This is a genomic window from Paenibacillus sp. NRS-1760 (genome assembly GCF_050467785.1).
Classification (GTDB): Bacteria; Bacillota; Bacilli; order Paenibacillales; family Paenibacillaceae; genus Pristimantibacillus.
In genome coordinates this window covers 865,073-922,743 of sequence record NZ_JBITPK010000021.1, presented here as the reverse complement: position 1 = coordinate 922,743, position 57,671 = coordinate 865,073, and the positions used below count along the sequence as shown (strand labels likewise).

Below are 57,671 nucleotides of genomic sequence, written 5' to 3'. Positions count from 1 at the left end.
CTATCATTCACAAGCAGCTTAATAGGGAAGTTCGGTCAAAATCCGACGCGGTCCCGCCACTGTATCGCGGAGCAGATGATCATGTTGTCCACTGTCATATCATGACGGGAAGGAGATCGTCTATGCAATGAAGCGAAGCCAGGAGACCTGCCATAGGAGCGCTCTATATTTCTCACGAGGATGGGAGGGAGATGTTTATTCGTGCTTTTGCAATAGGTGGATTCCTATGCTTCCATGCGCACGTGTTTATCCAAACATCTTTCCACAAACGGAAAGATGTTTTTTTGTTGCCAAAAATGATTAAAGGGAGAGAAAACATTGCTTAATTTAAAAAGATTTATGAAAAAGAGTTTGCCTGCAATTTTAAGTTTTGTATTGGTGTTTACTTTATTTGCACCACAAGTAGGTAAAGCAGCAGATCATTCTGCGAATGCTTCATTGAATGAGATGATTGATAAGACGGTTGAGTATTATAAAAATAGAAATACAACATTGAATTCTTGGTGGGAAATTGTTGCCCTTTGGGGTGCTGGAGAAAACCTGCAGGATGGCAGTTGGAAGCTGCCTAGTTGGAAGACCGTGGATCCGGGGTTGAAGCCTAATGATAGTGATACAACTCATATCCGCTATATTTATTCATTACTCGCGATGGGTGAAGATCCTGCGCATGCGTGGGAAACGGATCGAAATCTGTATGCGGAGTTAGCTGCACAATTAAATAAGGATACAGGGTCATTCGCCGGTTCAACAAACAGGCATATGTGGGCGATGCATGCACTTGACACGGGTGTAAAGCTTGGGAGTGACGTTGGTAGCTGGGATGATACCTCAAAGAATAAGGCATTAAAATATCTATTAAGTAAACAGTTGAATGACGGTGGATTTGCATTTTTTGGAAAAGATTCTGATCCTGATATGACTGGTATGGGGCTGCTTGCACTCGGCAATTATCAGAATGATAGTGCTGTTCAAGCTGCGATTGTAAGAGTGAAAAATTATTTGCAAACTATAAAGTTAAACCAAGAAAATGTCATGTATGGAAAAAACTCGAGCAGCACTTCTGCCGTAGTAAGCGGATTAACAGCCGTTGGCGAGGATATGTTGTCTGATGTCTGGATGGCTAATGACAAATCAGTACTTGATACTTATTCATTGTTCCAGCTCCAGAATGGAGCATTTAAGAACGATTTAGATAAAGGTTCTAATTCAATCGCTACAGAGCAAGCACTTGTTGCTCTTGCTGATATTAAAAATCAGAAAACGGTATGGCAACGTTTAGGTGAAATAAAACTTCCTGTCTTTGTTAACACAAAGGTTAAAGTTGATGGTATTTCTCAAAGTATTTATGATCAGAAAACGGTTAGTTTAAAACAGAATGAAAAGCCAGTTACAGCACTCGATGCTCTAAAAAAGGCACTTAATACAGCAAATCCACCTATCACTTTCAATATTGTAAATAGTAGTATTGGTTCATATGTTCAAGGAATTGCTGGACAAGAAGCTGGTTCATTTGGCGGCTGGGATGGCTGGATGTACGAGGTCAATGGCATTGCGCCAGATGTAGGTGCAAATGCATACCAGCTTAAAGAAAATGATGAGGTACGATTCTATTACAGTCGTTACCCAGCGCTCTCTACAACAACAAAGCTGTACACCGGCTCAGTTGATCCTACTGTGGATGTTAAGCTTGTGGGTGATCATTTCAGCAGCGAAGCGACTATTGCAAGCAACTGGGCTATTGATTCGGATGCGTCAGGACTGACGATTAAATCAATTGAGAAGACGAACGATCAGCACATTAAGATTAGTCTTTTGGGCAAAGCAAAAGACAAGCCATTTACACTACAAGCATTAGCAGCAGTATCAGAGAGTAAGAAGGAGAGCGAACCGTTTACGGTTTCAATTTCTGATTCTGTGACTGTAGATTTTCAGGTTGATGGCATTTCATCACCAATTTTGACGAAGCAATCGGTGACGTTTAAGAATACGGAAAAACAAGTTACGGTTTTAGATGTATTTAAAAAATCACTTGATCAAGCAACTCCAAAGATAAGTTATAAAATTACGGAGAGCAGTTACGGACCTTATGTATCGGAAATAGCTGGAGAAGCAGCAGGCAGCCTTGGTGGCTGGGATGGTTGGATGTATGAAGTAAATGGTATTGTTCCAGAAGTTGGTGTAGACGCCTATGAGCTTAAGGATAAAGATGTTGTTCGCTTCTATTACAGCAGATATGCAGCTCTTTCTACGCAATCCACAATTACGAGTGGTGCTGTTAATCCGACGATTGACGTAAAGCTTTCTGGCGATGATTTCACTAGCGTTGCGGCCAATATCGATAATTGGTCAATTAATACCGGAAATACAGAGCTGAAGGTAAAATCACTTGTTCAAGATGAAAAGAACATAAACATTTCTTTCGAAGGTACAGCAAAAGGCGGAACAATTACTGTTCAAGCATTAGGTGCCGCTTTAGTTGGTAAAAAAGAAACGGAGCCAATTGCGGTTGCAGTACCTCGTGAAGTAAGTAATACCACAGATCAAAATATTGCAATTCATGAGAACGAGAAGGATGTTACTCTTGGTGCAGAAAGCAATGCACCTGTAACCAACAATATCATTCTTTCCTTTGCATCGGCTGCATTGCCAAAGGTAACAGCTATTCGTGGTACGACTACGTTGGAGATTCCAGCTAATACGACGGTTACATCAACATGGGATCAAAAGCTGCAGCTTCCCAAATACTTAAGCACAGACGAAAGCGGGCTAACAGCTAAGCTGAATACTGCACTGTCTGTTAATAATAAAAAAGTTGATGCAATCGCTGTTCGCATACAAGCGGGCGGAAATGAAAAAATACAATTTAATCAACATGTTACCCTTACCATTAAAGGTCAAGGCGATAAAGAAGCTGGATTTGTAGATCAAGCAGGTGTGTTCACGCAAATCAAGAAATATGCTGATTCATCAGCACGTACGGATGAGGTTTATGCTTATAATCAAAACGGCGATCTTATTATTAAAACAAAGCATTTCACAGAGTTTTTAGCTTATACAACAACAACAGCTTCGACTGGTGGAGATGGTGGTACCCTTCCGGTAGCGGAGACCATTACTCTATCAGTTGAAAAGCGTACTGTCAGCACGGGTGATTTGGTTGCTCCATACACTGTAACTCTTAAACAAGGTGATACTGCCTTTACTGCACTTAAACGTGTGCTTGAAGAGAAGGGTGTTTCTTTCAAATATATAGGTTCGGATTCAAGTATTTACGTACAAGCAATTGGTGGTCTTGCTGAATTTGATCATGGTGAGAAAAGCGGTTGGATGTACTCTGTTAATGGAACCTTCCCGCAAATAAGTGCAGGTTCATATGTGCTTAAAAAAGGAGATAATGTTCGCTGGCAATATACGAAGGATCTAGGTGCGGATATTGGAGCAACGGTTCCAGGGGATACTGGTGGACAGGTTCCTGGAAAAGACCCAGAAGTAAAGCCAAATCCATCTGCAACAAAATACTCAGATGAATCAAAAATTGCAAGCTGGGCTTTGGAAGCAGTAAACAAAGCAACGGCACTAGGCTTCATGCAAGGCACAAGCACGAGCAATGCAACATTCGAGCCTAAACGTAATTTGACGCGTGCTGAATTTGCAGCGCTAATGGTTAAGTATTCCGGAGCAGACCCTATTATGGAGGATTCCGGCTTTAAGGATGTTAACAGTGGGGCATGGTATTATGGTTATGTTAAAGCTGCCAAAGAAAAAGGATTGATGTCAGGTGTAACTGAAACTTCTTTTGCACCGAACCAACCGATTACAAGACAAGAAATGGCTGCCGTTTTAGTTAGACTTAAAGGTCTAGCTGATGAGAATGCACCACAAGCAGCAATTAAGGACCGTGACGCTGTTGCAGCGTGGGCTGTTCCTTATGTAAATGTAGCTTACCAAAAAGGTCTTATGACAGGAGATAACGGCAAGTTTAATCCACAAGCTCTTGTTACACGTGAGATGGCAGCTGTTACGATCATCCGACTTCATGAATTGAAATCATAATTTACTAAGCTGTCTCGTAGGCTATTGCAATAGCTGCGGGACAGCTATTTTCTTGAAAGGAGAGTGTAGATTCGGGATGAACAAAAAATCCGTATCACTTAAATCGTTATTATTGTTGGTTATATACGCATTAATGCTTTCTTGCGTCAGTACGGCTCTGTTGCCTATGCAGCGCGCGGCAGCGGCAGAAACGATGGCGGTAGAGAATGAAATGACATCAGCTGCGAAACAAATCTTAAGCAGCGGCACCATTAGCGATTGGGAAGCGATTGCCTTATATCGTTCTAGTCATGCGGTGCCAGCGAGTTACTTGAGCGGGCTGGCTTCTTATTTAAAAGAGAACAAAGGTGAATTCCGCAAAGTAACCGACCTTGAACGAATGGCTATTGCGATTAGAGCGGCAGGTGAAGATGCAGCCTCCTTCGCTGGCTACAATCTCATTCAAAGCATCTACAATCATTCGAGAATGACCAATCAAGGCACAAATGGCGTGATTTTTGCATTGATTGCTTTGGATAGCGGCAATTATGAGGTGCCAGCAAGTGCCTTATGGACACGTACGAAGTTAATAGATTGGCTGCTCAGCCAGCAAAATACGAGTGGAGCATTCCCGCTGTCGGAAAAATCTGAGGATAATTTAGATATAACCGCCATGGCGATTAGCGCACTCGCTCCTTACCAAGAGCAAGCAAAAGTGAAAAGTGCAATCGATAAAGCTGTAAATTGGCTGTCTTCTGAGCAGCAAGTAAATGGCGGCTTTAACGCGTTTGGTGATGACAACAGTGAGAGCGTAGCTCAAGCTATTATTGCTTTGTCAGCTGTGGGAGTTAGTCCGATGGAATCCAGCTTTATGAAAAAGAACGGGAATCTCCTAACGAGCTTATTAAGATTCCAGCTTGCGGATGGTAGTTTTGCACATGCACTTGGTCAGCCATCAAATGAGATGGCAACGGAGCAAGCGTTGATGGCGTTAGCCGCGTACGACCGCTATAGCAAGCAAAAGCCTGCGCTGTTCAACATTTCGGCTGATACAGAATTGACGGGTAGCAAGCCACAATTTGTAGACAATAACCTCATTTCCGTATGGGCCTATGATGCCGTTTATAGCGTGTTCGAAGCCAAAGTTATGGTAGGGGTAAGCGGTTCGGAGCTTCGCTTTGATCCGAAGAATCAGATGACAAGAGCTGAATTTGCAACCTTGCTCATCAATCTATTGGAGGAAGCCCCTGCTAATGAAGCAGCAAAAGTGTTCAAAGATGTTCAGCCTGGCGCATGGTATTACGGAGCCATTATGCGTGCCAAGGAACTCGGCATCATTCAAGGGATTACAATAGATTCGTTCAAACCGAACCAAGCGGTAACAAGACAAGAAATGGCGATCATGATTGCCAAGGCTTTCAAGCTTAAGGGCAGCACAGATTCGCTTCCTTTTAAAGACGAGAGCAGCATTCATGAAAGTGCAAAAGCATACGTCAATGCCGTATATGTAAACGGCTTGATGCAGGGCTCGAACGGAAGCTTTAATCCGAAAGCGGTCGTTACGAGAGAAATGGCAGCTGTGGTAGCCGATAAACTGCTGGAATTGCCGGCAGCCTAAAATCAGAAGAAGCGAAATGAAAGAGCAAGCTGCTCTTTCATTTCGCTTCTTTTTTTGCATCTTAATACATAGGAAGGAAGCCCCTTTTTTCACTAAACGAACCAAATTCAGGATTTTGTTCTTTATAAAGAATATTGGTAGTGGTATATTTAAGAGGTTGAAAGGAGGAGCACTTATTTCTTGCAATCAGATGATTTGAACCGCAAATAGGAGGCTTAAAGTGAATATATTAAAGCTAGTCATGTCACTAATGCTCGGATTACAGCTATTGCTAATACCTAATCAGGCTTCGGCAGAGGCGCCGGATTCCAAAGACTATTATCTAATTGAACTATCTAAGTTTGGCATTTATAACGATGGTACACGTCCTATTGAGACAACAAAGGGCATTAACAATGCACTGCAATGGGCGGTTAAAAATGGGAAAACGACGACGTCACTGCCGCCGGGTACCTATTTAATCGATAAAGCTAACCGGATTAATATGGTCAGCAATATGGTGTTTGATCTCCCGATGGATGCGGTGCTCCAGAAGGAAACAAATGATAAAGAGTCGTATCAACTCATGTATTTGGGTTATGGCGTTCATAACGTCACGCTGAGAGGCGGGACCTATGCAGGTGACCGGGAAACACATAACTATTCTAAAAAAGACAATAAGCACAGCTCAGGCACACATGAAGCTGGTTATGGCATTTTTACGCAAGGAGCTTATGATATTACCATTGACGGTGTGAAATCGATTAATTTTACAGGCGATGGTCTCATATTGGGCGGTTACGGCACGATGGCAAAGGATTTGTATGAAGATCATTTTGTATTAGGCGCATTCGATGATAAAGGAAAAAATGTCGCGAATGCCAAAAAGCTTCGAACGAAGCAGCCGCTTAATTTTACGAACACGATTTTTAAAACGGAAAAACAATTTGAACTGTCGAATGCGATTAAGCTGCCATATAAATTTGATATCTTCTTCTATAAAGCGAACGGAGCTTTTATTAAGAAGCTGGCAAATGTGAAGGTGCGCGAGCTCATCGACATACCGGAAGGAGCGACGCAGTTCCATCTTGTATTCGAGCAAGCGACCAAAAAAGGCGCCTATGTGGAATTTTGGAACAAAAGTGTAACGAAAAACGTGGTTGTGAAAAATTCTGAATTTGCTTATAACCGTAGGCAAGGGATTACGGTCGGCGGTGCTGACCAAGTACTTATTGAGAACAACGTTCTTCATCATATCAAAGGGACGATGCCGCAGTCGGGAATAGATGTGGAGGGCGGTTTTGGCGAGAACGGACACCGCAACAGCAATATTACGATTAAAAGCAATAAATTTCACGATAATGCTTCGTACGATGTCATTCTTTATGATGGAAAAGACGCAATCGTAGAAGATAATCATTTGGCATCAAAAGGTGCGATTGGGCTAGCCATCTCCGATCCATTTAAAGGGGCCATGATCAAAGGCAATCACTTTGACGGCTCGCGCATTGCAGCGGCTCACGATGCTACATTTATCGATAACAAGATGAATGATTCCTATACGTCGTTTACGGGTCCTAATATCAAAATAGACGGCATGACCTTTACGGACTCTATGTTTTTAATTAGTGCGAAGGATGCTTTTGGAGTGAGTGCATCGAACATCGTTATGAATAACAACAAAAAGAGTGATTCTGGTCTATCGCTTTGGGGAAAACCGATTCGTTTGAAAAACATAACGATTAACGGCGAAGGCAAGCTTAGAGTCGTAACGGGCGGTATAACCGAGGGCTCGATCATCGATAACTTAAAGGTAACCGGCTTTAATACCGATTCTGGGTTAACGCTGCCTCCTGCCACATACAACAACTGCGAATTTATCGGAGCCGCGGGAACGGGGAAATTTGGATCGATTGCGGTTGCACAAGCCGGCAAATATGTGTTCGATGGCTGTTCCTTTCAATCACCGCCAGCGCTTAGCACATTAATGATCGCTGAACATCCGAAGCTTGATTTGACGATCAAAAATTCGACATTTGAGCTATTAGGCAACTCCCAAGCCATTAGTGTACAATCGGCGAAAAACCTGCTGCTGGAGAATAATACGATTACAGCGGAAAAGCTGACCTCCGATAAGACGGAGATTGTGCGTATTAACGATTATTGGAAACGAAATGATCCGCATGATGTTCTTAAAGCAGTGATTAGAGGAAATACGATTAAAACCAATTTGGCGGCAATCGGCATCACTACTTTGTACGCGGGAACAGGAGCGCCTGCCTACATTATTGAAAACAATACCTTATACACAGCTAAGCTGGTTCAAAAGAAAAATGATATTTTGAAAAATAATTCGATTAAGAAACAATAGGCTGGCAGACGTTAGCTTTTATAAAAATGAGCATCCGTTTTCTTCATTTGAAGAGAACGGATTTTTTATTGTATTTTTCCGATTCGACGCGGGGGTAGGTAAATAGCTATAATAAGGAAATGAAGTTGCTTAGCAATTCCATTTCTTGCTTTATTGATTACCATACAATGAATAGGATGAATGTTCATGCTCAAGCGGCTTGGTAGAAGTATCCGTGACTTTCGTGAAACGTATAAGCAACATTTGTTGTTTGAATATTTATTTATGCTCCTAACAAGCTTTGTCATCATTCCGATTATTTCTTTTATTTTTAACCGTATGCTTCGTGTACTTGGATCGGGCTCTGTATTGAATGGCGATGTTTACAAAATTGGTCTGAGCTACACGGGCGTTGCTGGATTAATCGCGATCTGTTTAGTAGCTGTACTTGTGCTTTTTATCGAGTTTGGCGTAGTTATTACGATTTCTCAGCAGCATTATTTTGGCAAACAGGTATTGATCTCAGATGCCGTGCTGACGACGCTGAGACAGACGCCTAAACTATTGGGATTTGGCTTGATTCAGCTGTTGTTTTTCTTATTGTTTCTCGTGCCATTTATTGAATCGCCGCTGTCAACTTCCCTTTTTGCACAATTTAACGTCCCGATATTTTTTAACAGCCGCGTCTTGAGCTCGTCTATGATGATGCTTTCTTTATACGGCTTATTGCTTTTGGCGGGCGTGTACACCATCTTGAGATGGATTTTTGTTTTGCATTTCATTATGATCGAAGACAAATCCATTCGAGTAGCAATCAGAAGCAGTCTCTTATTGACGAAGGGAAAGCGGTTAACGATCTTTGTTAATCTGTTTTTGCTAAATGTGTTCGTTTTCGCGCTTGGTTTTGTCGTCATCTCGTCTGTTGCTTATTTGCCAGCGTGGCTGGATATCAATGTGCTTAAAGTGGTGTCCAATCATTATTCATTAACGCTAACAACGGTACTAACCTATATGTTCACTTTGCTGCTCGTGCCGATTAATATCATCTTTTTGACAAGGCTCTTCTATCACTTTAAACGTACACGGGGCGTGATGCCCCGAGATCAGCTCCGTTTATTCAGAAATAGCTGGGTTGGCCCGCTTGAGCAGCGTCTTATGACTTTTCTAAAAGGCAGAACGAGGAAACGAGTGCTCTACAGCTCTATATTGGCTGCTTATTTAGCGCTTGCGCTGTTTGTCAGCTATGCTGCTAATGATCAATTGGTTTATGTAAAATGGAGCGTGCTCTTGTCTGCTCATCGCGGCGATACGCTCGTAGCGCCGGAAAACTCGCTGGAAGCGATTCGCAGCTCAGTGGCGCAAAGCATTGATGCCGTTGAAATTGATGTACAGATGACAAAGGATGGCGTAGTTGTACTGAACCATGACTATAATTTACAGCGTATGGCGGGTGTGCCGAAGCGGGTGAGCGAGCTGGATTATGAGGAAATTGCGAGGCTGAACATTGCCAAAGCTGGCGGTGAACCCGATGAGATTGTGCGAATTCCTATGTTATCCGAGGTGCTTGGAGAAGTGCTGGGGAAGTCGAAGCTGATCATTGATCTTAAGCCATACGGTTCAGGCGAACAATTGGCTGAGCATGTTGTTGCATTAATTGAACAATTCGATATGGTGCAGGACTGTTATATTCAATCATTCGATCGGTCTACGCTTCAGCATATTCGGTCACTGAACCCTGAAATTAAAATTGGCCAAATTTTATATTTTGCACTCGGTGATCTTTCGCTCCTTGATGTTGATTTCTATACCATTGAACAGATTATGCTGACTGAGCAGCTCGTGGAGCGTGCGCATAAAAAAGGCCGTGAAGTATGGGTGTGGACAGTTAACAGCGAGCGAAATTTAAAAGAGGTGCTTAAATTCGAAATCGACGGCATTATTACCGACTATCCTGCACGCGCGCATAATATGGTTGAGCTGAAGTAAGAACAAACAAATTGAGCGGAGGGGCGGTTAACGGTGACACAAATTGAAAAATATAAACCTTTTATTGAGTCGCTCCCGCCCGGCAGCTTGTCCAAGGAGCAGCTGTTCGTGAAACAATTGCTTCTTCACGAAGAGCAGGACATGTCGATTTATTACGTGCCTTACGAATATGTGAATACCTCTGCTAAAGTGATGATTATCGGCATTACGCCAGGCTTTACCCAAATGGAGGTAGCCATACGCAGCGCGCGGGAGGATCTTGTAAACGGGGTGTCTTATGACCTCATTGATCAACGCGCGAAGAAGCTTGCCAGTTTTGCAGGCTCTATGAGAAAAAATTTGATCGACATGCTCGATCAAATTGGATTGCCTGCAGCGCTTGGCATAAAGAGCAGCGAGCTATTATTTTATGAGCTTAGAGATTTACTGCATACAACTTCAGCAATAAGGTATCCCGTGTTCATAAAGGGTAAAAATTACACCGGGCACAGCCCTGTTATTTTGAAATCAAAGACGCTATATCACTATGCTGAGAGTATCTTTCTTCCAGAATTGCTGGCGGTAAAAGATGCGCTTGTCATCCCGCTTGGCAAGTCGGTATCCGATGTAGTCAAGCATTTTGCTGACAAGGGATGGATAGATAAAGAAAGATGCTTGTTCGAAATGCCGCATCCCTCAGGAGCAAATGGTCACAGAAAAAGCCAGTTTGAGCAGAACAAAGCACAGATGCAGCAGCAAGTGATTACATGGTTCAGCTAATCATATAACAGCTACAGAAATAGAAAGGCGTGACGGGGATGCATAGTAAAAAAGTTCGTATGATTACCTCTTTTGCGTTTCTAGCCAGTCTCTTATGGATATTTGCTTTAGGCTGGTCGATAAAGGATTATTTATTCGGAACAGCGAGCCAATCATCTGTATCGCAAGATACGGAACAACCAGCAGAATCATCAAGCGGATTAAAGATTATTGCATTAGGGGATTCGTTAACGAGAGGAACAGGCGATATCGAAGGAAAAGGGTATGTGGGTTATGTCAGCGATCAACTGAAGCAGTCCGGTACAGATGTTTCCTTAATTAACTTAGGCATAAAGGGACTTACCTCTTCAGAGCTAGTGGAGCAGATGAAACAAAAGGAAATCGAGCGGCAAATTGGACAAGCAGACATTATTCTGATGACCATTGGCGGCAACGACTTATTTCTCGGTGGTCAATCGCTTACGGATCTGTCTGAGGCAAGCATTTCAGGATTAGAGGAAGCGTACTTGAATCATCTAAAAACGATTTTGACGAGCATTCGTGCCGTTAATACAGAAGCGACCGTTTATTTGCTCGGACTGTATAATCCGTTCAGCGAGTTCCAAAATGGTGAGTTGATGTCGACCGTGGTTAGGAACTGGAATAGTAAAACTACGGAGACTCTGGCGCAGCATTCGAAAGCCGTTCTGGTTCCGACCTATGATTTGTTTCAGCTGAATGCAGAGAAACTGTTATTTACGGATCATTTCCACCCGAATGAGATAGGGTATCGCTTAATGGCTGAGCGGGTAGCCGCGTTAATTGCTGATGCAGGAGGACAATCATGAGCGACATTACATTAGCAGTTCAGGGTTTACGAAAGGTGATAGGCAAGCGGACGATCATCAAGGATTTAAGCTTTGAGCTGAAGCGCGGCGAAGTATTTGGTTTTCTAGGCCCTAACGGAGCAGGAAAAACGACGACGATTCGCATGCTGGTCGGCTTAATTAAGCCAACCTCCGGCACCATCCATATATGCGGCTTGGATATTGCGAAACATTTTACAAAAGCGATGCGGCATTTAGGATGTATTGTAGAAAACCCAGAGCTGTATCCGTTTCTCAGCGGAATGGACAATCTTCGCCACTTTGCCGTTATGATTAATGGAATTACGCAGGAGCGGATCAATGAGGTTGTTGCGCTTGTTGGCATGCAGGATCGAGTGAATGATAAGGTAAGCACCTATTCACTTGGGATGAGGCAGCGGCTTGGGATCGCTCAAGCACTGCTTGGCAAGCCTGATGTCCTCATATTGGACGAGCCAACGAATGGGCTTGATCCATCGGGCATTAGAGAAATGCGTGCTTTTATAAGGTTTCTAGCCGAGGAAGAAGGATTGACCGTGCTCGTATCGAGCCATTTGCTGCATGAAATTCAATTGATGTGTGACCGGGTTGCGATTATTTCCAAAGGCGAGATCATTCGAGTAGATTCGGTTAAGCAGCTGCTGTCCAGCGAAGAACGTCTAGTATGGCGGCTGCAGCCGCAAGCACTGGGACGATCGATACTTGGCGATGTTACGGCTGTCCTTGGTGAGACGACGGATACGGTTACGACAGCTTACGTTGAACATGCTGTTGGCGAGTGGAATCGCAAGCTTGTTGAGGCTGGGGTAAGTGTGCTGGAGATGAATCGGAAGCTTCCCGCGCTTGAAGATCTATTTCTTGAGCTGACAGGAGGCGAGTCGATTGATTAATCTCGTTCAAAATGAAATGACGAAGCTGGTCGGCAAACGACGTTTTATCGTCATTTCGATCATTATTATCGTTCTTCTCTCGATGTTTACTTATGCGCAGGCGAAACAGGCAGAATCCATAAAGGAGCGGCTGGGTGACGTGGATTGGCGCACCGAATTGCAGCAGCAAATTGTGGATATGCAAAATCGGTTGAGCAGTGCAGGACAGTGGCGAGAGCAAATTCAAATTCAAATCAAACAATCCGAATATTATTTGAACAATAATGTGAATCCCTCCGAGCCGGGAGCGCCAACCTTCATTAGAGGTTTTGTTCAAAACTCTGCGGAGCTGTTTCTCCCGTTGCTCATCATGATTATTGCGGTAGATATCGTCTCCTCAGAGCGGAGCATGGGAACGATTAAGCTGCTGCTCACCCGCCCGGTGAGCAGGTTTAAAATATTGCTCAGCAAATATATCGCGCTGATATTGTCCGTTTCCTTAGTTATTTTCATATTTGGTTTGTTGTCTTACCTGATCTCAGCCGTTATGTTCGGTAATCAAGGGTGGTCGGCTCCCGTATTAACCGGCTTCTCCACACAAGGCGGCGAGCTTGACATATCAGGCGTACGCCTAGTGTCACAATGGCAGTTTATTATTCAGCAGTTTGGACTTGCATGGTTTATCTCGCTTGTAGTGGGAACGTTATCGTTCATGCTGTCTATTCTGATGAGAAGCAGCGCAGCCGGGATGGGAACGATGCTCGCATGCTTGATTGCAGGCGCTATTCTTAGCAACATGGTATCCTCATGGGATTCGGCCAAATATTTGTTCATGGTCAATCTTGGTTTGATGGACTATGTCAGTGGATCTGCTCCTCCAATCGAGGGCATGACACTTGGCTTCTCGCTTGCCGTGCTGGCCGCTTGGATGGTCGGTTCGCTGCTCGTTTCATTTACAGTGTTTATGAGAAAAGACATTTATTGATCGTGCTGCAGGTTGTTTAACTCATCCTAAAATGCTTCTTCTATGCATAAGCATGTAATAGAGAGGAGCGTGATAAGGTTGGACAAAACGGTACGCAGATATTACCAGCAAAAACAAAAGCAAAAAGAAATAGAGCAGGAGCTGACAGAACTCAGGCAGACCATTATGAGCTACTTGGCTGAGCAGGAAGCAAATGAGCTGGAGATTGGGAGCCATAAAGTAAAAGTGGTTGTGCAGGAGCGTAAGGAATACGACGACAACAAGCTTTATGAGGCGCTGCCAGATCCGGAGCTATGGCGAATGTTATCGAAGCCGGATGGCTCAAAAATTGCAAGCCTGGTCAAGCTGAACGTCATTAATGAGGAAAAGCTGAAGGACACTTTTTCTACAAAGACGGTTAAGCTGCTTCAGGTGGATAAGAAGTGAATTTATGAAAGGACGATTCGATCAAACGAATCGTTCTTTTTTTGTGCGCGGCATTTGAAGCTCGCTTGGGGAAACAGTTTGTTAGCATTGACGAGGGTCATTCCGCCAAAGCAGCTTTGCGGCGCGAGTTATACGGAAATAGATCTAGAAACTAGCTCTATTTCACTCAAACTGACCAAAAACGCTCAAATAGATCTAGAAACTAGTCTTATTACTGCGTGCATCCCGCCGAATGGCCTCTAAAGCGCGAACTACACCGAAATAGATCTAGAAACTAGCGCTATTTCGCTCAATTTCACCAATACTGCACAAATAGAACTAAAAACTAGTCTTATTACTGCGTGCATCCTGCCGAATCGCCTATAAATCGCGAATTTTGAAGAAATAGAACTAGAAATTAGCTCTATTTCTCACAAAATGACCAAAACTGGACAAATAGGTCTAGAAACTAGTCTTATTACTGCGCATGCTCAGCCGAAATGCCTCTAAAGCGCGAAACTTACAGAAATAGAACTAGAAATTAGCTCTATTTCTCACAAACTGACCAAAACTGGACAAATAGGTCTAGAAACTAGTCTTATTACTGCGTACCTCCCGCCGAATGGCCTTTGAAGCGCGAAACTTACAGAAATAGAACTAGAAATTAGCTCTATTTCGCTTAAACTGACCAAAATCGGATAAATAGAACTAAAAACTATACTTATTACTGCGCATCCTCAGCCGAATTGCCTCTAAAAGCACGAACTACACAGAAATAGAACTAGAAATTAGCTCTATTTCGCTCAAACTGACCAAAACCGCACAAATAGAACTAAAAACTAGTCTTATTAATGCGTGCATAAGGTACTTCAATCGCCATCCAGCTAAGTTAAAAAGGAGGTAATGCAACAACAGGCTTCTTAGATTGTTACTAGCGACGTTTCTCAGTGAATCAGAGAGCTGATACTTCAAATAGACTCTCAAAAAAGTCGTACCGATTCTTAAATGGTCTGAACTCTCTGAAGCAACTTACAGACAACATGTAACTGTCATCCTAAACGCAACTTTTTCATCACTCTAATCGTCATACTTACCAAATAAAGCCAAACTACGGGCGCATTAGATTTTAGTGTGCAATGGAGGCCTTGTATTTATGACTATCAAAAAATATCAAACAACAGCAATCGTTGTGCTGCTCGCCTTGCTCGTTGGATGTGAGGGCAATGCCATTAACGACATGCCATCAAATCAAATATCCGCTAGGGAAACACCCGCGAATACTTTGAAGCTCGTCCAAAAAGAAGAAGCCGCAACTCCTATACCAATTACGATCGATATGATTAAGAGTGAAATAAAAGATGATTTGACCCAAGATCAGGTTCATACGCTTTTTGGAATACCAGCATCATCTGGAGAGAATTACATCATGATGAACGGTAAAATGAGTGTCATTGATCAATACATATATGAAGAGGGCCAATCAAAACTCGTCATTCAATGGTCCAAGGAAGGGCAGCTGCTATACGCTGTGTTCTACGATACGGATGCTTCAGGGAAACGCAGGAGCTTCCTGCCTGCTATTAAGGGGCTGTCGTCATCCTCATCAGAAAATAATCTTGTAGCTAGAGAGCATGCGATTGAGCTGGATAAGCCAGTTACATTATATATGAACACGAATGCCTATGAGTGGTGGGGAGGAACACGAGCTGTTAAGTCCATCTCTGTAGATGCCCTGACAAAATATAAAGTCGTTACATTGTCGGATGATTTTGCCGAAATTCAGGATGAATCGGGATACGGTGGGTTTGTACCCGTGTGGTATTTAACGAAAGAAGCCGCTCAAGTGAAGGATATAGCACCTCTATCGTTAAAAGCAAAAGAAAGTGCTAAAGCGAAGTGGTATCCGAATTCACAAGGTGATGCCACAACTATGAAAGAGGGAGATACCCTTTATGCTTACAAGCAATATGGGGATTGGTATGGAGCTGCCGTACCGGATAGTGCCGAAGGTGATAAATCCTATGGCCTTCTATGGATTCGTAAGGATCAAGTAACGTCAGCTGGTGCTGCTGCGCCTTTGTTTGAGATTGAATATAGCAAACAAGCGGTAGCTGCAGCTGTGCGGAGTGTACTTGTACCTGGTCTTGAGAAAGCTCGCGTAAAGGCGATCTTCGGAGAACCTTCGTTCGAAGAATCATCGGAAAATGTAGCATCATTAGAAGCAAAAGCTCGCACCCTTCCATTATGGCGTTATGAGGGTGAGCAAAATGAGCTTATCGTTGCTTGGTCAGAAGCGGGGACACTTCGGTATTCGATATACCGAGACTCCCCCGAACTAATTGCGCCACAATATGGTGTTAGTGCTCAGGGCCCTCTTGCACCTTCGCTGCATATGCAGTGGGATTGGCGCTTCAAGTCCGATCTCGGATTCAATTTTCTACTTGAGAAGGTTGGTAATGTTCTGCTCATCGCAGGCGAGGATGGCGGTTTCAGCGGTATGCACAATAATTCGAATATATATGCGCTTGACTCTGCTACGGGTCGCAAGAAATGGCAGTTTGATTTTGGCTTTGGAAGACATGATTACGGTTTATCGCAGGATAAAGAACGAATAGCGTTTCTTAAAAGCTCTATGCAAGAAGACCGTCCAGTTCATACGCTTCAGACATTAAAGACAGCTACCGGACAAAAAATGTGGCAAAAGAAGCTGGACAATGGTAAGGATGTAACCTCATTTGCTGTATCCAAAAACGTGATCTCAGCCGTACAATCAAAGCGAATCAGCACAACAGAAGAAAAGTTTACTTATGATCTCATCGGGTTGAGCATGGGAACAGGCAAGCAGCTTTGGAATATTGAGCTAGCTCAAGAATCAGAATTGGTTCGTGATGTCGGCAATCAAGACGTATTGCTTATGCAAGCAGGTCCGGACATTAATCCTGTGATATTGAATGAGCTGCAAGCATACGACCCGTTGACTGGAAAGGTGCTCTGGAAGAAGCCGGAGCGTAAAGCGGCCTCAGATCAAGAAGTGACGGATAGTGTTCGTTATGCGGAGCGTTCGAAAGCTTTTTGGACGAGGACGGTGGATGAATTAGTGTTAGTAGATGCTAAGACAGGCAAGGATGGGCTTCGCCTGCCTCTTGTCGGTTATAGCCGTTACGACATTATTGATGAAAATTATGTGTTTCTACAACAGTCATCTGATAACAACTTATATAGTGAAAACGTGAAAAGCTCTTTAATCGAAGTTAAGTCAGGCAGGCTGTTATTTACACTAGAAGGAAGAGCTGAATTCGGGAAAGTAGAAGGAAGCTTGCTATATTATCGCCTGAATGGTAAAGCGATGTCTTTTGATTTGAAAAAGGAAGAGCAGCGCTGGACATCTTCCAGTGTTCCTGGCAAGCAAACGGATGGCGCTTCAGTTGTACAGTATGGCGGCAAGCTAATTGGCGTTTTTCCGGGTCTCGGTAATATGTATGTGTTAGACGAATCGACTGGAGAAGCAGTGAATAGACTCTCAGACGTTCGAGTTGGGTATTACGATTTTACGCCAAATCAACTGCTGAGTGGTTATTTATCGGTTATTGATGGGCAGCTTTATGTAGGCTCCTCGAATGGGTATTTTAGTAAGATAAAATAGAAGGAAGTGTGTTATGCCAATTGATGCCGTATTATTTGATTTTGATGGAACTTTAGCAGATACTTTGCCATTATCGTTTAAAGCTTTTAACACCGTGTTCAAAACATATGACAATCGAGAGGTTACGAATGAAGAGCTCATAGCGATGTTTGGTCCAACAGAAGAGGAGATCATTGCAAATCATTTCAGGAATGAAGAATTTATTTTACAAGCGATTATGGACTATTATGCGATTTACAAGCAGGGGCATTTTGATACCATCGAAAAGGATCAGGCTATTATTGATTTGCTAGAACATTTGAAGGGAAAGGGGATCAAAATCGGAGTCATCACAGGAAAAAGCAGGCGAGCGTTCCAGATTTCATCTGAAGCGCTGAATTTAATAAGTTACTTTGATGTGGTGATTACTGGTGATGATGTCGTGAAGCCCAAACCTGACCCCGAAGGCATATATAAAGCGTTAGAAATCCTTGGCGTTAATAAATCCAAAACCGTATTTATTGGCGACAGTAATGCAGATATTGTGGCAGGTAAATCTGCTGGCTTACGGACCTATGGCGTGCAATGGCTGTCAACGTTCCAAAGCAGCGTGTTTGATATACCGCCTGATGCTATTTTCAGAAGCGTAGCTGAATTTCTTGACATCATGAAAGAAGAGGGATAAATCGATGGAATTGAAGTGGTTGGAGTGGGCGAAACAGATGCAGGCGATTGCTCAAACGGGACTTACATACACGAAGGATGTTTATGATATAGAACGTTATGAACAGCTGCGGCAGATGAGTATAGAAATTATGATGAACTATACATTGGTCAGCCAGGAGAAAATTGCTCTAACTTTCGCAAGTGATTCTGGTTATGCGACGCCAAAGGTCGATATTCGTGGTGTGATTTTTAAGGAAAATAAAATACTGCTTGTTCGCGAGAAGCTGGATGGCGCATGGGCATTGCCGGGAGGCTGGGCGGATATCGGTTATTCGCCTTCGGAGATTGCAGTGAAAGAGGTCAAAGAAGAATCAGGGTTTGATGTTGTGCCCGTTCGTTTACTCGCTGTATTGGATAAAAAATTCCATGATCATCCGCCTGAGCCTTACCATGTATATAAGTTTTTTATACTTTGTAAAATCGTTGGTGGAGAGGCCGCTGGCGGAGTAGAAACAAGTGCGGTTGATTTTTTTGAGATGGATCAATTGCCAGAGCTGTCTGCGGAGAGAAACACCAAAAAACAGATTCAAACGTTGTTTGAGTTTCTGAAAAATCCAAATAAAGAGATTATTCTTGATTGACCTGTTGCAATAATCGGGATCGTAATATTTTATATACCTTGAGATGATGCGGGTTTATTTTCAATTGTCGAAATACCGTACATGCACTTCTAGGCGGCTACCCACATATAATGGAGAACAGACTTCAGTGTTCATCTGTAATACATCGTGGGGGTGACTGAGCATGCCAGGATTGTTTTCGGCAATAGCACTATTTATTAAACAGCTTTCGCTACTTGTCTCTTATGTCAAAAATAATGCTTTTCCCCAGCCTCTTCAAGAGGAGGAGGAAACTAAACATCTGCAACTGATGGCGGAAGGTAATCAACGTTCACGAAATCTTTTGATCGAACATAACCTTCGACTTGTCGCTCACATAGTGAAGAGGTTATGAACAAAGTCCGATGTCAAATGTATGTTGTGAAAACGGAAGCAGTTATCATAAGGAAGCATCGCGGAGAGAAATGGCTTGAGTCTGTTAAGTCATAATAGTTTAACGGCGTGCATCAAGTTCTGATGCACGCTTCTGCATGTTGTATTACTTCTCAATCGAAATATTCAATTTAAGCTCGGCTAGTCTGTTTGTCACTTCCTCAACATCAACAATAATGGGCACAACACCCTCCCGTTCTTTGTCTAATGAATGGTCAATTATATGAATCGGCACATTGATCCTGGTCTTGAGTAACCCATAAAAGCTTTGATCGATTAAAGCGATAACGTACTTGCAATCATTTTCAATCGCATAATTAAGAAAAAAATTTACCATCTCCTTCACATAACCTCTTAATCTGTATTCCAACCGTATTGCAACTTTATCGATCTCTATCACTTTGTTGTCCAGCAATTCCTTTCGACTTGAAAAACGGTAAATCGTGTCCAAGGGGCAACCTTTGAAGAATGGGAAGATTTCGAAAGTTCCAATATAACTTCCATCAACAATCTTTACTAAATACTTTTGCCCGTCATCAGGAAATTCATCGTTAACCCCCTTTTCTTCCCAAGCAGATTGCCAAATGGAATCAAATATCTCTTTTTTATCTGTGCATTCTACAAGTTCAATCATTTTTTCTCCAATCGAATTAATAATTTTATTCATCTAAACGGAAACCACTTGCGAAGGCAAGTGGTTTCCGTTTAGATGTGCTGCAAACCTACAGCCGCTGCATCGACATTTTCGCCAGCCGATGGAACATTTTATTTAGTCGTAAATGCATTTTTAACAATTTCCTGCTGACGCTCAATTTCTTGTTTTTGTGCTTTCGTCATCACAACTTCTCCTGTCGCGGAGTAGCGAAAGCTTGCGTTTGCAACGATGCCTGGATAACAAATAAAGGCTACAACTAACGTAATGAAAATCGTGGAGTTGATAATCGTTGAATTGGAGTAGCTGAACCCTTCATCATTCATCGTGACATAAACAAGAAATGGTGTCGCTAAAGTAGAGACGATGCAAAGAACACGCGTAAAGTAAAAATCGGCTTTAATAAACGTGCGTCTAGCATAAATGGCTGCTACCAAGATGATAAGACCACCCCAAAAGATAGGTACGCCATGGGGACTTGTGTAACTGAAGTAAAACCAAAGCAACAAATAAAATAAACAAGTGATGCTTGGAAAAAATCTCAACAGAAATGCGGCTCTTGTCATTGTGAGATCCACTTCTTTCTTCATGAAATATGTTATGACGCAGATCACTCTATTTCTAGCTAATCAATTTAGGGTCTAAAAACGCTGTGTACTGTCCTGACATTTCGATACGCAGCACTAAAGCCCCGGTGATGTCCGCTTCAACTTTGATCGAATCTAAAAGTGTGGAGCTTATCGCCCCGCTGTCGTAAACGATAACGTCGTCAGCGTATATTTTGAGGCTTCCGATATTATCCTGTGGCGCATTCCCTTTCCATATTTCATGTGGGGCTAGAAGCCCCGAAAGCGTCTTATAATTGCCGTCTAAGATGTATTGATAGGAGTACGAACCCAATTCCGCGCGTCCAGCACCGTTAATTCTTCCAGCTACCCAGAATTGTTCAAAAACCTCGTCACGATTCGTTTTGTAGGTGTCTCGATCAGCTCGACTGTTATTGTCTACAGCTGATAATAACGGTGCGTCCTTTAAGTACGTAACCGTTCCTTCTTTCTGCTTCCCAACGTAGATACTTGTCGTTTTTCCGTCATATCCTACTTTCTTTCCGAGCGATTCGGATACGAAACGAATCGGTACGTATGTAGTCCCTTTATAGATAAAGCCTTGTTGATCAGTTGGAGCTTTCTTTTCAACTCCGTCAAAATAATATTTGAGTGGTAGAAAATTGACTGTGATGTTCATTGAATTTGCTGCATAGGATACGCCCGAAAATAACACTCCTCCAAGAATTGCCCCTACTGTCATGTGCCGTAACATTTTTGATTTTGACACTGTTTTCCCCTCCGACTTTGGAATGTAAAAATTTGAGCAACTCCAACATTTGTCATGACCCTACTTTATATAATTCAACAGGCGATGACCGGTCGATTTGCCAATGCATATGTAAATTATAATAGTTACTGGGTTACGCTATGGTTACACAAAAAACCGACTCTGTAAGGGAGTCGGTTTCCATGACATTATATGCGGTGTAACATTTTCGCTTTCATTTTCTCAGATAAGCGGTTGGACTGATCACAGAGCCATTCATCTTCCGGATGATAAATAAGAGCTTTATATAAAAAATATCTACTTTCTTGTAGCTTGTTATTCTGTTCCTCGATTACCGCCGCATCCTTTGCAAGTAATACGATTTGTTCCTCCATTGCGCTTCGATAGGTTATGAACCAATCGTCATAAATGCCAGGCATAAGCTGCTCAGGCAGATCAAATAAGAGTTCTTTGCACATTTTCAATTTGGATTGAGGGTCATTTTCCAAATGTGCTTTATGTAAGAGGTCTTTTAATGTAAGAACATCTGATTTTACACTGCCTCGCAAGGTAATGTGGTTTTTATCAGACATTAAAATAGACCCACTTTGGAAATTCGTCTCTGTTATTTTGCGCAAATGATTAAGATACACCTTCAGGTTTTTCAACGCCTTTGGTAAAGGGACTTCTGGAAACAATGCATCACATAGTTGTTCACGAGTTGTAGTGCGATTGAAAAGAAGAAAAACCAGCAGACTCTTCGCGTAGCGTTGATTCCAACCGTATCGTTTTTCTTCACCGTTAATGATAACTTGAAATGAAGATAGTAAGTCGACTTGGATCGTTTCGGTAGGCTCTAATTTCTTCATGCCTTCCTCAAACACTTCTTGAAAATAACTAATAACATGCTGAGAGGATTCGATTTCGAAGGCTTTATTTGCATTCGGGGCATTGACGATAAAGTCGTGAATCCAAATTCCCGTTAGTTGCGCTTGATCAATGAAAACCGCATTTGACGAATTGGGCACGATCAATAGTCGTGTTTTAATAAAGAGCCTTGCAGATAACGTATAGGAGGTCAAATAAAGTGGGTCAAGTTCTCCAATCAATGCCAGGGTCGGATGAACGAGTGACTCAAAGTCTAATGCTGGAGTCGAATCTTTATATAGGTAAAGGATATCAAAGTATGTTTCGGGAGTGACACAATTATAGGCGGCTACGATTTTTTGGAAAACATCACTTTCCACAGGCGATTTTGTAATCCCTGTCGCCATCCTTTGAGCAAGTGGCAGCATAGAGGTGGCTGCCACTAACTGTTTGCGACTTTCAAAGAGTGCATTGTATGATTTTTGTGGATAGATTGCTGGCACGGCAATTAGAATTAAAGTGCTAACAAGCTTTTGGTGAATGTGACTGAACTTCATTGCAAGTGTTGCCCCGAAGCCGTGACCGACCATATCAAATGATGTAATACCCAATGTATTAACGAGTTCATAGATGTCGTCAATAAACAGATCCCAGCATAACTTCGCATCTCCACGATCTGAATTTCCATGCCCTCTCAAATTAAAGGAAACCACTTTATAGTCCTTTTCTATGTAATTAATGAGTGGGTTCCATAAATCCATATCGAGACCAAGTCCATGCACTAGTACAATTGTCCTTGAAGCTTTATTAGTATTGTAAATACGATAACCCATATTAATGCCGTTTGCTGTAATGAATCGCATGTATCAAATCTCCTAGATATGCTTGTGAGATGGATTATAGCCAACTGTAGGTCTTCTGTTACTTTAGTCCCGAAGTGGTATAATAAACAGAATATTTGAGATATCAAATCATGTCAAACCAACATTATCCATTTAAAGAATTAGGATCTCATTTAGAGCTAATTCGTTACAATGTGAAAACTACCGAACGATTCAAAAGTGTGTGACAGATAACGGCACACGTATATAGAGCTTCAATTTTCGGATAACAGGCTGTTAGACTGCGAAATGATGTGTAATCAATGTTTTATCTTCGCTCTATGATGTTTTTTCGGCATAGGCGACCAGTTGACGATTATTAAAGTCGTCCTCTATGATGAAGCCAGCCCGGGTGAGTATTCAGATGAAGGTGACTATATGACAGACTGCATAACCATTCCAAAAGATACTTTCGAACGTGTCCTAAGATCTATCGAACATTACTGTTCGAACAGTTGTCCGATGTTTATGAACGCCTGCTTACACTTCGAGTGCCCATTGTTCGCCATTGAACATGTTCTCACGTTGGAGCATGAGTACGACAGCAGAGAAGAGCCTCTTTGCTGGTATGTAATTAATTTCAACACATGTAATGATATAGCTATTGTGTATACGAATAATGAAAACGCCGAGAAGATGGCTGAAGGCTCAGGTAACCCCTACGATCTTCATGTATTCGGCACGCTTGAAGCTGCATATGAAGAAATGAATAATCTCATGGATAAAAAAATTAAAAAGATTGAATAGCAGATCTAAAAAATGGGAACGCTGATAGCGATTTGCGTTCCCATTTTCAGCGTATTCGGAGGAAAATGCTTGAAGCCTAAAACAAAAGAACAAGCATCAACTACCCTAATAAAGCTTTTAAAGCGACGTTTCAACGGCGGAGAATCGTTAGACGAGCTCTTGCCAGTGTTCCTCGATAATTTGATGGCTTTCAAGTCAAAGAAGAAATCGCGCGTTTTGCTTGATAGCGAACTACTGCTTTTCGAAAAGTGGATTCTTTCAATAGGCGGAAACTATGAGCGAATCCACCGCTTCCATGTCCGTATTGTTGTTCAGCAGAAGACAATGGATATCAAGATTAATTTGTTTGAAGAAGAGTATTTTGTTCTTGTCGATAATATTGCAGAAAAGGCATTTAAGCGATTATCAGCAATCCAGACATGGCTTGAAAGTAAGTTTAGCCTTGAGGAAAGGAGCAATAATTGTTGAGTATTACTTACCCTTTCAAACCTAAGTCTAATAGTTCGTTGTTTGCCGGACAATTTTGGGCAATCCCATTAAGTAATGGTCAATTCGCTTGTGGTAGAGTGATACAAGTTACAAAATCATATACAGTGAGCCCCACGAGGACCTTTCTTGCCGGTCTTTTAGATTGGCTTGGTGAAACGCCTCCATCATCAGAATTAATAGCTGGAAGAAAAACCATAGCCCAAGGAGTAGCGCATGTGCTGGCGATTCATGAAACAGGACTTGGCGAAATGATTACTGGTTTTCGACCATTAGATTTAGATGAAGTAGAAGCGGACTACTTTCGTTCTCAATGCGGGTATCAGCCTGGTCATTGCAAATTGATGAAGGGTTAATCGAATTAAGACCTATTACTAAAAGCGAATGGGAAAAATACCCGACTTTAGGCTTATGGGGGACGGATTATATTAGGGAAATTGCAGAAGCAAAGTTGTTATGACCGCTCTGAAAAATGGAGCGGTTTTTAATTTGTACTTTTGGTTAACTAGAATTTTCGGTTAACCATCGGAACAACAAGGATTTTAATATATTTTAACGTTTTTATCCACCAAAAAAGTTAACCTTTGGTTTACAGAAGCGTTTCAAAAGGTTAACCGCTAAAATTGGTTAACCCCTTGATCAATCAACCTTTTAGCAATCTTTCTTTGATTAACGAGCTTGAAAAAGTTAACCAGGTATATGGGTTCTAAAAAATGGGAACGCTGAAGATTATCAGCGTTCCCATTTTAAGCTACAGGAGGTTTTGAACATCGCAAAATCGCAAGACGATTCCCTTTGGGCGGTGAAAGCAACACCGGAAGTTTGCTCTATCCTTGATGAAGGATACGCCATTTTTGAGCAATCAGCAGAAGCCGGTGGCTTTAAGGCAACCAAAAAAGAGTATTTAGAGCATTTGGCACGCCTTGATAAAGCGAACAACATTCGCAACGGCGCAGATGGCGCGCTGCCGCCCGAATTAATGAAATATGGTAGCACCGACTTTAATGAACTTCTGGGCTATACCAATGGCATCAACAAAGTATTCTTGCGCATTATTGAGCGTGCTGGTGGTCGTGAACTCGCATTAAACAATGAGAGCGCCCAGCGAGAGAGTGAGCATCAGGAGCGTGTCGATCATCTTCGTTCTGAACTGGCAGCGGCAACTGAAAAAGTAAATTTCCTTTCGAAAGAAAACGAGGATCTTGTTCGGCGAAATGAATTGATCGAGAAAGAAAGTCAGTTATGCATTCAAGAAAGGGAACAACATGATGAAGCGATCCGCTTTAAAGATAACTCCATTACCGAATTAAATAAGCAGATTGTTGATTTGGTTGCAAAGGTTAGCTCTTTTGAAACCATCTCCCAAAGCTATCAAGACGTGAGTGGGCAATTACTTGAGGCGCAAAGCAGGATTCGCGAAAACGAGCGTGATCATGAATCGGAACTTAGGCAAAAAGATGCCGAACATCGTTTAGCTGTTGCCGAAGCGATCCAGAAGGAACGTGACGCAGCGCAACAGAAGTTGATTGATTATCGTGACAAAATCGAAGCTGAATATCGTCAAGAACTCAAGGATCTCCGGGCAAAGCTCGAGGCTTCTCAGAAGCCGGAGCCGAAACCGAGGGGCAGGAAGCCGAAATCAAACGAAAGCGTCGCTCAGGATAGCAACAAATAGAGAGAGTTGAATGAATTGGACAAGAAGCAATTGCTTGTGAATCTGGAACAAGTTGCGCGCGTGAGATTGATCACGACGGATGTCGTTGAGTTTATCCGTCTTAAACAGGATTCGTTTGAAGCTCGCAATGCTAGCGGTATGCCGGTCGAAGTACCGGTGGCTATGGTGCGAGAAATCGTAGAGTAGTAATTAAGAACGCGACCCCTTCTAAAACATATGGTCTCGTTCTTTACATAGTTAACTTAACGCTGTTATCGTAAATAGTTATGTTGACTTTGTCCTAAAGAAAACCACCTTCATAAAAAGGCGGTTTATTGACGATTAATGCACTTATATTTTTGCCGGCACTTTTTTAATCGTTCTTCATTATCTTAATCAAATTTTGGCTGTTTCTCATGTTCTAATCTTCTTTTGAAATCCTCAGTAGTACATACTTTTCCTTGATCACTCCACCATAAAAAATCTTTCTTTTTGGAAAATACATACCTCTCAGCATACATTGCAGTCCAACTATTCATCTGAGCAACAAATCTTCTGCTCGGCGCCCAGCCAACGGGAGGAAGATCATCTTCGAATCGTCCTAATAGCATTACTTTTGGATTTAACGGAATACTGACTTCCGTATTTAAAACACCATGCCCTGGCGAGCCCAATATACCCTTTACAGGTAAGATATTTCGTAAACAGACGGGGTTGTCCGAACAGACAAAATCGCCATACATTGGCGGAGCGATACAGAGGCTCCATTTGCGATGAGCAAGGGGTTCGATAATAGCGTCAAATCTTGCCATGAAGTTTTCCATATGAAAATTGTTATGGAAGCTTATTTCAAACCCGTCTTCGTTAATTAATTTGTTCAATTGTTCATAGCTGAGATCAAAAGACTTACCCGTTTTTTCTTCGATCTTTTTTTTCTGGGATTCAAAATACGACTTGTTTTGAAATCCAACTCTAGAAGCCATTTTGAATACATCAGCCATGGCTTTGTCGAAATGATGTCTTCTTGCAGGGGTTCTCTCAGATAGGAGTGCGATAAAATTAATCAGCCAATTATATTCTTCTGAACCGATTGTCGGTATTTTAAACGTTTGTATAATTTCATTGATGATTTGTTTTGCGTTACCTTCTACCATTGAAAATGCTTCTTCAAATGTTTTCGAGTCCTTACCATCGACGGTCTCGATAGTATGAAAATCATTTTCATAAGCTATTTTCTTCGGTCGGGATTGCCATTGGTTACCACTACTTTGATCAAAGACCCAGAGTTGGCTGCGATCAGTGCCATCATTAGTAAAATTTGAAAGATAGGATACCGGTATATAATGATGTTTTTTTGGTGGCTTTGATCCGTTACTCATTCATTTGCCTCCATTTATTTTCGACTTCTAGCCACATGATATCACAACGTCTACGTTGAGAAAACGGCTGCCGCCTTGCATTTTTTGTGTCGTCAATTATCTAGTTACATAGTAAAATGAATGAAAAAGATTATTTAAAGTGGAGTACAGGAATACATGGCAAAAAGAAAAAAATGAATTCACATCTCTTAGGTTTTCGCAAGTTGATGACAAACCTACACATTCACACGGCTGTTATCGAGAAAACGTCTGTGCTCGTCTTCCAAGATATCGAGCTCATTGGTAGTGGCGCAATCGATGCTTTCAAAGGAATAACGGTAGATAACGGAGAGCGAGAAGAGATCGTCTTTATTGGCGAGGAGCGATAGTTTAAGCGAAACTGTACGCTCGTTTATGCGCGGCGGGAGACGTTTTGGAATGATCCGTTTGTGGAAGATTAAGACATTTGATTGTTAAGACAAATGAGGTCGTTGATAACAATTAAGCTAGCGAGCATGATAGTTCAAGTAGGGCGGAATTTATGTGTAGGGGGATAAGACATTGATTTTCGACAGGGATGATTTTCTTACAGGCATAGAGTCCTATAAAAACCAGTTTCTTAATTTCATTGAACAAGAGAAGAAGAATCTTAGTTTTCTACAGAATAAGTTTGAACAAATGGGGATTGTCAACTCCCTAAGCAACCTAACGACTGCTGATTATTATGAGTTCGAAGGAGATGAAACCGTTGCGAAGACTGATATCATTCACTCACTTCATAGCGGTCTTATGATTACGACATGTGGCAGGTTCGAGTATCACCTGATCGTACTCTGCGAGGTGGTCCAAAGAGGATTGGAAATAGGGGTTAGCCATAAAGATGTGCATGGGAGCGGGGTTAGAAATGTTATCTTGATGCACTTTTTAGATTTAACATAAGTAAGAGGACCGAGTATAAAAGGATAATCGCTTGGTTAGAAGTTCGGAACCTACTGACACACCATTACGGGACTGCGGAAACGGATAAGCAGTTCGATAAAATATTTGATGTAGATATGAAATTTGATCATGAAACGAATATGATTTTTACAAGTATGAATGATTGCAATAGGTTACTCAAAGACTTTGAAATATTTTCATTGTTCCTCTTTAAACAACTGGAATCAGTCGGCGATGACTCAGTAGAGCTTTAATATATGAACCGCAGAAAAGCCGTCTTTTACATAAAAGTGGCTTTCTTTTTCTTCTGTGACCTTAGAAACGTATGTTCTCATATAATATCCATGAGGTGATTTGCGAAGATGAACGTGAACAGTAAGAAACATCATTGAAATGGTCGATGGCAATTATCGCGAATGATGCTACCATAGTAAGATGACGGGAATACTGTTAACCACGGTGTTTCCGTTTTTTTTGTTTCAAAAACGGTGAGTTTTGAGACCTAGGGTAGAAATAGTGAATTTTCGTTGCAAAGGACAATTGGTGGTTTCAATAATCGTTTCTAAATCAAAGGCTCAAAATGAGGCGGATTTATCGTTTGTGAAACCTGTTCCTTTGAATGAATTAAAAAATGGAACCGCTACGATTCCCGTCCTGTTGATATTGCATGGTTAGAAGCATACAATCTGGTCGTGTTGATGCGAAAGGACGCTACCATGATTTAAGCGTATTGCTTTTTCTTTTCGAAAATTTCAAAAAGATTAACGATGGTCTTTGCTATAGCAACAACAGTCTCCTAGACTTTAACCGCGGCTTTTGTAAAGCTAAGCATTTTTTAAATTTGGTATTTATTGTAACCTATCTAACAAGGTGGTATACAATTTTATCAATGAAATGATGATCATACAATGGGGGTTGAAGTTTGTTTGGAAAGTTAGGTTACGCCCGCGTTTTGACGAGGGTCAACATCTAGAGCTTCAATTCGACGCATTAGTGGCTGCCAGTGTGAAGTAAAGAGATATACTCAAAGATGTATGGTTCCAAAAAGGAGCATTCGGAGTTTGAGAATCTGCTTGCATACGCGCAGCAGGGGACACTTTCGTCGTCTGGAAGCTTGACCGTTTAAGACGCGGTTTCAAACTCCACATCGACCTATCAGATCATTTTAAAGCAAGCAACACCGAATTTATTTGCTCAAAGAAAAGATTAACAAGACTTCCGCAACCGGCAGAATGATGTTCAGTATGCCCGCTGTATTGGCTCAATTTGAACGTGAAATGATCAACGAGCGAACGCATCGGGTTTAATAGCCGCCCGTGCAAGAGGTCGCCGAGGTGGTCGTCCGAAGAAGAATGCTGCAAATGTTGAGCGGGCAATTAGGCTTTATAAAAGTCAGGAAAACAGAATAGCCGACATTACGGTGATGACCGGGGTTAGCAAAGCGACGTAGTAGTGTACGCTGTTTGGGTCAAATCTTTCTCGTTTAACCGGGTCATCCACTTTACCAATATTGACGTCGTCCTGCCATGTACTTTGATTAAGTACACGTCAGCTATTCCGTTATCATTCATTAGAAAAGTAAAACTTAGAATCCATTGTAGGTTCTTTTTTTCTCAGCTATTATATGCTTTTCAAAAGTATCGTTAAAAACGGGAATTTGGCTTGTATTATTATTGACATTGATATTTCGGTGAGCTGTTGAACGGGCTAAAGGGAATGTTTTAGTCGGTAATTTAACGAAGCTGTATCAATTGCAGCTTTTTTTGTTGTAAAAAGAAGGAAAGAGGAATGAAATGGCGAAAATTATTATTTTGTCGTATTACAGAGAAAAGTTCAATTTGTAATTGTTTATTTGGTGAAAGGTGGTTTATAGATGTTAAGTCAAGAATCATTTGCTTTCATAGACCGCTGTGTGGCTGAATTAGAACACAGAGGTCAAGATTTGGAACAAACGAAATATGAAATTCAAAAGTTTATAGAGGACAATGTTTTGTCTCAACTTTCACTGAAGAATATATTGTTTCATGCAAGAGTGAAGGAGCCGAGTAGTTTGCGTGAGAAGATTATTCGGAAAAATGCGTTTATAGGACCTCAGGATGAAGTCAAGTTTATTGATGAGTTGGATGATTTGATTGGTGTTCGGTTGGTTTGCCTTTTGCAAAAGGAAGAGGAAGAGCTCTTTCGTCAATTAGATCAAAAAGTTTTTCTTGAAAGTGATCAAAGTGGGTTAAGCATTGTGCCAGGCACACTAGAAGCTCGACCTTACTTAAGACTTAATAAAACAAATCAGCCAGATATTCAGAAAAACGGAAAAAAAATTTTTAAAATGAAAGGTCAGTGGGTTACGGAAACAAAAATACTTAATGTAGAAATTCAACTGAAATCTTTATCTCATACATTTTGGGGCGAAGTTGAACATATGCTTTTTTATAAAAATTACGCTTACATGGTAGGCAGTGGCTTCTATAAAGATATAATGAACTCAATAGGTGAGATGCTGCATAGTATTGACCACCAATTGGAAGCACTAAGAGACCATCTTTCAGTAAACGATGAAACTCAACAGATCGAAGAAATCAAACAAATGGTTACAAAGTTAATGTATAGTGTTTATCAACCTGCTGTAAATACTATGCTTAGAAGTGAGGTTGATTTAAAGCAGGTATACGAATTGGTTGCAGAGTTGCTTTTTATTCGTATTTACAGGAGAGACTTTGCTTCCGCAAAAGCTGCAGAGGTTATTAACAGAATCAATACCGGAGTTGCACAATTAACTCCTGATTCATTTATTTTCGGTCAATACAACGAACATAGATCGCATTCAAATTTGAAAGAATTGGCTGCATTTATTGGAGGTTTAGCTAAAAGTCAGGATATTTTCTGGAAAACTTTTATAGCAGTGTACATGCTTATTAAACAAGAAACTGATTTCACAACTGTCTGTGATAATATTACATCGGAGCTGATGTCTTTATACGCAGCTTACCAAGATGAATTCATCGACCTAGATAATATTGGAGTAAGCTTATTAAGTAATAGCATTCAAGGTGCTGTAATATCATATTTCTTTAATTACAAGAAAATTGATTATTTTTTACCGAATGTGTTTCAGAAAAAAATTCTTGATGCAATCACTCAATTCATAAATAATCACCAACATGAATTTTCAGATATTAAACCTGCTCTTATTAATCCTGAAAATGAGGAGCATGTAAAGAACCTAGTCGCGTTTTACCTGAAGTTAATGATAGACCTAGTCGTAAACAAGCAGATAAAGGTTGATGAACTTCGAATGCTTAATGATTGGTTGAATAATAAGGAAAAAGATTGGTTATGGATTCCATCTGTTAATACCGATGAATTATCAATACTTATTAGCAAGCAAAACAACGTTGACGAGAAACAATTTAAGAAATTATATGAAAAAAAGTAGGTGATTGTACATGGAAAAAGAATATTTAAAATTTATTCAAGGTGAGATAACTCTTTATTCAATTTCTTTATCGATAAGCGATTTAATTAATGCCACAACTGTGGATTATTATAACTCTAAGACCGGCGAAGGATATCAACGCCCTCTTGTCCCAGCTCATTATAGAAAGATTGCTTACTACTTACAAAAATCTAATAATCCTGTTCTTCCTACGGCAATATTAACTGCCGTTGATCCTGAGCAATTAGAAGAAAGAAGAACTTTACAAATAAGTGGAAAGCTGAGGGTTGTTGATGGTCAACATAGAATTGAAGGGATAAGATATTTAATGGAAATCGATAAAGAAGCGTTTGATAAGATTAGCCATTACACATTCCCTGCGTTAGTAATGGTCATACCTGCAGAAAAACGAATTCATGAAATTAATGCATTTATTAATATTAATAAAGCCGGAAAACCTGTTAGTACGGATTTAGCTGTTGAACTTCGAGACAAAATCAGAAAGCAAAATTTTGATGCAACGAAAGAAAATCTGATAGAAGCTATTGCAACAAGGGTTACACAAGACTTAAATAAACGCAAAGAATCAGTGTGGTTTAACTTAATTAGGCTAGGCGACGAAGATGCAAAAGGAAAATCAATCAGTATAAACGCTTTCCACCAGTCCATACAGGCTATTGTATACAACTATATGTATAAAAAAGAAGTGAATATAGAAAAAGCTGAAGATGTCGATGGTTTGGTCGAAGAAATAACTTTGCTGTTAATCAACTCATGGAAAGCAGTAGCGAAGAAGTGGAAGCCATGTTTTAATTATGAACCTTTGGTAAATATCAAGATGTATAACATACAAAAAGGAATCGGCGTATTTTCACTACATATGGTATTAGAGAAATTAATCTTGGAGTCTGACACAGAACGTAATAAGCTTTTATTGAGTGATGTTGTAGTTAATAAATTCGAGACTTTGTTGGACAAAAGTCAGGTACTTGAAGAAGATTGGTTAATTGGCGGAAGATTTTCAACATATAATTCGAAATCCGGGTTTAGCTTAATTTCTGAATTGATTTCAAATCAAAAAAATATTGATCGCAAAATGTGACAAAGAAAAAAGCGCTAAAAATGTAGCGCTTTTTTTCTTTCTGAAATAAAATCAATCTATAAATTTGTTTTCAGATGGCTTTGGAGGTGTAGATGTGTTAAAACAATATATTGAACTTCTAAAACAATTTAAGAATTTTACTTTTGATTTTGCCCAATATGAAGAGGAGACCAGGGCGACAGAGTACGGCATGTATCATTTTGTAAATCCGTTAGATAATTATTGGCGAGAACACATCAATTTTCTTAACAGGTATTATTCAAATGAATGTTCAAGAAATATTATAATGGGACTAAATCCAGGTAAGGATGGCTGCAACAAAACAAGTGTCGCGTTTACAGACCCTACTGCAGCTAGAGATATTTTGAGGATGAATCTTCCATTTGACCCAATCCGTGAGCCATCATCAGAAAAATTATATCCGATCTTCCTTCAGGAGTTTAATAACGATATCTCGGAGTTCTTTAATCATTATCATTTAACTAATCTTTTGCCCTATGGTGTAACAAAACTTGGAATAGTCGAGCAAATAAATGTTAAGTTCGATAAAATTATATCTATACCAAGATTTAATGAATTTGCATCCCTTCATGTCCATGGATTAATAGATTTATTTAACCCAAAGTTCATTATTGCAGTAGGTCTAGATGTACAGAAATTCTTAAGGAATATTTTAAAAAACGATTACCCAGATGTGATAATTATACCTGCTGTCCATCCAGCATATAATACTCATTTTACTGATGTCGAAAAAAAGAGGTGGGGAAATATCCTAAGAACATTCAAATGAATTAATCGGATGTAGTGAAAATAGCCACTAATTGATTAATTCTATGTATTCTAAAATAATTGGTATAAGTGTATCTGATGTTTCTGGCGTAAAGCCAGGAGACTGACTTAAAACAATAAAATCAAACGGTAAGTCTTCCCTATATTTATCAATATCATCTAATATCTTAAATGGTACCTCGGTGTCAACTGATATATAGTCTGCTGAGTGTATTGTTTCGGCTGTTACATGTTTTATATAATTCCTTATTTCGAAATAATTTGATTGTGGATCTAAGTCTTTGGCTAACATTGAAGTGATATCTCCATTGCCTTCCGGGTGCAAAACGAACAAGATATGATCGGTCCAATTGCAAGCGACTACAAAGGAGATGTAATTACCGGCGTCCATATGTTTTATATGTTTATGGCGTTCCCCAGGAGGTATTTTTGATAATTCATTAATAATATAGAGCCCGCCGTCATAGTAGCCCCACCCCCCTGTATCCAAATGAGCATCCACATTTACCAAACTAAAAGGAGGAACTAACTCTCCATTTTCGATTAGCTCCTTCCAAAAGTAGAAAGCTTCATGGTGTGATCTTACAAATTTTCCGGGAACAAGGGAGTCTTTAGAGAGTCCACAATTTACTTCTAAGAAAGTTCGCACCCTTTCGTCTGTCCAAGGGATGTATATAGTTCCATCCAATCTTCCGTACTCATCGCTCGTATTGTGAGCAACTTGATTTAGAAAAAAATCAAGGTCGATGTCTAATATGTGCATGTCATTCCTTCTTTCCGTAATGACGTTCTTTATATTCTTGAGAAAAGGATTTATCCACTTTTGGCATGCCAGTAGTTTCTGTAGCTGTTACAAGCAATGTTGATTTTTTGAAAATATAACGCATTATCTCCATAAAAACAAAATCAACTTTAAACAATTTATTTTGTATTTCTAGCCTTTCTATTTTTCTTAAAAGATCTGATTCATAATGCTTTTGGATTGTTGGTAGAATATCTATTAGGTTATAGTCCCCGCCTTCATCCGTCAGTGGAATAAAACTGAAGAAATCATCGGATCTTTTAACTGGTATCTGGTGATTACTGTAATGTTGGGCAGCATAAATTGTGTGAGCTGCTGTGTGTTGTTTCTTATAAACCCTTGGGGAGATAAAATCCTGGAATAATGCATCTGTTGTTTTATAGGAATATTCATTTCTGAAACTTTGGGAGGGTTGATAACCTTCCTCAATACCAAGCCAAGCGAATTTCTTATTAACAACAAATACTGTGTCAACCAAAAGTGCCTTTTTCACTGGCGAGAAAGTGCAGAATAAAAAAACTGACTGTTTCGCGGTATTTTTTGGGGTATTTGCGTTTCTACAATACCCGTAAAACCAGGGGTTATTGAAAATATAAGGATCAATATTTGGTGGTGGTGGGTCAATTGGAATAACTACTTCCAGTCTTGAAGGTATACTTTCCCAGTTTCCATTTACCTTCTTTATTGCCTCGCATTCTAATTTTACAAATTCCCTTTGTGTATGTAATAGCAAATAATCATATTTTGGCATTTTCCACCTACGTCTCAAATAGTTCATGTAATACCATTATAATATTTGAGACTTTTTATTGTCTATCAATCACGGCTGATTTTAAGCTTTCGTAAGTTTGGACGTGAAATAATATCTTATTTTGACTTTTTCTAAAAACTGCGAAAAAGATATTTGACGGATATTATTTCCATGTGTTAATCTGATCCCAACGAGTTCGACAGGCATCATGGTACCGGATGGGCTGTGATGAGAGAATGGTCGGAGAAAATCGTTGTCAGAATAACTGGAACTGTTATCACTTCTTAGATTATGCATCTATTTCCTCAATTCGCCGTGTCTTTTTACGCATGGTTTGACGACATAGACCTATTTCTTCTCATTTAACATACAACCATTTGGGACCTGCCTAATTGCAGGTCTCTTTTAGTTGTTAACGAGCAGAATACGGACTCGCAAATCATTTTTAGGAGGAAGTAGAATGGCAAAACAGTTGAAGCAAGAAGAGTTTGACCTGGGGCAACCGTTAGTGAAGGAAGATGCAGATGAGGGTCTTAACTTAATCCGTCCCCAAAGCATGTACGAATCACTGAGGTATGCAGAGTATGACATTGCAAGCGGCTTAGGAGAAATAGTGGACAATGGAATTGAAGCCAATGCTTCGAGCATCTGGATTCGAGCTAAAATTGAAAAGCAAAAAAATGAAAAAAAAGAATACGAATTTATCTCAGAGATTGCGGTAATTGATAACGGTTTAGGAATGGATGTGAAAATTCAGAATCGTTGTCTCGTCTTGGGGGATTCTCCACGCCCACCTAAAGCAAATGGAGGGCTTGGCATTGGACGATTTGGAGTTGGTTTGACTCTTGGTGGCATCTCACTTGGTCGGCGGCTCGAAGTCTATTCTAGAGACGATGCTAAAAAATCCTTTACCTATACTTATATAGATTTGGATATGATACGTGAAGAAGAGCAGAAGAGGGTTCCTATCCCTGTTGAATCAAATCCGCCGGAAGAGTATGCAAAATTACTTGAAAACCAGACAGGTACGATTATCATACTGCAAAGGTGTGATCGACTTGTCGACGGTAAAAAGGGACGAGTCAATGAACAACTTGCAGGACTTGCGAACTACCTTGGTAGAACTTACAGGAAGTTTATATATGGCGGTTTAAGCATGTGGCTCAACAAAGACAAGATTTATTTACATGACCCACTGTATCGTCTGGGTCCAACAAGGTTTGACGTAAAGAACCCCAATCAACCTGATTTAAAAGCAAAATTGCGCGGGACTAAGACAATTCCGCTTGAAGTGCCCAACCAACCTGGGAAAACAGCTGATATTCAAATTACTATGACTCTTTTACCTCAGGAATGGCGAAAGACAGCAGGAGATGGTGGTCGCCCGTTCGCAAAAGAACGAAGGATAGATGAAAACCAAGGGATATCGATTCTTCGTGCTAGCCGGGAAGTTCTTTACGCCCATGTACCATATATCACTGGTAAGAAGGGGGAATCTACTGCCAAGCCCCACGATCGTTTTTGGGGATGTGAAATCTCTTTCCCTCCTGAACTCGACGAATACTTCACAGTTAAATTTATCAAACGGGGTGCAGAACCGGTATCCTTTCTCAAGGAACAAATCAGAAGAGAAATTGCTGAAACTGTTGACTCTCTTCGTGACGAGATCCAGAGAGATTGGGGTAAGGAAAAGGTTGAGCGGGCAAATAAAACAGATGCATTTACAGATGCTGCTGATGTAATGGCTGAAGCCGATAAGACCCAACCAAAGGGGAAGCGCGGCGCTGATGTACCGGAAGAGAAATATGTAAAAGAGTTGGAACGTATAACGGATGAAATCGTAGATGAAAAGAAATCTCGCGAGGAGAAACGTAAAGAGCTGGAGGAGAGACCTTACAGCATTGTTCCAGTGAGTTTTCCTCAAATTTTCTTCTTTGAAACAGTGCACATGCTGGATAAAATTATTATTAAGCTTAATGTTAATCATCCGTTTTATCAAAACGTGTTTGAACCTTTATGCGGGTCAATTGAGGAAATGGATGAGGACTCTGACTTCTACCTAGGAACTCTTTCTGATGATCAACGTAAGATTAGGCAAGCTTTTATGCTTCTTCTACTCAGTTACGCAAAATCAGAATCATTTTTTGAAGGGAACGATCAAATATTAATGAATTTAAGAAACCAATGGGGAATTGCGCTTGCAAATGTTATTAATACAGCTGAGATAAAAGGTTAATTCTGATGCTGACCCCACGTATTTTTTTGCCAAAGGTTGTACGGAGAGTTATTAGACCTAGAAGATCAGGCGTATACATGCTTGGCGATAACGAGAATGGATTTAATGTCAAATACATCGGGCGATCAGATGGTTGCTTACAAACAAGATTAGCTACACATAATCATATCATCTATTCTGTTTTGAGTATTTTGTTTTTAAATACGCCAGTAGCGTGGAAGATGCTTATCACTTAGAATGTCAACTATGGCATTCAATTTGTCAAAATAAGCTAAGCAATAGTATTCATCCTGCATCACCAAGAAGCAAACAACTCGAGTGTCCTTATTGCCAATTTACAAAAAACGTACTCAAATACTTGGCATAACGAAAATGTTACGAAAAAATAGCCATTGCCGATTTCAAATTGATGGCAATGGCTATTTTGTTAAACTATGAACTGCAAGAAACGAGGATGAAAATGAAAATATACGAGGCAGCCATTTTAGTTCTGAAAAAACTCGAAAGACCAGCAACGATTAAAGAAATTTTACAGCAAATCCTCGATAACAATCTATACGAATTTAATACATACGATAAAGAAAATGTTTTAAGAAACCAAATTCGGCGTAGATCTGAGCATTATAATAAGTCAGGCGCTTCAGAAACCAAATATTTTAAACAAGTTGATGAGAAAATTGAATTGTTACACTCCCCCATTATTGACACTCCAAAGAAAATTCAAAATGCTGAAGAGTGGAAGAAAAAACGTGTTGAGTATATTAAACAGGTTCATAACGCCTTTGTCAGAAATCAACTTTCTTTATTTTTAGGTGCCGGTGTTTCAAGATCCGCGACTTTGCCTGACTGGAAAACGCTATTAAAAAAGCTTAACCTTGAGGTTATTAGAAAAATAAGCAAGGAAAAGGGAAAGTGGTCGATCGCTAATAGAACGTTTAAAGATGGCGACTACGAAATGTTAACTGATGTACTAACTCACCTCAAGGCAGACGGATCTTCTATTTCAAATGCTCATTTTTTTGAGCTAATGTTAGCGGAGAGAGATTACAAGGAACTATCACCATTCATTAGAAGTGCTTTATATGAAGATAAAAATAAAAAATACAATTCGTCTCAACTGGAATGGATAGCAAAATTATGTATTCCAAAAAACTTCCACAGGGTTCGTTCAGTGGTTACTTTTAATTTTGACGATTTGTTGGAGCAAAATCTATTGTCATTTACGGTCAAGCCAATGCCTGTGTTTAAAGAAGATGTTGAGATTAGCCCAGAAAACCTGCCGATTTACCATGTACACGGATATTTGCCTCAAAACGACACTTCGTTTGATAATGAAGACGGAAATTTGATTGTCTTCAGTGAAAAAGCATACCATACTGTTTATACTGATGCATACTCGTGGTCAAATATTATACAGCTCTACACACTAAAAGAAAGTGTCTGCTTGTTCATCGGCATTTCCTTTACAGACCCTAATATGAGACGGTTACTTGATATAGCATCTAGACGTAATAACAAAGTAAAACATTATGCCTTGATGGAAAGGAAGGACCTTGAAAACGCAGAGGAATTGCTGGGCAAAGATCTTATGAACCAAGTCAATAAACAATCTGCACATTTATTGCAGTCTTTCTTAGATGACATACATACCTTTAAAGAGATGGAATTTCAAAAGATGGGCATTCAAATAATATGGTATAACGACCATGCTGAAATACCAGAAATCATCCAGCAGATAATTGATTAGCTATTGAAGTGAACACAGCAAGTTTTGCTGTGTTCACTTTTTCGATTTTCTATGATAAAATGTTACATTTCTCCGTTTGGTATTGACCCACGAACTAACTTCGAATAACATAGACTTGTGAGTCTACGCACGTAATATGAGGTGATTACTATTAACATGGATGCTACTTTTGCTTATAGTTTTCCTGCACTCAGAGGTATTCAGGCAGGAAGCGAGTTTTATGTGGTTATGTGCCCACTTAAGCTTATACCTAAAATTTTCGTGTTTGACGAGGAGGAAATACCTCCTGAATATCGGGCGCAACGAACATTAAACCGAGCTAGAATACCTGAAATCGCAAGCTACATATTGGATAATCCAAGCGATTATGTCTTTAGTTCATTAACAGCTTCAGTTGATGGACAAATGAAGTTTCAATCGTACACTAACGACTTGGACTTTAATAATTTAGGGCGTTTATCTATCTCATTGGATGCTCGAATGCTTATTAATGATGGACAGCATCGACGTGCTGCCATTGAAGAAGCGTTAAAGGTATCCCCAGAATTAGGACAAGAGAATATATCAGTTGTTTTCTTTAAAGATGACGGGCTTACAAAGAGCCAACAGACATTCGCAGACTTAAACAGACATGCTGTGAATACAACGTCATCACTTGGAATATTGTACGAGCATCGCGATCAACTTGCTAATATAACGAAAGAGATTGTTCAGCAAATAAAAGTGCTTGAACGTTATACTGACAAAGAAAAACAGTCGCTCTCTAAGCACTCTCCTAAATTATTTGTATTAAGTAACATTTTCAATACTAATAGTAAAATTTTAAATAAGCGCAAAGGAGATATTGTCTCAGATTCGGAGAAAGACTTTTTGAGCATGTTCTGGAATGAACTGAGCTCATCGATAAACGAATGGTACCTAGTCGCAAATAAGAAATTAACTCCTACCGAGTTCAGATTGAATTATATTAATGCACATGGTGTATTTCTTGAGGCAATCGGGTTGATAGGAAATTACTTAATGTTAAATCACCCTAGTGATTGGAAATCCTATATTAATAAGTTATCCGAAATTGACTGGAGTAGGGATAATCTAGAGTGGCTTGGGCGTTCTTATGGTCACACTGGAAGAATAAATAAGAGCGGTGATTCCATCCAGCTTACTTCAAATTTAATAAAGCGGAAAATTGGTCTTCCATTAAATCAACAAGAGCAGGAGCTTGAAAACAAAATGAGAGCAGGTGAGACAGCATGATAAACCTTTTAAATAACCAAATGATAGAAGATACGATTCAAAACATACAGAATGTATATATGATGGATTCATTGCCTTGGGTAGTAGGATACAGCGGCGGAAAGGACTCAACTGTGCTAGTACAGTTGATTTTTAATGCCATTTTAAAAATGCCGGAACAGAAGAGACATAAAAAAGTGTACATTATATCTTCAGATACTCTTGTAGAGACACCACTGATAATAGCATCGATTAATAAAACATTAATGCGTATTCAAGAGAAAGCTCTTGAACTTGACCTTCCAATCGAAACCCATAAAGTGAGACCAGAAATTGAAAAAAGTTTCTGGTCATCAATTATTGGGAAAGGTTATCCTTCGCCGCGCCAAAAATTCCGTTGGTGCACTGACCGCATGAAAATTGATCCAGCAAATAAATTTATCAAAGACAAGGTTGACCATTTTGGTGAAGTGATTATGGTCCTTGGTGTTCGAGACTCCGAAAGTGCTACAAGAGCGCAGGTCATGGAAAACCACACTATTGAAGGGAAAGTCTTGATGCGACACTCGACACTTTCCAATGCATATGTTTATGCTCCAATTAGACATTTCGATCTAGAAGATGTGTGGAATTACTTACTCAACGAAGAGTCTCCTTGGGGTAATGATAATTACGAGCTACATGCATTGTATCAAAACTCTACAGGTGGAGAATGTCCGTTAATCGTTGATAAGGATATTAAAGAAAGTGCTGGATCTTGTGGGAATAGCCGTTTTGGATGTTGGACATGCACGGTAGTAACAGAAGATAAAGCGCTGAATGGATTTATTGAATCAGGTGAAGAATGGTTAAGACCGCTTGCTGAGTATCGAAAATGGTTGTCTGAAATAAGGGATAACAGAGAAATGCGCGAGAAGCGTCGTATGAACGGGAGTATATACTTTGTTGGGCAAGGTGATGAGCGTGAACTAGGTCTCGGTCCCTTCACATTAGAGGCACGCAAAGAGATCTTAAGGAAGCTCCTTGAAACCCAGAGAAGAGTCGTAAATCCTTATGATTCTGATTATGAACTCATTACAATTGAAGAACTTAAGCATATTCGTAAGTTATGGCTGGATGAGGAAGATTGGCATGACAGTGTGCCAATGATATATCGTGAGGTTATGGGGCGAGATTTGGACTGGGAATATAATGAGCGAGCTCTGTTCGAAGAAGACCAGATTACAGATCTGGAATTCCTTTGTGATGAACATCAAGTCAGTATGCAGCTTATAAAAAAACTAGTTAATGTTGAAAAAAATTATAGTGGGTACCGTGTTCGGAGAGGCTTATTCCAAGAATTTGATAAGATTCTGAAACAAGATTGGTTACACTATGGGAAAGTTGAAGGTTATAAAGAATGAAATTTAATCGATTGCAACTTGTGAATATTGGGCAGTTCTGGGGCAGATATGATTTTGATCTTCATACAATGGGAAAAAATAAAAATGTCGTTCTTTTCGGAGGAAAGAATGGTTCCGGAAAAACGACCATTCTTGAAGCTATACGACTAGCCTTATATGGAACATTCGCTTATGGTTTGAAAAATGAATCTCCTGCTTACTTTGAAAAAATTGAAGGTAAACTAAACTCCCAGGCAAAAAAAACAAACGATCGTTTTTTTCAAATCATACTTAACGTAGAAATTGTAGAGGATTGGAAAAGAAACGATTATACTATCAACCGCAGTTGGACAAGAGCTAAAAATAGCTTAAAAGAAGGGCTCACTGTTCAACGCAATGGATTATTAATGGACGATCAAGATATAGAATTATTCTTCTCAAGGCTGCGTGAGGAAACTCCTCCGCAGTTACTTGAGTTTTGTTTATTTGACGGGGAGAAGATTTCACAAATTGTCTCTAAGGAGACATTGTCGGATTACCTCCAACAAACAGCGAAGGTTATGTTTAACTTGGACCTTTTTGAAAGCTTAGAATTCGATCTTTCCAATTATCTAAAGCAAGATGATATCATGGGCGCTCTATCATCTGAAGAAAAAAAATTGATGGACTTGGAACATGAGAGAAATGAAATTATAACAAAGAATGATCAAACTTTAATAGAGCTTAATGCTCTTGAACTTAAAATCGAAGACACGGTATCTCATCTGGCTGAGCAGATTAGACAATTTAATGTTCATGGTGGTTTGGTTAAAGAGCGCCGAGATGCATTTATGGAAGAAATAAGCACCATTGAAAATCAAAGATTTTTAATGATGGAGAAAAACAGGGAATTCATACAAAGCTTATTTCCCTTTGTTCTTGTCAAAAGTTTGATTAGTTCTACTGTTGAGCAAATGAATAGTGAATCGAAGAATGAAGTGAAAAATAATGTTAAGTCCATGTTAAAGAGGGAGCAGTTTAAGGAGCTTATCAATGCAAACTTAAATGGATATAAGCTTTCTGACGAGAATACAGAGCTTATTCTGAATGGACTTTATAATTTGATTTCTTCAGAAGATGAATTGGTTATTCATGGTGCTTCAAGTCAACAGCGTGCAGAAATCGAGTCTTTTTATAAACAAGTGCAAGCTTTTGAGCCTGATGACATGTTGGATGACTTCAAGAAGAACTCTGAATTATTAAAGAAAGTTCAAAAACTAAAAAAGCAAATTGATAAGAACGATTCATCATCAGACTTGAAAGAACTAATTGAAAACATACGTGATATCGAAGATGAACTGAAAGTGTTAGAAATGAAGAGAAAACAACTACAAGAACTTATTGAAGTTGTTCAAGTTCAGATGGATTTTAGTACGAAAGAATACGATTCACAAAAAGAGAAGGTAATTAATACAAAAAAAGCGGGTAACATATTTGAAATTACAACCCGTGTATTGGATGTTAGTCGTGAATTTCGAACTAGGCAGATCAGAAAGAAACTTCAACAAGTTGAGCAGCAAGCTGCGCACATGCTTCAAGCGATTTTTAGGAAAGAACTTTTCGTAACTAGAGTAAAAATCAATCCAGATACATTCCAGTTAAGGATTTTCGATCCGGCACAGGAAGAAATAATGATCGATAATTTATCAGCGGGTGAGAAGCAAATTCTTTTGTTATCAACCGTTTGGGCGATGGCAATGTGTTCAAATAGACGGTTACCTTTTGTTTTTGACACATTATTAGGTCGTCTGGACCAAACTCATAAAAAAAGCATTATTGAATATTTTATTCCCCGTTGTGGAGAACAAGTGATCATTTTATCGACTGATTCGGAGATTAATGAAGAAAACTTCTTATCTATAGAACCGATACTAGCTAAGACATACACGATTGACTATGATGCAGAAAAGAATACTGTCAAATGGACTAATAAGTATTTTGATATGTCCATTAAACAGGAGGAAATAAATCATGAACTTTAGGCTAAGAACTTCAAAAAAAACTGCCGAGAAACTTAAAGAACTACAAGATAAAATCCGAATGACTCCTAATATTTTGTCTAGATATGCAGTAGTGCTTTCTTTGAGAAATCCAGAGCCGGTGGTTAATTTCGTAAAAGACACATCTGGTTTGGAGTTTAATAGGACGACTCTTACTGGTTCGTATGATTTTATATTTAAGTCATTGATTGCCCAGCATTCACACAGAGAAATATCGGATGATGAGTTCTTCCCAGATCTATTTAATGCACATCTTGAGCGCGGAATATCTATTCTGGAAAGTGAGTATGAATATGCCGGTAATCAAGAAAAAATGATTATAAACCTAATGACCAAGATGCCTGGGGTGGGATAAATGATCTATTTTGATAACAGTGCAACTACGCAAGTCGATGTACGAGTTGTGGATGCAATGATACCTTACTTGTATGAATCATACGGAAATCCATCCAGCAAATATTATAAATTTGCGATAGATGCAAAAAACGCAATCGAAGAAGCTAGGAACCATGTTTCCCAGCTTCTTTGCTGTGAAACTGACGAAGTTATTTTTACAGCAGGCGCTACTGAGAGCAACAATATGTTAATTAAAGGTGTGGTAGAGATGTACGGAGGAAATAAGCGACACCTTGTCATTAGCAAAGCGGAGCATTCTTCAGTAATGGAGACAGCAAAATATCTAGAGAGTAAAGAAGTTAAGGTTACGTATTTAAGCGTCGATAAGTTTGGTCGTGTTAATTTAAATGAGTTTGAAGAGTGTCTAGAAGCTGAACCAACGCTTATAAGTATACAATGGGGGAACAATGAACTGGGCTCGTTAAATGACATTGAGTACATGTCTAAGAAGTCTGCGGAGAGAGGGATATTCTTTCACACAGATGCAACTCAGGTTGTAGGAAAAGTGCCCGTTAATTTAAAAAATACAGAAGTGCGTTTTTTATCATGTTCTGCTCATAAATTTCATGGTCCAAAGGGAATAGGGGCAGCGATAATACGTAAAGATTCCTTAGGTATAAAAACAAAGATTGTACCTCTGATTCATGGAGGGGGACAGGAAAATGAATATCGAAGTGGCACACACAGTGTACATAATATTGTTGGGTTTGGCAAAGCAGCTGAAATAGCAATTAAAGAGCAGTTAGAAGCAGCCGCTGTACTTTCAAGCCTTGAGATTGAACTAAGAAATAGACTATCTAACGCATTTACTGATGTGATTAAATTTAACAGTGACAAAGACAATAAAATACCTGGGATAGTGAATGTTCAATTCAAAGGCATCAATAACGAGTTGCTGATAAAGAAGATATCAGATCGATTTGCAATATCAACTGGATCTGCTTGTAGTTCAAGTAAACCATCACACGTCTTACAGAGTATTGGGTTAAGCCTCAATGAAGTTCGATCGTCGGTTAGGATTTCTTTGTCTAAAACGAATACTGTTGAAGAAATAGAAAGTTTCTGTAATGCATTAGCAGGAAAATGACGCGCGGCTAAGGGAAGGATTAATATGGCAATATTTTATCCAGCTTCTCCATCTCCGAAGATTCAGGGTGAAAATAAAGTCCTTGAGATTCTGCAGAACAATCTTGTTGACTCGTGGATTGGTTTCCATGAGCCTTCATTAGATGGAGATAATCCAGATTTCATTCTTTTTTCACCATATTACGGGATGATTGTACTCGAAGTAAAGGATTACAAACTTAATACGATTCAACAGATGACAATTGAATCATGGACAATACTTGCTGATGGTAACCCGAAGAAAGTAACAGCTCCATTGAAACAAGTGAGGGGCTATGCATACAAACTGATCAATCTATTAGAACAATCGAATCTGTTAGTTAATAGCTCAGGTAACTATCAAGGAAGATTAAAGTTTCCAGTTGTCTATGCTTGTTGGTTTGTAAACCTTACATCCGATGATGTCCTAAACCAGAACATTCAAAAGACTATACCAGAAAAATGGATTTTTACAGCTGATGATTTCAAAAGTGAAATTGAATCAAAAATTATAAAAACCATTAGGGATAAGTTTCAAATTCCAAAATTAAGTAATGATGTACTAACAGAGGTTCAGAGAATTCTTTACCCTGATATTATTGTACCTAGGTTTGATGAGCGAAGACAGCTATGGTTTGAAGATTTTAAGAGAAGGCTTACTATATTACCCAGTATTATTGATGAAATACTGTTTATCGCAACTGAAATTAGAAATCAGTATGCAAAAGGTGTAGCCCTTTGCAACATCTATATTTATTATGTAGAGGACAAGTTTACCAAGAATGGATCAATTGCAGAAGAGATAAATAACATTTGTATATCGATGGGAATCGCATGTACCTTGCATAATCGTAACGATTTTGGGGTAAATATACTTCCGCTTGATAAGCTGAAATCACACTTAAGCTCGGATTTCATCTTCATTATGGATATTTCGCTGTCTGGAATAAATGAAGAAAGAGAGCTTTCTTTAAGAAGCTTGCTTAAAGAAAACTCTCTAAATGTTTACCTTTCCAGTTCAGATATGAGTTAGATCAATTTAAGCCAGTTTTGAAAGCAGACTGATTTTTTTGGGCAGTGCTCGTCACCGACGAGCACTAATTTTTTTTCTGCTCGTGTTAAGGCAACATAGAGTACACGAAGTTCTTCCGAATGCAGCTCGTTCTGATAATCTTTAATAATGTTACTATATTCATTACTCTGAATGCGGGGAGCGTTCTTCTCTCCATAATAGGGCTTATAGCTGTATTCCAATCCCGTATCCTGACTATATAATATTGGCGGAGCGAGCACTGTTTGACTTGTAGCTTCATCAAGATGAGGTAATATAACAATGGGATACTCTAGCCCTTTAGCTTTATGAATAGTTATTAAGGTTACCGCATTTGTTTCATCACCAACAGGAATGTCGGATTGTTGCTCTTCTTTATGAGAGGCAATCATGGCATGCAGCCAACTGATATATTCATTTAGCTGCATATTTTCTTTAATGCTGATACTTCGGCTAAGATCTTTTAGTTTATTCAAGTTTGCAGCTGCTCGAGGATTGTCTCTAACAAGTCTTTCCCGAATCTTTGTTACCTGATAAAGCTTATCTAATAATTGAGCTGGTGTTCTAATTTCAAGGTTAGAAATTAATTCATCTGTAACTGTGTGCATACTTTCTTTATCGTGGGCAAAGTATATAGTTTCCAATGCCTCTTCAGCATTAATGGATGACGTTGGATCAGATATAAAATTTAAGACCTTATAAGTATCAACTATTTCACGCTGATTATAAAAATTACCAGCCCCAATAAGTTGAAACGGAATGTTTTGATTAGCGAGTGCAGTGGCAAATTCCATCATCTGATAATTCTTTCTAAACAGTATTGCAAATTCACCTGGTTGTTTGCCTTGATCGAGTTTTTCTTTAATATAGTTTGCAACTAAATCAGGTTGAGTAATTCCTTCTTCATCGTTTGCAATCAGCCATTCATATGCATCTGTCAGGTAGACAGGCACTTTTAGTTCTTCCTTTGGCTTTAATGGTTCTGGCTGAAAGCTGTATTCAGGGTGAGCATCTTTTATTCTTTTAAAGAGCATGTTTACCAGGATAACAAGTTCTCCTGTTGAACGAAAATTTGTAGATAAATCAAGCACTTCTCCAGAACGTTTAATCCACTTTTCGACTGATTGATAAGATGCTAAATCTGCCCCCCTGAATTGATATATGGACTGTTTGCTATCTCCAACTACAAAAAGATGTGGGCTGCCGCTACTCCCATCGCATAGCTTTTTAATAATTCCGGTTTGATACATTGAAGTATCTTGAAACTCATCAACAAAAATATACTTATATTTCTTTTTTATACTCTCTGCGATTTCTGGATCTCGAACCAGCACTTTATAACAATATTCAAGAAGGTTGTCGGGATCCATTGTATGATAACGGAGTTGGTGATGAAGCTTAATAATCAACTCAAGTAAATCCACAAGTTCCTGCTTGATATATCTTGGGAATCCTGTTTCGATAAGAATGGAATCTTTGGTCTTTTTTATTACCTGTTCGATAGATAAGCCCTGGGACCGAAGCATGCTGTACAGACCGACAAACGTCTTTCTAAAATGATGAAAAGGCATAACTCTTTCATGATAAATATCTCGGTTATTTTCACTGCGCTCAGTAAACCAAGTTTCAAAAGTACGATCGACAGCTTGACGCATTGATGACTCAGACACCGAAAAGTTTGGTGAATAATTAAAATCAGGGTAGTGGATTGGACCTGCTTCTTCTAAAACCGTTTGACAAAAGTTATGAATCGTTGAGATTTGAGCTGAATTAATACCCTCAAGCTCATATCTAAAACGTTGTTTTAATTCTGAATCAGTGCTCGTTTTCCATTTGTGATATAAATAAAGTTTCAACCTTGCCATTAAATTTTCTGTGGCTTTGTTTGTAAAAGTTATTACTGCCATGTCATTAATACTTAAGTCAGGTTGGTCGGATAATAGTCGGAGGATACGACGACTTAACACTTCTGTTTTACCGGTGCCTGCTCCTGCTTTAACGAGAATAAACTTCGAGTTTGAATTTATCGCTGCATTCTGTTCTTCTGTAATCATAAGTCGACCTCACGTTCCCGGCATATTTTGTTGAAAGTACAGTACATACAATGACCACCGGTATTTTTTTTGAAGTCTCCGTTTTTAACTGCTGCTACTACTTCATTAAGCACATTCACCACCGCTTCTGATTTGCTGCGGAATTCACGTTTGAAATTAAAGTACCAATTTTTTATTTCTTCCATGGAGTCAGCTTCATCATAATTTTTTGAGCTGAACGAAAGTATATCTTTGCGATTAGAAATAGAGTATCTATGAATCATACGATTATAGTATTGAACTTCTAATTCTTTTATTGAACTAAATCTAAAGTCGTCGATTCGTATAATATCAGGGGAGTTATCTAATTTCATATTGACACTAATTGTGCTAAACCCATTGCTTCTAAGCTCTTTAACAAATTGGTTTTCAAAGATGTTCTTTAACAAAGATTCTAAGAAAAAATCAGTTTGGGCTACGACATTATGCCATTGTCGATTACCAAAAGGAAAAATAGTTCTAATTGCTTCTTCGGCTGTTCGTCTGTAAGTTTTCATATTAGCTGTGAGTCGTACTTGTTGCTTGTTTGAGTCAATTGAAGCAACCACTGGAAATGTTTCATTTGAGATAAACAGTTCAATAGCTCTTTCGTATAGACAAGATGATGCATAGGACTGCAAATGAAAAATTTGCGTATATTGGTTTTCTGATTGGTGCTTACTTTGATAATAAAATCGCCTTTGACAATATTGAAAGATAGCCACTTCTTCCGCAGTGAAACTACGTTCAATAAGGTCAGCTTTTTTACGTTCATGGTTATTGTCCGTAGAAGGAGCGGCAGTAATCATGACTGGATTTTTTATTACGCCATAATTCTCAAGTAATGCTTCTAATGACGGTTCCTTCTTATTTTCAAGACGATTGCCTTCTTCTACACCAAACACCTTAGCTATATCATGGAGATAATGAGCCGGAGTTAATGGTTGTCCGTTTTCCATGCTTGAATATGAAATAGTCAGCTGTGTCCCAGGTGCACGCATAGTAAGATATAGATGGTACATTGCACGATCTAAGTAGAAAGTCTCGAGAATCTTAGGATCAGAAATTTTAAAATTGGTCTTGTGTAGGAGTATTTGTTGTTCAACTTGTTTTGATGAGTACCATTTATGCGTTTTTGTTTCTGGATATTTATCTTGAGTGAACCTGCACAGGAATACATAATCATAACGTTGAAATTCAACGTTATTCGGTCCAGTAACAAGAATTTCTTTTTCTAAAAAGATATCATTCTCATCTTCAACCGGCTTATCTCCTTCTTCGAACTCTTCGTTCTCAGTGAAAAGCGCAGAAATACGAGATCCAAATTCGAAGCCGCTTATTGTGATGTTTTGTTGGTTCGTGACATTATCAGTTATTTTCAAAATGCGTTCCCATATCAGGGGAGATATATCGATAATTTGCGGATCAGTTTCAAGAGTGTTAATTAGGTTCTGAATGTGTTCCCCAACTGTCCGGGCTTTCCCTTTTATTAATGTTGAACTTATCTCAAGTATGTGTTGCAATACCGCTTTTACTTCATTTAGTTGCGATTCATCCACACCGTTAAGAGGATGTTGTTGATGGTTTAGGTCAATCAGAGGTTTTGCAGCTAGCAGTGAATCAATTTTCTCAATAAAGTCATGTATGGATACTGAATCTTCGAAGAAGCATTCCACTTTCTCAAACGCATTAAGTAAGGATTCGCTATGTTTTAGGAGCGAATTGCTAAGTATTATTTTCATCATTTTAATAGTAAAATAGCTGTCGCGTTCTTTACGGATATCTGTATGGATATCGAATAAATGCTTGATGGCACGTCCTTGTGATAAATGCATCAAGGGTCGCTTAGGTAGATGTACTTTTAAATTATATTGCTCTGATATTTCACGAATTATTGGTCGAAGCTCCATAGCTCCGGGTGTAATGATAACGATGTTCTTTGGGCTGATTTCCTTATACTTTATGAGTACAAAGATTTTCTGCATTATATAAGTTAGCTCTTCTTCTAAAGTGTTAAACTTTAAGATTTCCAACGATGCATCTAAATAAATTTGTTTGTCTGAACGAAATATGTTTTTTGGCAGCTGGTTTATAAAATGTGATTGTGATTTTATTTCTTGTATTGATCTCCACTCAGAAACCGGTTTAAAATTCTGATAAATAGTTTTAACGGCTTTTAGAGCTGGATGATCTGGGGTCTCTAAGTCATAAGGAAGTAATACTGTAATTGGTTTACCTTGAATATTAAATTTTTCAATTATCAGTTGCAAAATAGGTGAGATCGGCAAAAAGGCACCGTCTAAGATTAATTCAGAATAACCAGATAAATCCAAATCACTCAAGGCGTTAAAGCTAGATTGTGCACCATCAAATACATTTGTGGCTCGTAATTGATTTAGGTATTTTTCATATATATCGATGGTTTGAGACCATTTTTTACTTGGATCAAATAGACGTAATTCTACAGAATTAATACCCGATAAGTTGAGTTCATAAAATAATACACCTAGATCATGAAGTACGGATAACCAGCTAGGATTATTGGTGTCAGGGTTTTCTTTAATCACTCGTTCCAGAATTACACTCGCTTCTGATTTTGTAATAGTTTTGACCTGGGAACTATAACGAAGTTTTTTTAAAAATTGATTGATCTCATATAGGTCAATATACTTATGTAGCTCTTTTTCAATGTTGCTGTCTTTTGTTGAATTCTTATTAACCTGTATTTGAAGTGACCACTTTCTTGCATAGTATTTAAGCCTTCTACGATACAATATTAAAGTTGGTGTTAAGTGCAAAACACGGTTATTTAAAATGTTTCGAGAGTTTAACTCTAATTCGATATCTTCAGTATGTGGCGAGCAGAGAATATCCATCTGGACACTATTCCTCCTAGATAAAGTGGGACAGATTTACTATAATAAGAATTATACATGAATCATTTTATGATGAACACAAGCAATGATTACATTGAATCACCGGGAGGCAACTGATTTGACGGACATACTACAGGATGAAGACGACTTGTTAGTCGAAATTTGCAAAAAACATGGTGTTGACCCTCAATATTTACGTGAACTATTTAAAATAGAAAAGGAATTCGCTGATAAGAACATGGCAAAAAGAAAGGGTATATTTGAACGCATCTCAGATTATGTTGAAGAATGGGTGGAAGACGAGGAAGCGGGGATGGAAGTTCTATGATTTTTAATTATATTCAGTTCGAAAACTATAGACCGTACTATGGTGTTCAAAACATGGAGTTACAAAAAAGACATGAGCAGTTTTCTCCTTATAAGAAAAACATAACATTAGTTGGAGGATTAAATGGAGCAGGTAAAACATCCTTGATTAATGCTTTTTATGTTTGTTTTTACGGGAGGAGAAAGTTTTCTAAAGATGAATATGAAGTCATAAAAAAAGAAGCTATAAATACGCGGCACAAAAGAGAAGGTGGTAATAGTAGCAATATTCAACTTTCCTTCAGTGACCATACTGGTCAGTATATAATTGAAGTCTTATTTGAACAAAATCATAAAAATGAAATTGTTGAACAAAGAAGAATTTATGTAGTTTCAGGTTCAGAGAAACGCGAGGTAGCCGCCTCTGATGATGAATTTAATGATTTTATTGATCAGAGAATTCCGATTGATGTAGCTCCATTTTTTATTTTTGATGCTGAGAAAATCAGAGATCTCGTAGGAGAGCACGATTCCAAAGAAACAATTAAAGCGATTCAAAAAATCGTTTCTTTGGAATTATATAACCAACTCCACAGTGACCTATCGAGCATTAAATATACAACAGAATTGAATTTGTCCAAGTCCGTAAAGAATGAAGATATTTTAAAGCTGACTGTTCAATTAGAGGAATGCGCCTCAGAATTAGAATCGTTAAGAGCTCAAGATAAGCCAATCGAGAAAGAAATTGAATTTCTTAAAGAAAAGAAAGATTATATAAGTCAGGAAAGAAGGAGAAAGTTAGCAAGTAGTTCGAATACAAAAGCTCAAATTAACCGACGTGTCGGTGAACTGGAAAGTGAACAAAAGAAAATAAAAGCGGCGCTAGAAAGTTTCGGACGTTCCTTACCTAAGATGGTAGTATATCCACTTGTGAAAAAACTACAACAGCAAATAAAGAAAGAACAAGGGCATGTCGCTTCCTTAAATAGAAGCCAAGCAGCATTCGCGCCGTACGACAGGTTTATTTCCCAGTTATTAGCCCAAGAAACTACCCCTCCTTTGAGTAACGATCAAAAGGAACAGTTGACTGAAAAAGGTAAAGATGCATGGGTTAAGGTTAACAAGATGCAGGAGATTAAGGTTGAACCAATGAATGTTCTGCATGCGTATGATCTATCGCCTAATGAACTGCAAGCTATCCTTAATTGGAACTTACCTATGAACATGAATATAAGGGAGCTCATCAGTAAGAGAAATAAAATCGATACTGAACTACAATCATTATTGGCACAGCTTGAAGACGCACCAGACGTAATCGATACTAAAGAGATGGATGAAGAGTTGGCAGATATATCTGAGAAACTTGGTTCCCTCTACACAGCAAGAAAATCGAGAAGCGAAGCGTTGCGTCGACTCCAAGATAGGCATCAAGACCTTTCAAAAGAGCTTACGACTAAAAGAAGAGCTATTCAAGATTTAGGTCCCGTTGAACAAAAACTAGAAATGATGTCGAAGCTCATCAATGCAACAAAAGAATTTATTGATCGTGTGACAATTTTAAAAGCGAAGCAACTTAAGACCGAAATTGAATCTATTTTGCTTCAACTTTTCCGTAAACGCGATTTACATCGTGTGGAATTCGATCCTAAAGAATTTGCGCTAAAAATTTATGATGAATTTGATAATCAAGTAGATTTGACTTCAAGATCAGAAGGTGAAAAGCAATTAATTGCTTTATCAATGATTTGGGCTTTAACTAAGGTTTCTGGAACTAATTTCCCTTTCGTAATCGATACTCCTTTGGCACGACTGGATAGCATTCATCGATCGAATTTGGTCAATCGTTATTTTACAAACCTAAGCGACCAGGTCATCATACTTACAACTGATACAGAAATCACAAAAGATTTCGTTGAAGAGATTGAACCATATGTTCAGAAGTCTTACCTTCTTCAATACGATGATGTGGAAACGGCTACCAAAGTCAGTGAAGGATATTTTACATTCGAATAGGAGTATTATTTATGGCTAACGGAAGATTACCTTTATCCCGTGAGGGTGAGGAAAAACTTTTAAAATTAATGAGTGAATTGGACTGGAACGACAAACGACCTGAGGCAATTAAACTAGCCTTTGTAAAGGGATTGGTTTCAGTCGATGGTATTCCGGAACCAAAGGACAGAGTTAAAAGCGACTTCGTTATTGGTGATGGTGTGGTTGCCAGGGGTGAAGAATACATGTTGTACAAACATATATTAATCGAGAAAACTGGCGAACCAATGGATCCGAAAAGAATCGATGACTTAATACTAAGATACCTTGAAGAAGGCTTGGATATTATTTCAAAAGAAATTGACTCCCTGTCGGACCTTGATAATTATTTGTTATACCTGGTTGAAGCTCATGGATAAACTCAGATAAGATGGGAGGTCTGCAGATTGTTTAACTGCATTTGTGGGGCTGTATTGCTTGTAAAGTCGATTGAATCCTATCCTGAAGGATTAACCTCTCAAGAGAAGCTCGATTTTAATCGAACTTGTACTACTGAGTGTCCTGAATGTAAGAAAAAATATACAGAATTAAATTATGATTAGACGGCGTAAGCCGTCTTTTCTAATGTCAAGCTAAGTACAACAGTTCTTCATAATCTAAGAATAAAAAACGCATAAACGAACATACGGTTGGTGACAACACCATGTCATTAAGTTTATGTATACTTATTTTAGTTTGTAAAATCATAGGTATTTTTAACTACAAAAAGAAGGGAACTAGGAACTGCTGGTCGAATTAAGTAAGTTACTGTCGGAAGTTTTTGGAATGCCCGTCGCTGTTATCATTTCATTTGGAATTCCGATACGTTATGTACATTTTCAGGATCATCGTTTTATATTGGAGGTAAGGCACAATAATGATAGGCACATCAAATTACAAGTTAGAGATGTTTCTAGCTAAGCGAGACTTAGGCAAACATCCAGTATTAAACCAATTCTATTCAACAAAAATGGCTTATCTATCATTTCTATTTGCTGGACTGCGAACTGGGAGAAGAGATGAACATCAGATTAGAGATATAATGTCTGCTTATTACTTGAATTTTGGTATTAAAGAAAAAGATATTAATCAGTTAAACAATATCGAGTATCAGGATGAGACCGAACTGTTTAACTGTTTGCTTCAGCAATTAGGTTTTACCGATCTAAGAAAATTAAAATTTAAAAACTCATATTGCAGTAGATTACTATTAGGCGAAATACTGTTTTTTGATTTAAAGGATTCTAACGAATTCCAGCATAACGGTTTCATCCATTTACTTGCAGATTATTTTGAAATTCCAATGACTTATGTAGAAAAAGTCAAATCAATTTTGGTGAAAATAGCATCCAACGAAGACGTTAACGGTCTTTTGAAGCCCAAAAAAATGGAGTCTTTTAAGTATTTTAATGATTGCATGAAGGGTTACAGGAAGCATCAACTGGTAAATGGCATCAATATCACTGTTATAGCAACGATGAGCTCTGGTAAATCAACTTTATTGAATGCACTGATTGGTAAAAAAATTTTCCCTTCGGAAAACAAAGCATGTACATCGAAGTATTTGAAATTTACTAATAATGCAAAGCTATCAAGAGAAGCCGGATTAGCTACAGGTAAATATTTAGATAGCCGATGGAACATTACTTATAATGATATAAGAAGATGGAATCTAGACTCTGAAATAGATCGAATCGAGATTGAAGGTATGATGAATCCCTATTCAATGTTAAGGAAAACCAAGATTTCCTTAATTGATACTCCCGGGACGAATAACTCTAGGGATAAACAGCATGGTGTTGTCACGCGGGAAATACTGCTCCAACGAAATAGCGATGTAATCTTGTACATTCTCAATTCAACTAATCTCGCCTCGAATGATGACAGTGATCTGCTAAAAGAAGTTGTTAGACAGTTGGGAAATACAAAAATTATTTTTTTGTTAAATAAAACGGATCAATTGGATTTAGATGCAGATGACGATATCGTAGACTCCTTAAGTATAGCAAGAGACTATGTCATGGAACATGGAATAGTTTCACCTACTATTATCCCTATATCTTCATACGCAGCAGGTTTGTATAGATATATACTTGATGGAAGGTCTCTAACGAATAAAGAAAAGAGTGATGCACTTGCACTATTGAAATTATTCAAAAACCCTAAATACGACATGAATAAATATATTGACAAAAAATTGATTAAGTCTCTTTCTCAGCCCGCAATTAATGTAAGAACCAATAAAAATATTCAAATAGACTCTGAATATTTAAGTTCAAAAGTCATATATGAAACAATGAAGAAGACAGGTATTTACGTGTTAGAGAGCTTACTATTTCAAATATCAAATATACCTCAAAATGGAAGGTGATTCTTATGACAGAAGTATTTATTCGCTATAACCCTTATAAAGTTGAGACCCAGATATATTATGATAATGAAGCAATCAGTCAAGATAGTCAATTAGCCAAATTTAAGAATGAAAGATTACAGGTATGGCTGGATCAGTTAATTGATATTTTAATAGAAGAACTTAATGAAAAAGAATTCAAACTTGTATTTCAAGGAACGCTTCCCGATTATGATGATGTCTCTGAAGCTTGTTTAAAATACAATCAAAGCAAGATGGTTAATATACAACTAGCTCATATCCCAGCTGAAGGGAAAGAAGATAAAATAAGCGAACTAACCCAATTAGTCGATGAAATGCAGCGCGGACCATTCGAGGAACTTCGCAGCGATGGAATAAGAAAGAATTTTGAGAAAGCCCTAAATTCTGATTTTGAGATTGCTGTTATTGCGACAATGAGTTCGGGGAAATCAACTTTGATTAACTCCTTATTAGGTAAAGAATTAATGCCTTCCAAGAATGCAGCTTGCACAGCAACAATAGCAAGTATAAAAAATATCCCAGGTCGAGATGAATTTATTGGACGCTGTTTTGATAAGGACGGATTAGAAATTGAGCCATTCCAACCATTAGATGGTGAACGCATGAAAGAATTTAATAAGAACGAAGAAGTTTCACATATAGAAATTGAAGGGAGCATTCCAAATATTTCGTCTAGACGTATGAATCTCATTTTGGTAGATACGCCAGGACCAAATAATTCTAGAAACAGCGCCCATAAAGATCATACGTATAGAGTATTAAAAAATGAATCAAAACCTGTTGTTCTTTATGTATTAAATTCAACACAACTTCACACAAATGATGATAATAATTTATTATCTATAGTCGCTGAACAAATGAAAAGTGGAGGTAAACAATCGAAGGACCGATTTATTTTTGCGGTGAATAAAATGGATGCCTTTGACCCTGAAGAAGAGAGCATTGAAGATACTTTGAAAGAAGTTAAAGATTATCTTCAAGAAAAAGGGATCAATAACCCGAATATTTTCCCTGTTTCCGCTGAGACTGCGAAAGTAATTCGTATGTACCAAAACGGAATTGCTCTAACTGATAAAAAAAAGGAAACTTTGAATTCCCATCAACGCTTTATAAAAAAGCCTCAACTGCATTTGGTGAAATACGCACCATTAAGCATTTCGATGAAACGGAAACTTGTAAATTACATTGAGAAAGCAAGAGAAGACAATGATACATATGCCGAAGCATTAATACATTCTGGAGTACCATCTATTGAAGCAGCAATAAACGAATATTTGGACAAGTACGCCGTAACGGCAAAAATAACAGCTGCGGTAAATTCTTTTAAGGATGTAGTTGAAGGTAAGAAAATGGAACAGAAATTACAAAATGAAATGTCCGATAATGAGGAACTACGCAATAGTATTAATTTACAAATGAAACGAATTCAAGATGAGATTTCCAACGGACAAAAAGCAAGTGCTTTTAAGGAGCGAATTAACCGAAAGAAATATGATGTTCGTTCTGTAATGAGACGGGTTGAAGGCAAGGTTCATACGAAAATTGATGACTTTGCGGCTGTTTTTAATAACGAAGGAAGTATTGAAGAAAGTAAAGCTAAAAAAATAATTGCAAAATTAAAAGAAGACATATCTTCATTGCAAAGTGACATTAAAACAGACATAGAGCTAATTATTCTAGCTACTATGCAAAATGATGCAGAGCAGTTACTAGATGAATATCGCAGTTATGTTAAGGATTTAATCGAAGTCAGCGGTGATGCGATCAAAAAAGATGATTTTCAAATATTTACTGCGGAGTTACCTGCCGCTGAATCATTAGTAGATAGTTTAAAATATACAAAAAAAGTTGCTGACGGAGAAA

Annotated in this window: 44 protein-coding genes, 2 pseudogenes and 1 riboswitch (2 of these 47 running past the window's edge); of the genes and pseudogenes, 37 read left to right on the top strand and 9 right to left on the bottom strand. The window is 39.0% G+C overall.

Annotated elements, in window-relative coordinates:
• Positions 1-169, top strand: a riboswitch (cobalamin riboswitch) (it extends 33 nt beyond the left edge of the window).
• Between the two features lie 149 nt (positions 170-318).
• From ACIFSR_RS31810 to ACIFSR_RS31750, 13 genes and pseudogenes are all read left to right on the top strand, one after another.
• On the top strand, positions 319-4,053 hold the full coding sequence (locus ACIFSR_RS31810) for a DUF4430 domain-containing protein (protein WP_430063093.1): 3,735 nt from the start codon (positions 319-321) through the stop codon (positions 4,051-4,053).
• A 76-nt stretch (positions 4,054-4,129) separates the two neighbouring features.
• Positions 4,130-5,650 (top strand): S-layer homology domain-containing protein, encoded by a 1,521-nt coding sequence (locus tag ACIFSR_RS31805; protein ID WP_430063090.1) that lies wholly within the window; start codon positions 4,130-4,132, stop codon positions 5,648-5,650.
• A 220-nt stretch (positions 5,651-5,870) separates the two neighbouring features.
• Complete coding sequence (locus ACIFSR_RS31800; RefSeq protein ID WP_430063087.1) at positions 5,871-8,000, top strand: right-handed parallel beta-helix repeat-containing protein; 2,130 nt, start codon at positions 5,871-5,873, stop codon at positions 7,998-8,000.
• A gap of 186 nt (positions 8,001-8,186) precedes the next feature.
• Positions 8,187-9,965, top strand: coding sequence for a glycerophosphoryl diester phosphodiesterase membrane domain-containing protein (locus ACIFSR_RS31795; protein ID WP_430063084.1), 1,779 nt, complete (start codon positions 8,187-8,189; stop codon positions 9,963-9,965).
• A 33-nt stretch (positions 9,966-9,998) separates the two neighbouring features.
• Positions 9,999-10,724 (top strand): uracil-DNA glycosylase family protein, encoded by a 726-nt coding sequence (locus tag ACIFSR_RS31790; RefSeq protein ID WP_430063081.1) that lies wholly within the window; start codon positions 9,999-10,001, stop codon positions 10,722-10,724.
• 38 nt (positions 10,725-10,762) lie between these two features.
• Entirely contained in the window at positions 10,763-11,551 is a 789-nt protein-coding gene (locus ACIFSR_RS31785) for an SGNH/GDSL hydrolase family protein (protein WP_430063078.1), read from the top strand.
• Positions 11,548-12,459, top strand: coding sequence for an ABC transporter ATP-binding protein (locus ACIFSR_RS31780; protein WP_430063074.1), 912 nt, complete (start codon positions 11,548-11,550; stop codon positions 12,457-12,459). Before ACIFSR_RS31785 ends, ACIFSR_RS31780 begins: the two co-directional genes overlap by 4 nt.
• Positions 12,452-13,423 carry an ABC transporter permease gene (locus ACIFSR_RS31775; protein ID WP_339208052.1) on the top strand — a complete coding sequence of 324 codons (972 nt, stop codon included), beginning with the start codon at positions 12,452-12,454 and terminating at the stop codon, positions 13,421-13,423. The genes ACIFSR_RS31780 and ACIFSR_RS31775 overlap by 8 nt, the downstream gene beginning before the upstream one ends.
• Before the next feature lie 42 nt (positions 13,424-13,465).
• Entirely contained in the window at positions 13,466-13,849 is a 384-nt protein-coding gene (locus ACIFSR_RS31770) for a hypothetical protein (protein WP_430063071.1), read from the top strand.
• Positions 13,850-14,981: 1,132 nt separating this feature from the next.
• Positions 14,982-17,471, top strand: coding sequence for a PQQ-binding-like beta-propeller repeat protein (locus ACIFSR_RS31765; RefSeq protein WP_430063069.1), 2,490 nt, complete (start codon positions 14,982-14,984; stop codon positions 17,469-17,471).
• A gap of 13 nt (positions 17,472-17,484) precedes the next feature.
• Positions 17,485-18,135, top strand: a complete 651-nt coding sequence (locus ACIFSR_RS31760; RefSeq protein ID WP_339208054.1) for an HAD family hydrolase — start codon at positions 17,485-17,487, stop codon at positions 18,133-18,135.
• Positions 18,136-18,139: 4 nt separating this feature from the next.
• On the top strand, positions 18,140-18,757 hold the full coding sequence (locus ACIFSR_RS31755) for an NUDIX hydrolase (RefSeq protein ID WP_430063066.1): 618 nt from the start codon (positions 18,140-18,142) through the stop codon (positions 18,755-18,757).
• Positions 18,758-18,920: 163 nt separating this feature from the next.
• A pseudogene (locus ACIFSR_RS31750) lies at positions 18,921-19,124 on the top strand (RNA polymerase subunit sigma-70); the annotation flags it as partial.
• Between the two features lie 150 nt (positions 19,125-19,274).
• On the opposite strand, the gene ACIFSR_RS31745 reads toward ACIFSR_RS31750, so the two are convergent.
• The 4 genes from ACIFSR_RS31745 to ACIFSR_RS31730 form a co-directional block, all read right to left on the bottom strand.
• Entirely contained in the window at positions 19,275-19,835 is a 561-nt protein-coding gene (locus tag ACIFSR_RS31745; RefSeq protein WP_430063063.1) for a GNAT family N-acetyltransferase, read from the bottom strand.
• Positions 19,836-19,933: 98 nt separating this feature from the next.
• Positions 19,934-20,257, bottom strand: coding sequence for a hypothetical protein (locus ACIFSR_RS31740; RefSeq protein ID WP_430063060.1), 324 nt, complete (start codon positions 20,255-20,257; stop codon positions 19,934-19,936).
• Between the two features lie 184 nt (positions 20,258-20,441).
• The gene (locus ACIFSR_RS31735; RefSeq protein WP_430063057.1) at positions 20,442-21,155 is read right to left on the bottom strand and encodes a stalk domain-containing protein; all 714 of its coding nucleotides are present in this window, start codon (positions 21,153-21,155) and stop codon (positions 20,442-20,444) included.
• 188 nt (positions 21,156-21,343) lie between these two features.
• A complete protein-coding gene (locus tag ACIFSR_RS31730; RefSeq protein ID WP_430063054.1) occupies positions 21,344-22,864 on the bottom strand; it encodes an alpha/beta fold hydrolase in 1,521 nt (506 codons plus the stop codon).
• Positions 22,865-23,191: 327 nt separating this feature from the next.
• Between ACIFSR_RS31730 and ACIFSR_RS31725 the strand changes: the two genes are divergently transcribed.
• From ACIFSR_RS31725 to ACIFSR_RS31705, 5 genes are all read left to right on the top strand, one after another.
• Positions 23,192-23,629, top strand: coding sequence for a hypothetical protein (locus ACIFSR_RS31725; protein ID WP_430063051.1), 438 nt, complete (start codon positions 23,192-23,194; stop codon positions 23,627-23,629).
• 69 nt (positions 23,630-23,698) lie between these two features.
• A complete protein-coding gene (locus ACIFSR_RS31720) occupies positions 23,699-24,097 on the top strand; it encodes a hypothetical protein (RefSeq protein ID WP_430063048.1) in 399 nt (132 codons plus the stop codon).
• Positions 24,094-24,471 (top strand): Imm26 family immunity protein, encoded by a 378-nt coding sequence (locus tag ACIFSR_RS31715; RefSeq protein WP_430063045.1) that lies wholly within the window; start codon positions 24,094-24,096, stop codon positions 24,469-24,471. Before ACIFSR_RS31720 ends, ACIFSR_RS31715 begins: the two co-directional genes overlap by 4 nt.
• A gap of 407 nt (positions 24,472-24,878) precedes the next feature.
• Positions 24,879-25,790: a hypothetical protein gene (locus ACIFSR_RS31710; protein ID WP_430063042.1), complete on the top strand. Its 912-nt coding sequence runs from the start codon at positions 24,879-24,881 to the stop codon at positions 25,788-25,790.
• A 36-nt stretch (positions 25,791-25,826) separates the two neighbouring features.
• On the top strand, positions 25,827-25,976 hold the full coding sequence (locus ACIFSR_RS31705; RefSeq protein WP_430063040.1) for a hypothetical protein: 150 nt from the start codon (positions 25,827-25,829) through the stop codon (positions 25,974-25,976).
• Positions 25,977-26,161: 185 nt separating this feature from the next.
• Here ACIFSR_RS31705 and ACIFSR_RS31700 read toward each other — a convergent pair whose 3' ends face one another.
• Positions 26,162-27,148, bottom strand: a complete 987-nt coding sequence (locus ACIFSR_RS31700) for a DUF4238 domain-containing protein (RefSeq protein ID WP_430063037.1) — start codon at positions 27,146-27,148, stop codon at positions 26,162-26,164.
• Positions 27,149-27,354: 206 nt separating this feature from the next.
• On the opposite strand from ACIFSR_RS31700, the gene ACIFSR_RS31695 reads away from it, so the two are divergent.
• The 6 genes and pseudogenes from ACIFSR_RS31695 (at position 27,355) to ACIFSR_RS31670 (ending at position 33,391) form a co-directional block, all read left to right on the top strand.
• A complete protein-coding gene (locus ACIFSR_RS31695) occupies positions 27,355-27,516 on the top strand; it encodes a hypothetical protein (protein WP_430063034.1) in 162 nt (53 codons plus the stop codon).
• Positions 27,517-27,688: 172 nt separating this feature from the next.
• Positions 27,689-28,066 (top strand): hypothetical protein, encoded by a 378-nt coding sequence (locus ACIFSR_RS31690; protein WP_430063030.1) that lies wholly within the window; start codon positions 27,689-27,691, stop codon positions 28,064-28,066.
• Positions 28,067-29,143: 1,077 nt separating this feature from the next.
• Positions 29,144-29,373: pseudogene (locus ACIFSR_RS31685) on the top strand (recombinase family protein).
• Positions 29,374-29,939: 566 nt separating this feature from the next.
• Positions 29,940-31,499 (top strand): hypothetical protein, encoded by a 1,560-nt coding sequence (locus tag ACIFSR_RS31680; RefSeq protein ID WP_430063027.1) that lies wholly within the window; start codon positions 29,940-29,942, stop codon positions 31,497-31,499.
• 10 nt (positions 31,500-31,509) lie between these two features.
• Positions 31,510-32,601 (top strand): DGQHR domain-containing protein, encoded by a 1,092-nt coding sequence (locus tag ACIFSR_RS31675; RefSeq protein WP_430063024.1) that lies wholly within the window; start codon positions 31,510-31,512, stop codon positions 32,599-32,601.
• A 94-nt stretch (positions 32,602-32,695) separates the two neighbouring features.
• Complete coding sequence (locus ACIFSR_RS31670) at positions 32,696-33,391, top strand: uracil-DNA glycosylase family protein (RefSeq protein ID WP_430063021.1); 696 nt, start codon at positions 32,696-32,698, stop codon at positions 33,389-33,391.
• A gap of 27 nt (positions 33,392-33,418) precedes the next feature.
• On the opposite strand, the gene ACIFSR_RS31665 is transcribed toward ACIFSR_RS31670, so the two are convergent.
• Complete coding sequence (locus ACIFSR_RS31665; protein ID WP_430063018.1) at positions 33,419-34,153, bottom strand: hypothetical protein; 735 nt, start codon at positions 34,151-34,153, stop codon at positions 33,419-33,421.
• Position 34,154: 1 nt separating this feature from the next.
• Positions 34,155-34,943, bottom strand: a complete 789-nt coding sequence (locus ACIFSR_RS31660; protein ID WP_430063015.1) for a hypothetical protein — start codon at positions 34,941-34,943, stop codon at positions 34,155-34,157.
• A 460-nt stretch (positions 34,944-35,403) separates the two neighbouring features.
• On the opposite strand from ACIFSR_RS31660, the gene ACIFSR_RS31655 reads away from it, so the two are divergent.
• The 8 genes from ACIFSR_RS31655 to ACIFSR_RS31620 all read left to right on the top strand — a co-directional run bounded on the left by ACIFSR_RS31655 (position 35,404) and on the right by ACIFSR_RS31620 (position 46,113).
• Positions 35,404-37,179, top strand: coding sequence for an ATP-binding protein (locus ACIFSR_RS31655; protein WP_430063012.1), 1,776 nt, complete (start codon positions 35,404-35,406; stop codon positions 37,177-37,179).
• A gap of 460 nt (positions 37,180-37,639) precedes the next feature.
• Entirely contained in the window at positions 37,640-38,926 is a 1,287-nt protein-coding gene (locus tag ACIFSR_RS31650) for an SIR2 family protein (RefSeq protein ID WP_430063009.1), read from the top strand.
• A gap of 156 nt (positions 38,927-39,082) precedes the next feature.
• Positions 39,083-40,180, top strand: coding sequence for a DNA sulfur modification protein DndB (dndB, locus tag ACIFSR_RS31645; RefSeq protein WP_430063006.1), 1,098 nt, complete (start codon positions 39,083-39,085; stop codon positions 40,178-40,180).
• The gene (dndC, locus tag ACIFSR_RS31640; protein ID WP_430063003.1) at positions 40,177-41,562 is read left to right on the top strand and encodes a DNA phosphorothioation system sulfurtransferase DndC; all 1,386 of its coding nucleotides are present in this window, start codon (positions 40,177-40,179) and stop codon (positions 41,560-41,562) included. Before dndB ends, dndC begins: the two co-directional genes overlap by 4 nt.
• On the top strand, positions 41,559-43,562 hold the full coding sequence (gene dndD / locus ACIFSR_RS31635; protein ID WP_430063000.1) for a DNA sulfur modification protein DndD: 2,004 nt from the start codon (positions 41,559-41,561) through the stop codon (positions 43,560-43,562). The genes dndC and dndD (ACIFSR_RS31635) overlap by 4 nt, the downstream gene beginning before the upstream one ends.
• Complete coding sequence (gene dndE, locus ACIFSR_RS31630; RefSeq protein WP_430062997.1) at positions 43,552-43,935, top strand: DNA sulfur modification protein DndE; 384 nt, start codon at positions 43,552-43,554, stop codon at positions 43,933-43,935. Before dndD (ACIFSR_RS31635) ends, dndE begins: the two co-directional genes overlap by 11 nt.
• Positions 43,936-45,063, top strand: a complete 1,128-nt coding sequence (locus ACIFSR_RS31625; protein WP_430062994.1) for a cysteine desulfurase family protein — start codon at positions 43,936-43,938, stop codon at positions 45,061-45,063.
• A gap of 24 nt (positions 45,064-45,087) precedes the next feature.
• On the top strand, positions 45,088-46,113 hold the full coding sequence (locus tag ACIFSR_RS31620) for a nuclease-related domain-containing protein (protein ID WP_430062991.1): 1,026 nt from the start codon (positions 45,088-45,090) through the stop codon (positions 46,111-46,113).
• On the opposite strand, the gene ACIFSR_RS31615 is transcribed toward ACIFSR_RS31620, so the two are convergent.
• Together ACIFSR_RS31615 and ACIFSR_RS31610 are read right to left on the bottom strand one after the other, a co-directional pair.
• Entirely contained in the window at positions 46,110-48,185 is a 2,076-nt protein-coding gene (locus ACIFSR_RS31615; RefSeq protein WP_430062988.1) for a UvrD-helicase domain-containing protein, read from the bottom strand. The two genes, ACIFSR_RS31620 and ACIFSR_RS31615, sit on opposite strands and share 4 nt — an antisense overlap.
• Positions 48,182-51,079 carry a hypothetical protein gene (locus ACIFSR_RS31610; protein ID WP_430062985.1) on the bottom strand — a complete coding sequence of 966 codons (2,898 nt, stop codon included), beginning with the start codon at positions 51,077-51,079 and terminating at the stop codon, positions 48,182-48,184. Before ACIFSR_RS31610 ends, ACIFSR_RS31615 begins: the two co-directional genes overlap by 4 nt.
• A gap of 118 nt (positions 51,080-51,197) precedes the next feature.
• Here ACIFSR_RS31610 and ACIFSR_RS31605 point away from each other — a divergent pair, with 118 nt between their 5' ends.
• From ACIFSR_RS31605 to ACIFSR_RS31585, 5 genes are all read left to right on the top strand, one after another.
• On the top strand, positions 51,198-51,407 hold the full coding sequence (locus ACIFSR_RS31605) for a DNA modification system-associated small protein (RefSeq protein ID WP_430062982.1): 210 nt from the start codon (positions 51,198-51,200) through the stop codon (positions 51,405-51,407).
• Positions 51,368-53,398 carry a DNA sulfur modification protein DndD gene (gene dndD, locus ACIFSR_RS31600; RefSeq protein WP_430062979.1) on the top strand — a complete coding sequence of 677 codons (2,031 nt, stop codon included), beginning with the start codon at positions 51,368-51,370 and terminating at the stop codon, positions 53,396-53,398. The genes ACIFSR_RS31605 and dndD (ACIFSR_RS31600) overlap by 40 nt, the downstream gene beginning before the upstream one ends.
• 11 nt (positions 53,399-53,409) lie before the next feature.
• Entirely contained in the window at positions 53,410-53,796 is a 387-nt protein-coding gene (locus ACIFSR_RS31595; protein WP_430062976.1) for a hypothetical protein, read from the top strand.
• A gap of 497 nt (positions 53,797-54,293) precedes the next feature.
• Entirely contained in the window at positions 54,294-55,787 is a 1,494-nt protein-coding gene (locus ACIFSR_RS31590) for a dynamin family protein (RefSeq protein WP_430062973.1), read from the top strand.
• Positions 55,788-55,792: 5 nt separating this feature from the next.
• On the top strand, positions 55,793-57,671 hold the 5' portion of the coding sequence (locus ACIFSR_RS31585; RefSeq protein ID WP_430062970.1) for a dynamin family protein. The gene runs 371 nt beyond the window's last position; the window shows 1,879 of its 2,250 coding nt (coding positions 1-1,879); it begins with the start codon at positions 55,793-55,795; the stop codon falls past the right edge of the window.

Coding starts and splice junctions, on each gene's coding strand:
- ACIFSR_RS31805 (WP_430063090.1), top strand. CDS start 4,130: ATGAACAAAAAATCCGTATCACTTAAATCGTTATTATTGTTGGTTATA.
- ACIFSR_RS31795 (WP_430063084.1), top strand. CDS start 8,187: ATGCTCAAGCGGCTTGGTAGAAGTATCCGTGACTTTCGTGAAACGTAT.
- ACIFSR_RS31785 (WP_430063078.1), top strand. CDS start 10,763: ATGCATAGTAAAAAAGTTCGTATGATTACCTCTTTTGCGTTTCTAGCC.
- ACIFSR_RS31780 (WP_430063074.1), top strand. CDS start 11,548: ATGAGCGACATTACATTAGCAGTTCAGGGTTTACGAAAGGTGATAGGC.
- ACIFSR_RS31770 (WP_430063071.1), top strand. CDS start 13,466: ATGCATAAGCATGTAATAGAGAGGAGCGTGATAAGGTTGGACAAAACG.
- ACIFSR_RS31765 (WP_430063069.1), top strand. CDS start 14,982: ATGACTATCAAAAAATATCAAACAACAGCAATCGTTGTGCTGCTCGCC.
- ACIFSR_RS31760 (WP_339208054.1), top strand. CDS start 17,485: ATGCCAATTGATGCCGTATTATTTGATTTTGATGGAACTTTAGCAGAT.
- ACIFSR_RS31755 (WP_430063066.1), top strand. CDS start 18,140: ATGGAATTGAAGTGGTTGGAGTGGGCGAAACAGATGCAGGCGATTGCT.
- ACIFSR_RS31745 (WP_430063063.1), bottom strand. CDS start 19,835: ATGAATAAAATTATTAATTCGATTGGAGAAAAAATGATTGAACTTGTA.
- ACIFSR_RS31730 (WP_430063054.1), bottom strand. CDS start 22,864: ATGCGATTCATTACAGCAAACGGCATTAATATGGGTTATCGTATTTAC.
- ACIFSR_RS31700 (WP_430063037.1), bottom strand. CDS start 27,148: ATGAGTAACGGATCAAAGCCACCAAAAAAACATCATTATATACCGGTA.
- ACIFSR_RS31695 (WP_430063034.1), top strand. CDS start 27,355: ATGACAAACCTACACATTCACACGGCTGTTATCGAGAAAACGTCTGTG.
- ACIFSR_RS31680 (WP_430063027.1), top strand. CDS start 29,940: ATGTTAAGTCAAGAATCATTTGCTTTCATAGACCGCTGTGTGGCTGAA.
- ACIFSR_RS31675 (WP_430063024.1), top strand. CDS start 31,510: ATGGAAAAAGAATATTTAAAATTTATTCAAGGTGAGATAACTCTTTAT.
- ACIFSR_RS31665 (WP_430063018.1), bottom strand. CDS start 34,153: ATGCACATATTAGACATCGACCTTGATTTTTTTCTAAATCAAGTTGCT.
- ACIFSR_RS31660 (WP_430063015.1), bottom strand. CDS start 34,943: ATGCCAAAATATGATTATTTGCTATTACATACACAAAGGGAATTTGTA.
- ACIFSR_RS31655 (WP_430063012.1), top strand. CDS start 35,404: ATGGCAAAACAGTTGAAGCAAGAAGAGTTTGACCTGGGGCAACCGTTA.
- ACIFSR_RS31650 (WP_430063009.1), top strand. CDS start 37,640: ATGAAAATATACGAGGCAGCCATTTTAGTTCTGAAAAAACTCGAAAGA.
- dndB (WP_430063006.1), top strand. CDS start 39,083: ATGGATGCTACTTTTGCTTATAGTTTTCCTGCACTCAGAGGTATTCAG.
- dndC (WP_430063003.1), top strand. CDS start 40,177: ATGATAAACCTTTTAAATAACCAAATGATAGAAGATACGATTCAAAAC.
- dndD (WP_430063000.1), top strand. CDS start 41,559: ATGAAATTTAATCGATTGCAACTTGTGAATATTGGGCAGTTCTGGGGC.
- dndE (WP_430062997.1), top strand. CDS start 43,552: ATGAACTTTAGGCTAAGAACTTCAAAAAAAACTGCCGAGAAACTTAAA.
- ACIFSR_RS31625 (WP_430062994.1), top strand. CDS start 43,936: ATGATCTATTTTGATAACAGTGCAACTACGCAAGTCGATGTACGAGTT.
- ACIFSR_RS31620 (WP_430062991.1), top strand. CDS start 45,088: ATGGCAATATTTTATCCAGCTTCTCCATCTCCGAAGATTCAGGGTGAA.
- ACIFSR_RS31615 (WP_430062988.1), bottom strand. CDS start 48,185: ATGATTACAGAAGAACAGAATGCAGCGATAAATTCAAACTCGAAGTTT.
- ACIFSR_RS31610 (WP_430062985.1), bottom strand. CDS start 51,079: ATGGATATTCTCTGCTCGCCACATACTGAAGATATCGAATTAGAGTTA.
- dndD (WP_430062979.1), top strand. CDS start 51,368: ATGGGTGGAAGACGAGGAAGCGGGGATGGAAGTTCTATGATTTTTAAT.
- ACIFSR_RS31595 (WP_430062976.1), top strand. CDS start 53,410: ATGGCTAACGGAAGATTACCTTTATCCCGTGAGGGTGAGGAAAAACTT.
- ACIFSR_RS31590 (WP_430062973.1), top strand. CDS start 54,294: ATGATAGGCACATCAAATTACAAGTTAGAGATGTTTCTAGCTAAGCGA.